Genomic DNA, 57052 nt, shown 5'->3' on the forward strand with positions numbered 1-57052 from the left:
CGGCGCGATCAGTTCCGCGCTTGCCGCGGTCGCGATTCCCTGGGCGCTCCTGTTCCTCGCCGCGCTCGGCGTCGTCGGGGTGTTCGCGGGCGCCAGGCTCCCGGAAGTCTCGCGCGTCTGACCAGGGGCCGAACAAACGACTCCGGTGGGAGGCTTTGAACCAAGCTCGGTGCAAAGCCTCCCACCGGAGTTCCAGGTGTAAGCCGCTACAGGCGGATCCAAGCGGCGGAGTTCGTCGGCAGGGTGCCGTCGAGCCGCTCGCTGCTGAGCAGCACCTCACCGTCGGGGAGGGCAATGGGCTTTGCGCTCACGTTGACCGCGACGAGGACGCCACGGTTCTCGTAGGCGACGATCCCGTCGGGGAAGTCGTCGCGCCAGGTGAGTTCCCCGGCGCCCAGCCCGAGTTCGCGACGCAGCACCAGCGCGCGCTTGTACAGGCCGAGCGTCGAGTCGTCGCGGTGCGCCTGCTGGTCGACGGCGAGGTCGTGGTAGTTCTCGGGCTGGGGCAGCCACGTCTTCCCGTTGGGCGAGAAGCCCATGCCGGGCTTGCCCGCCTCCCACGGCATGGGGATGCGTGCGCCGTCGCGGCCCACCTCGCCATGCAGGGAGTTGAAGTAGGTGGGGTCCTCGCGGAACTCGTGGGGGAGCGTGGTGTGCTCCGGGAGCCCCAGCTCCTCGCCCTGGTAGAGGTACGCCGAACCCGGCAGCGACAGCGCCATGAGGGTGGCGGCCTTCGCGCGGGCGAGACCCAGCACGTTGTCCGGCTGCGGATCGTCGGGGCCGATGCCCTCGCGGTGCACGCCCGGCTTCTCGGCGCGGCCGAGCCGGGAGACGTGGCGCACGGTGTCGTGGTTGCTGAGCACCCACGTCGTGGGGGCACCGACGAGGTCGTCGGCGGCCAGCGAGTTGGTGATGCGGCGGCGGTACTCGTCGGCGTCCCAGGGGGAGGCCAGGAAGTCGAAGTTGAAGGCCGTGTGCATCTCGTCGGGGCGCAGGTAGAGCGCGAGCCGCTCAGGGTTGCCCACCCAGGCCTCGGCGACGAGGATCCGCTCACCCTCGTACGAGTCGAGGATCCTGCGCCAGCGGCGGTAGACCTCGTGCACGCCGTCCTGGTCCCACATCGGGCCCGCGGAGCCGCTCAGCATGCGCAGCTCCTCGTCGTCGTCCGGGAGGCCCTTGGCCTTCACCAGCGAGTGGGCGACGTCGACGCGGAAGCCGTCGACGCCGCGGTCGAGCCAGAAGCGCAGGACGTCGTCGAACATCTCGCGGACGCGCTCGGAGTCCCAGTTGAGGTCGGGCTGCTTGGGGTCGAACAGGTGGAGGTACCACTGCTCGGGTTCGCCGTCGGGTCCGACGAGACGCGTCCAGGCGCGGCCGCCGAGCACGGACTTCCAGTTGTTCGGCGGGATCTCGCCGTGCTCGCCCTTGCCGTCGTAGAAGTGGTAGACCTCGCGCTCGGGGGAGCCGGGTCCGGCGGCCACGGCCGCCTTGAACCACTCGTGCTCGGAGCTGGTGTGGTTGGGGACGAGGTCGACGATCACCTTGAGGTCGCGGGTGTGGCACTCGGCGATCAGGCGCTCGGCGTCCTCCGTGGTGCCGAACAGTGGGTCGACCTCGGTGTAGTCCTCGACGTCGTAGCCCGCGTCCACCATGGGGGACTTGTAGAAGGGCGACAACCACACGGCATCCACGCCGAGGTCCACCAGGTGGTCGAGGCGGGAGATGATGCCTGGGAGGTCGCCGTACCCGTCTCCGTTGCCGTCCGCGAAGGAGCGGGGGTAGATCTGGTAGATGACGGCCGTGCGCCACCAGCTCTGGTCAGTCATTGGGTGCTGTTCCTGTCGATTGCCGGATGGTGAGGTCGGGGTTGAACAACTGCTCCTCGATCGGCACCTCCTCCCCGCCGATCAGGCGGAGGAGGGTGCTCACGGCGGCCTCGCTGATGGTCTTCACCGGCTGGCGCACCGTCGTCAGATTGGTCAACCGCATGATGGGTGAATCATCGTACCCGACGACGCTGAAGTCGCCCGGGGCGCGGAGGCCGTGCCGCTCGGCGTCGCGCATGAGTCCGAGCGCCATCACGTCGGAGCCGCAGATGACCGCGGTGTGCCCGCTCTGGAGGAGCCGACGGCCCGCCCGCGCCCCGCCGTCGGCGGTGTACTCCGTCGTCACGACGCTCTCGTCCTCGGGGAATCCGAGCGCGGCGAAGGCCTCGATCTTGCGTGAGGTGGGGAGGTAGCGCGGCTCACCCACGGCCAGTCCTATGCGCGAGTGGCCGAGGCCGCGCAGATGGTCCACGGCGAGCCGGATCCCTGCCGCATCGGACGAGCAGAAGAAGGGTGCATCGATGGATTCGTTGCTGCCGTTGATGTAGACGGCGGGCATTCTTGCATCTTGCAAACGATGGTAAGGCGCTTTCGAGGCCAGCGAGTCGGCGGAGGCGCCGGAGACCGAGATGATGCCGCTCAGGTCCGAGTCGAGCAGCATGTCGAGGTACTGCGTCTCGCTGTAGCCGCCCTGGCTGACCGGGCACACGATGGCGCTGTAGCCGGCCGCGAACAGCACCTGCGTGAGCTCCTGTGCGAACTGCGGGAACGACGGGTTCGACAGCTCGGGGACGAGCACGGCGACGACGTGCTTGGAGAAGTGTTGGCGGGGTTGCTCGTAGCCAGCGGCCTGTAGGGCGCGCATGACCACTGCGCGTGTGCTGTCCTTCACCCCTGGTTTCTGGTTCATCACACGCGAGACGGTGGCCGTGGACACGCCAGCGGCCGCAGCGATGTCGGCAAGCGTCATTCTCGTGACCCCGTTGTTTCTCGAGACAATCAGATGGCGAAACCGTACCGCCGATGCGAGTGGCATGCAAGGGTTTGTAACAACTTCGCAAACTTTGCAACCCCCATTGAAACGACGGCCCCCGACGGGTTACAGTTACGGACATGAGGGGAGCCGCAGAGCCCGCGACACCCCTTCAGAGTCAAAGGAGATCCGACCCATGCGTAAGAGCCTCATCGCCCTTGCCGCAGGCGTGTCCGTCGTTCTGACGGCCTGCGGTGGCGGTACTGCTGATACCAACGAAACGCCCGAGCCGACTGCATCCGAAACGACAGAGGCCACTGAGTCGCCCTCGGGAGAGGCGACGAGCGAAGCCCCCGCCGACGGCGGAACCCTCACCATCTGGGCCGACGAGACGCGAGTCGCCGCATTCCAGCAGCTCGGCGAGATGTTCGGCGAGGAGTCGGGCGTGACGCTCGACGTCGTCCAGAAGCCCACCGGTGACATCGGCCAGGACTTCATCGCCCAGGCCCCCACGGGCCAGGGCCCCGACATGATCGTGACCGCGCATGACGGGCTCGGCCAGCTGGTCGAGAACGGTGTGGTCGCCCCGATCGACTTCGCCTCCAAGGCGGACCTGTTCAACCCCGTCGCGGTGCAGGCGTTCACGCTCGAGGGCAACGTCTACGGCGTTCCCTACGCGATGGAGAACATCGCACTGGTCCGCAACAACGAGCTGGTCCAGGACACCCCCGCCACCTTCGACGAGCTGATCGCCCAGGGCAAGGCCGTGGAGGGCGCGGAGTTCCCGATCATCATCCAGCAGGGCCCCAGCGGTGACGCCTACCACCTGTACCCGATCCAGACGTCGTTCGGTGCGCCGGTGTTCGTCACGGACGAGAACGGTGACTACACCACCGAGCTCGGCATGGAGGGCGAGAACGGCACCAAGTTCGCCGAGTACATCCAGAAGCTCGGCAAGGACGGCGTCCTCTCGGCCGACCTCGGCGGCGACCAGGCCAAGCAGGCCTTCCTCGACGGCAAGTCGCCCTACATGATCACGGGTCCCTGGTGGACCTCCGAGTTCGTCGATGCGGGCATGGACATCTCCGTGCTGCCCGTGCCGTCGGCCGGTGGCGAGACCGCTGCACCGTTCGTCGGCGTCCAGGGCGTCTACGTCTCCTCCTACTCGGAGAACGCTCTCCCCGCGAACCAATTCGTCGACTTCCTGTCCACGAAGGAAGCCCAGGACGTCCTCTTCGAGCAGGGCGGCCGCGTCCCGGCGCTCATCGAGTCGGCCGAGGCCGTCGACGACGAGCTGCTCCAGGGCTTCAACGAGGCCGGCGCCGAAGGCCAGCCCATGCCGGTCATCCCCGAGATGGCCGCCGTGTGGGAGTTCTGGGGTGGCACCGAGGTCGCCATCATCAACGGCACCTCGCCCGACGCCGCCGCCGCCTGGCAGACGATGAACGACAACATCAAGGCCAAGTTCTGATCCTCCGGGACTGACCATCCATCGCGGGCTGCGTAGTTTCTTTCCACAAACTGCGCAGCCCGCATCCATTACTTGTGCGAAAGTGGACTCGTGAACGACATCAAGTCACAGGCAACGACGCCGCAACTCTCCCACGCCAGGGATCTGAGCCGCCCCGGGTTCTACGTGAAGCTCGCCCTGATGGCCCTCGTCAACGCCTTCGGCGTGTACGGCATCTTGGCGTCGTACGCCCAGGAACAATGGGCAATCCTCGGGGTCCTGGTCGTGACGCTCATCGCGGCCGACTACATCTACTTCTCCAAGCGGGCCATCCCGGCCAAGTACCTCTTTCCCGGCCTGGTCTTCCTGATCGTCTACCAGCTGTTCGTGATGGGCATGACCGCCTACGTCGCCTTCACCAACTACGGTGACGGCCACAACGACTCCAAGCCCGCCGCGGTCCGCCAGATCTCCCTCACCTCCGAGGTGCAGGGCGGTGAATCCTTCCCCCTGACGGTGATCGATCGCGGAGGGGAGCTCGGCTTCGCGGTCGTCGTCGACGGCGAAGCTCGTTTCGGCACCGAAGAGGAGGCGCTCGCTCCGCTCGACGGCGCCACCGTCGAGAACGACCGCGTCGTCGCGGTCGAGGACGGCGAGATCCTCGGGATGCCGCAGATCGTCGAGCGCCAGGAGGAAGTCCTCGGCCTGCGCGTCCCCGTCAGCGACGAGCCGGAGGACGGCTCGCTGCGCACGCGCAATGGGACCACCGCCACCACGTCGCTTCCGGCGCTCAAGTACGACGAGGCCACCGACACCTTCACCAACGCCGAGGGCAAGCTCTTCCGGGCGAACTCGGACCAGGGCGTGTTCGTCGCCGACGACGGCGAGGAACTCTCGCCGGGGTGGCGCGTGGTCGTCGGGTTCGACAACTTCACCCAGATGTTCACCGACTCGAGGATCTCGTCGCTCTTCGCGAGCTCCCTTGGGTGGACATTCGCCTTCGCGATCCTCTCGGTCTTCACCACGTTCGCGCTCGGCCTGTTCCTGGCGGTGATCTTCAACGATCCGCGCGTGAAGGGCCGCGTGATCTACCGGGCGCTGTTCATCCTGCCCTACGCGTTCCCCGGCTTCCTCGCGGCGCTGGTGTGGCGGGGGATGCTCAACCGGCAGTTCGGCTTCGTCAACCAGGTGCTGCTCGACGGCAACGCCATCAACTGGCTGGGCGACGGGAACCTTGCGAAGTTGTCCATCATCATGGTCAACCTCTGGCTCGGCTTCCCCTACATGTTCCTGGTCTGCACGGGGGCGCTGCAGTCGATCCCCGGCGAGCTCACCGAGGCCGGCATGATCGACGGCGCCGGCCCCATCAAGCGCTTCTTCAACGTGACGCTGCCCATCCTGATGGTCTCCGTCGCGCCGCTGCTGATCGCGAGCTTCGCGTTCAACTTCAACAACTTCTCGCTGATCTACATGCTGACCGGTGGCGGCCCCAACTACCCGGGCGCGCCGATCCTGGTCGGTGAGACCGACATCCTCATCTCGATGGTGTACGCCATCTCGTTCGAGGGTGGCAACAGGCAGTACGGCCTGGCCAGCGCCCTGTCGATCATCATCTTCGTGGTCGTCGGATTCATCTCGTGGCTCGGCTTCCGCCAGACCCGCAAGCTTGAGGAGATCATGTGATGAACGAGTACCCAGCCACGCAGGCGACGGCTGTCAGCACCATCGAGCAGCAGACTCCGCCCAGGAAGCGGAAGGTCAAGGGCGGAGCGCTGCGCTGGTGGGGCGAGGTGGGATGGAAGCACGTCTTCGCGCTCCTGTTCATCGCCTACTGCCTCCTGCCCTTGCTCTACGTGTTGTCTGCTTCGCTGAATCCGGGCGGCACGCTGACCGGCTCCAACGATCTCTTCCGGGAGTTCTCCCTTCAGAACTACGCAGGTCTGTCGGGCACCAACTTCTGGAGCTGGTTCTGGCGCTCCATGTACGTGTCCGGCGTCACGTCGATCGGGACCGTGCTGATGGCCGCGTCCGCCGCGTACGCCTTCAGCAGGTTCCGGTTCAAGGGCCGCCGCGGTGGTCTCGCCGCGCTGATGATCATCCAGATGTTCCCGCAGATGCTCGCCTTCGTCGCGATCTTCCTCCTGCTCCTCGGGCTGCGTGAGGTGTTCCCGTTCATCGGGCTCGGCGAGCCGTTCGGCCTCATCGCCGTCTACCTCGGCGGCGCGCTGGGCGCCAACACGTTCCTGATGTACGGCTTCTTCAACACGATCCCGCAGGAGCTCGACGAGGCGGCGAAGATCGACGGCGCCACGCACGCCCAAGTGTTCTGGGGGATCATCATGCGGCTCGTGTCGCCGATCCTGGCCGTCGTGGCGCTCCTCAGCTTCGTCAGCAGCTACGGGGAGTTCATTCTCGCCCGCATCGTGCTGCAGCGCCCCGAGAACTACACGCTCGCCGTCGGCCTCTACGAATGGGCCTCGGACGAGCGCAACGCACCGTGGTCGCTGTTCGCCGCGGGCGCGGTGCTGGCGGCCATCCCGATCATCCTGCTGTTCATGTTCCTGCAGAAGTACATCGTCTCGGGCCTGACGGCGGGCGGCGTGAAGGGCTGAGCGGGGCGCCGCTTCCACTGAACGGGGCGACGGTGATCAGGCAGGGGGGCGCCTGACCACCGTCGCCCTCCATTGTCCCCCCGCGCGCAAGGACCCTGCGCGCATCAATTGAGGTCGAGCAGCAGCTCGGCCTCCTCCTGCAGGGTGAGCCCCGAGCGTCGGGCCCGCTTCACGCCGCGGGCGAGCTCGTCGTCGCGGACGAGGTCGATGGTGGTGCGCAACGGCCGCACCTTGCCGCCCGCGGCGAGGTAGCGCGCGTTGCTCCGACGGGCGAACCCCGGCATGTCGGCCGGCAGCCAGAGCGGCAACGACCGTGGGCCGGCCCAGTACCGCACGTCGTGCGCGAGCAGCCAGTCGTCGTCGGCCTGGCTGATGGTGCCGTCGAAGCCGAGACTGATCCGGACATGGGTGAGGAAGTCGTCGAACGTGTGCGGCTCGCCGATGGTGTTGAAGGTGCCCGTGAGGCGCTCCTTCCCCGCGTGGACGAGCCAGTCGGCGAGGTCGGCGACGTCGATGACCTGCACGAAGCGGTCCGCGAGCGTCGGGGCGAGGACCCGGCCGCTGAGGCGCAGCCTGGCGGGCCAGTAGCCGAACCGGTCGGTCGGGTCGCCCGGGCCGACGATGAGCCCGGGCCTGGCGATGAGCAGGCGATCCCCGAGTCGATTGGCCGTGGCCTGCTCCGCAGCGACCTTGGCCTGCCCGTAGTCGGAGAGGTCGACCGGCTCGACGAGGGGAGCGGACTCGTCGGCGTCCGTGGTGTCGTTGTCGCGGTACACCGACATCGTCGAGACCAGCGTCCAGTGCTTCGCGCGGTCCGCCAGCGCGTCCAGCGCCGAGCGCACGAGTTCCGGCTCCCAGGCGAGCTCGACCACCTCGTCCCATTCACCGTCAAGCGCATCGTAGGCGCCCGGCTTCGTGCGGTCCGCCGCGACGAGCCGCACCGCTTCGGGCGCGCTACCGCTGGCGCCCCGAGCGAGGCAGGTCACCTCCGCTCCCTCCGCGGCCCACAGCCGCGCCGTCCAATTCCCCAACCATGCAGTTCCGCCGAGTACCAGGACACGTCGCATGGTGACCAGTCAAACAGGGGCGGGGTTCGTTTCCCTCATCCGCCGACCGCCTTTTGTAACGGCGGGGTAACGGTTGGGGGAAAACCCTTTACGTCAAGTTCCACGTAGACATACGCTTCCTCAAAACCTGAATCACCTTTCAGGTTCGAGACATGGAAGGACCACCCATGCGGATGCCAAAGTCCGTGCTGGCGGTAGTTGCCGCCGCAACTCTCGCACTCAGTGCCTGCGCTCCCACCGCCGAGAGCGCCAACGAAGACCCCACCGCCACCGGCTCCGAATCCGAGAGCGCTGCCGCTCCCGCCACGCCGGTGAAGGTCGGCATCATCTACAGCCAGACCGGCCCCCTCGCCGCCTACGGCGAAGCGTTCCGCACCGGCTTCGAAGCAGGCCTCGACTACGCCACCGACGGCACGAACGAGGTCAACGGCCACGCGCTCGAGATCACCTACACCGACGACGCCGGCAACGCGGACAAGGCCGTCGCGGCCGCCAAGGACGCCATCGGCAACGGCACCAAGATCATCGGCGGCACCGTCGTCTCCGGCGTGGCGCTCGCCATGGCGGAGCAGGCTGAGCAGAACAAGGTGCTCTACATCTCCGGACCCGCCGCCACCGACGCCATCACCGGCATCAACGACTACACCTTCCGCTCCGGCCGCCAGTCCGTCCAGGACGTCATGACCGCGGCCTCGTTCGTCGAGTCCGGCCAGAAGGTCCTCGTGTTCGCGCAGAACAACGCCTTCGGGCAGGGCAACGTCGCCGCGGTGAAGGCCGTCTTCGGTGGCGTCGGCGCCGAGGTCAGCGAACTGCTCGTCCCCGAGGACGCCACCGAGTTCACGCCGTTCGCCCGCCAGATCATCGACGCGAAGCCCGACATGGTCTTCGTCGCCTGGGCCGGCGCGACGTCGGGCGCGATGTGGCAGGGCCTCTCCCAGCAGGGCGTGCTCGACGCCACGAAGGTGGTCACCGGCCTCGGTGACATCTCCACCTACGGCGCGTACGGCGAGGCCTCCGACCGGATCAACTTCCTCAACCACTACTTCGAGGGAGCCACCGACAACGAGGTCAACAAGGCGATGATCGAGCGCGTCAACGCGGCGGGCGCCGAGGTGGACCTGTTCACCCCGGACGGCTTCGTCGCGGCGCAGATGATCGTCCAGGCCGTCGCCGAGGGCGGCGACGACGTCGACGCGATGGTCTCCGCACTCGAGGGCTGGGAATTCGACGCCCCCAAGGGCAAGCAGACCATCCGCGAGAGCGACCACGCCATGCTCCAGCCCATGTTCCAGGCGCGCCTCGTCGACGACGGCGGCACCTGGAAGCCGGAGCTCATCGAAGAGGTACCCGCGGATAAGACGACGCCGGCGGAAGCGCAGTAGCGGCGTGACCGAGGCAACCGCAACGAGTGTCGGGGCCCACGCGGGCCCCGGCACCCCCGCCATCCAGTTGGTCGACCTGTCCTGGCAGGTCGGCGGCGCCAAGATCGTCCGCGGCGTCAACCTCTCCGTCGCCGAGGGGGAGATCGTCGGCGTCATCGGGCCCAACGGCGCAGGCAAGACGTCGCTGTTCAACCTCATCTCCGGCATCAACCCCGCCACCTCCGGCGTGGTCATGCTCCGCGGCACCGACGTGACCAACGAGACCATCTCGCGACGCGCCCGCCGCGGCCTCGGCCGGACGTTCCAGACCTCCAGCCTCTTCCCGCAGCTCAGCGTGCTGGAGAACGTGCGCCTGGCCGCGCAGCAGCGGCTCGGCGGCAACCTGTCCGTGCTGCGCTTCCCGCGTCGCGACGACGAGGCCACCCAGGAGGCGCTCCGCCATCTGGCCACCGTCCGGCTCGGCAAGCCGCGCCGCCTCGCCGGCTCGCTGTCGCACGGCGACAAGCGCAAGCTCGAGATCGCCGTCCTGCTCGCGCAGGAGCCGGCGGTGATCCTGCTCGACGAGCCCATGGCAGGCGTCTCGAGCCACGACGTCCCCGACCTCACGGAGGTCATTCGAGGCCTGCATGCCACCGGCGCCAGCGTGATGATCGTCGAACACCACCTCGAGGTGGTGCTGGGCCTGGTCGACCGCGTCGCCGTCATGCACCACGGCGAGCTGATCGCCGTCGACACCCCGGAAGGGATCATGAAGAACCAAGCCGTGCAGTCCGCCTACCTGGGGGACATCGCATCATGAACCACGTCCTGACCGTGTCGCACCTCGCGGGCCGCATCGGCGGGCAGCTCGTCGTCGAGGACGTGAGCTTCGAGGTCCCCGCCACCGGCGTGACCGCCGTGCTCGGCCGCAACGGCGTCGGCAAGACCTCCACCATCAAGTCCATCCTCGGGCTCATCCAGCGCACCGGCGAGGTGACGCTCGAGGGCAGGCGCATCGACCACCTGCCCACCCACCGCATCGTGCAGCTGGGCGTGGGCTACGTGCCCGAGGACCGCGAACTGTTCTCCGGCCTCACCGTCGCCGAGAACCTCTCGCTCGCGATCCGCCAGAAGAACCCCCGCCTGGACTTCGTCCGCGAGCTGTTCCCCGAGGTCTGCGTGGAGCGCGCACAGCAGCGCGCTGGCACGCTCTCGGGCGGGCAGCAGCAGATGGTGTCGCTCGCCCGGGCGCTCATCAACGACAACCGCATCCTCCTCGTCGACGAACCCACGAAGGGCCTCGCCCCGAAGATCGTCGACGAGGTGGCCGTCGCCCTCCGGGAGGCCTCGAACACCGTGCCGATCGTCCTCGTCGAACAGAACCTCAAGGTCATCGACGCCCTCGCCGAGCGCGTCGTCGTCATCGACGCCGGCCGCGTCGTCCACACCGGGCCCGCACGCGAGCTCCTCGACGACCCCGCCCGGGTGCAGCAGCTGCTCGGCGTCCACGGGGAGGTGGCGGCATGACCACGTTCATCCTGCTGCTCATCACCGGGCTCGGGCTCGGCGCCCTGTACTTCCTCGTCGCCTCCGGCCTCTCGCTCATCTACGGCCTCATGGGCATCCTGAACTTCGCCCACGGCGCCTTCCTCACCCTGGCCGCGTTCGCCGGCTGGGAGGTGGGCCGCCGGATGGGGCTCGACACCACGTCGGGCTTCGTGGTCTCCATCGTGGTGGGCGCGCTCGTCGGCGCCCTCTTCGCCGCCCTGACGGAGTTCGTGCTGGTGCGCCGGCTCTACGAGCGCCACATCGAACAGGTGCTCGTCACCGTCGGCCTGTCGCTCGCCAGCGTCGCGCTCTTCGAGGGCATCTGGGGCTCCGACCCCGTCTACTTCCAGCGGGCACCCTGGCTCACCCAGACCACCAACGTCCTCGGCGCCAGCGTCGGCAACACGGTGTTCGTCGCCATAGGCGCGGCCGTGCTCGTGCTGGTCGGGCTCCTGCTCTTCCTCAACAAGACCCGCTACGGCCTCATCATCCGGGCCGGTGTGGAGAACCGCTCGATGGTCACCGCGCTCGGGATCGACGTGCGCCGCGCCTTCACGCTGGTGTTCACCATCGGCGGCATGGCCGCGGGCATCGGGGGAGTGCTGGCCAGCAACTACTTCGGCTACGTGTCCCCGCTGCTGGGCGGCTCGCTGCTGATCTTCGCGTTCATCGTCACGGTCATCGGCGGCCTCGGCTCGCTGGCGGGCGCCGCGGTGGCATCCGTGGTCGTCGCCGTGCTGCAGCAGTTCACCAACTACTACTGGGGCTACGGCGACTTCATCGTCGTGCTGCTGCTCGCCGTCGTCCTGCTGGTCCGCCCGCAGGGCCTCATGGGAAGGAAGGCAGCGTGAAGAAGTCAGTCGAGACCCGCCGCAGCGCGCTGGGGCCCTGGGTCCCCGCGATCATCGGGGCCGCGGTCGTGGTGCTCCTCGCGGTGTTGCCGCTGCTCAACATCCCCGGCATGGGGATCCTCCCCGGCCCGACGTACACGCCCGGGTCCCTGCACCTGATGGCCTACGTCATGCTGATGGTGGCGCTCGCGCTCAGCTACCACATGATCTTCGGCACCGCCGGGCTGCTGAGCTTCGGCCACGCGCTCTACTTCGGCGTCGGCGTCTACGGCTTGGGCATCGTCCTCGAGCGCACCGACATCCCGCTCCTGCCGGCCGCGCTCATCGTCCTCGTGATCGGCATCTTCGTCACCAACCTGCTGGGCGCCATCTCGCTGCGCGTCACGGGGATCTCGTTCGCGATGGTGACGCTGGCATTCGCCCAAGCCGGCAACGTGTTCGTGCGGCGGAACCCCGGCGGCTACACCGGCGGCGACGAGGGCCTGTCCATCAACACCGCGAACGTGCCCGACTACCTGATCGGCGTGGTCAACACCCGCAACCTCTACTGGGTGGCGCTGGGCATCGTTGTGCTGGTCTACCTCGTCGTGATGTGGGTGGAGCAGACCCGGGCCGGTCACAGCATCAAGGCCACCCGCGAGAACGACATGCGCGTGCGCGTCCTCGGCGGCCAGCCCTACCTGATCAAGCTGCTCGCGTTCGTCGTCGGCGGCACGCTGGCGATCATCGTCGGCATGGCGTTCCTGCTCCTGCAGTCGGGCGCCTCGCACACGTACACGACCGCGGAATTCACGCTCACCCTGCTCGTCATGGTGGTCCTCGGCGGCGTGGGCAAGCGGTGGGGCGCGATCGTCGGCGCCGCGGTCTACACGATCCTCGACCAGCGGCTCGTCGCCCTGGCCAGGCTGCCCGAGATCCAGCAGCTTCCGGCCGTGCTGCGCATCCCGCTCAGCGAGCCGCTGTTCCTCCTGGGCACGCTGTTCATTCTGATCGTGATGTTCCTCCCGGGCGGCATCGCGGGCCTGGCGGACCGCTTCCGCAGGGGCACCGTCGACGAGGAACCCCTCAAGGAGCCGGTGTGACCGACGACCAGACCGTGGGCCGTTGGCTGAGCGACTCGGCGCGCGCCTTCGCGCACCGGGTGGCCATCGACGACCGCGGTGTGACGACCACCTACGCCGAGCTCGACCGGCGCGTCGACCGGCTCGTGCGACGACTCGCGCGGGCCGGGTACCGGCCGGGCGACCGGATCGTCACGATCACCGGCAACAGCGCCGACCACGTCGTGCTGTTCTTCGCCTGCGCCCGGCTCGGGATCGGGATGTCGCCGCTCTCGTGGCGGGCGGCCCCGCGCGAGCTCGCCTACGAGCTCGGCGTCGTGGACCCGCAACTGGTCGTCGTCGAGGAGGAGTACGGCGTGCTGGCCGACGCGGCCGTAGCGCTGCTCGACCGCGCGCCGACGCAGATCCGGTTCGACGCGCTCGACCACGACCTGCCGCCGCGCGACCACCCGTCGGAGGCGGCCGACCAGCGGCCGCCCCGCAACGACGACCCGCTGCTGATCATGTTCACCTCCGGCAGCACCGGCGCGCCGAAGGCTGCCATCCTCACGCACTCCACCTGCTTCTGGACCAACCTCGCGTTCTCGCGCGCCGTCCCCGTGTCGCGCGACGACGTGGTCCTGTCGCTGCTGCCGCAGCACCACGTCGGCTCCTGGAACGTGCAGACCCTGCTGGCCTGGTGGGTTGGGGCCAAGGTCGTCATCGAGCGCGGCTTCGACCCGCGCAGGGTCCTGGAGCTGATCCGCACCCGGGGCATCACGATGATGATGGGGGTCCCGACGCACTACCGCGCCCTCGCGGACTACCGGGGCTTCGCCGACGCCGACATCAGCAGCCTGTGCACCGCCGTCGTCGGCGGCGCGCCCGCCACCGGCGCCATGCTGCAGACCTGGCTCGACCGCGGCGTCCGCCTCACCCAGGGCTACGGCCTCACCGAGGCCGGCCCGAACGTGCTGTGCCTGCTGCCGGAGGAGGCGGCGGCCCACGTCGGCACCGCGGGCCGGCCGTACCACCACCTCGACGTGCGGCTCGTCGACCACGACACCGGCGAGGTGCTCGATGGCCCGGCCCGCGGCGAACTCCAGATCAAGGGGCCGGGGCTGTTCGTCGGCTACTTCGGCGACGAGGCCGCCACCCGCGAGGCGTTCACCGACGACGGCTGGCTCCGCACGGGCGACCTCGTCGAGCGCGACGCCGACGGCTACCACACGATCATCGACCGCATGGACGGGCTCTACATCTCCGGCGGGATCAACGTCGCCCCCGCCGAGGTGGAGAAGGCGCTGCTCGAACACCCCGGCGTGGAGCGGGTGCTCGTCGTCGGCGTGCCCGACGACAAGTGGGGCCAGGTGGGTCTGGCGCGCGTGGTGCGCCGCGAGGGCAGCACCGTCGACGCCGCGGAACTGCTGCGCCACTGCCGCTCCTACCTCGCGCGCTACAAGGTGCCGGCCCAGATCGTTTTCGTGTCCGACCTGCCCGAAGGGTCCCTGGAGAAGGTCCGCCGTCGCGCGGTCCTGGAAGAGAGTGCCGGATGAGCGCCGCGCCCCGCACCAAGCGTGGCGAGGCCACGCGCGCCAAGATCATCGCCTCCGCGCAGGAGGCGTTCGCGCAGTACGGCTTCCACGAGGCGTCGATCGTGAAGATCACCGAGGGGGCCGGGGTGGCAATGGGCACCTTCTACCTGTACTTCCCCGGCAAGCTGGAACTGTTCCGGGAAGTGGTGTTCGACCTCAACCGGCGGCTGCGCCACGCGATGAGCCGAGGCAGCGCCGGCGCCACGAACCGGCTCGACGCCGAGCGGGGCGGCTTCCGCGCCTACTTCGACTTCCTCGCCCGCCACCCCGAGGTGTACCCGATCATCCGCGAGGCCTGGTTCGTCGCCCCCGACGCGCTGCGCCTCCACTACGAGCGCATCGCCACCGGCTACGTCAAGGCGCTGCGTGACGCCTCCGCCTCCGGCGAGATCGCCGACGTCGACCCGGAGGTCGCCGCCTGGGCGCTCATGGGCGTCGGCGAGATGCTCGGCATGCGCTACCAGGCGTGGCCCGACCCCGATCGCGCGAGCGACGCGATCCCCGACGACGTGTTCGAGGCCTGCATGCAGCTCGTCACGAACGCCCTCCAACCCGTTAGGAGCTGAACCGATGAGCGAGACGATCCAACAGAGCTACCGGCTCGAGGAGGTGCCGGGCGGCCTGCACTTCGGCCTCTGGGAACCGGAGGCCGAGCCGGTCGGCACCATCGTCGCCATCCACGGCGTCACGTCCTCGCACCGGGCCTTCGCCACCGTCGCCCGTGCGCTGCCTGAGTACCGGATCGTCGCGCCCGACCTGCGTGGCCGCGGCCGCAGCAACGCACTGCCGCGCCCGTACGGCATGGCGCGCCACGCCGACGACGTCGCCGAGGTGCTCGACCACCTCGGCATCGAGCGCGCCCTGCCCGTCGGCCACTCGATGGGGGCCTTCGTGGCCGTCGTCCTCGCCCACCGGCACCCGCGCTTCATGGACCGGCTGGTGCTCGTCGACGGCGGGATGCCGCTGGAGCTGCCCGCCGGCGTCGCGCCCGACGAGTCCATCGCGGCCATCCTCGGCCCGGCCGCCGAACGCCTCTCCATGACCTTCGCCAGCCCGGAGGAGTACCGCGACCTGTGGCGGGCGCACCCCGCGTTCCCGCAGCCGTGGAGCGACGACGTGACCGGCTACATCGACTACGACCTCGACGGGGAGGCCGCGCCCTTCCGGCCCGCGACGAAGTTCGCCGCGCTGGAGGAGGACACCATCGACCTCGCCGAGACGGACGGGGCGCTGATGGCCGCGATCGAGGCGCTCGCCGTGCCGGCGCTGTTCCTGCAGGCCGAGCGCGGCATGCTCGACCAGCCCACGGGACTGTTCCGCGACGAGTACCTGGCCCGCTGGGTGGAGCGGGTGCCGAACCTCACGTCGCGGAAGGTCGAGGGCATCAACCACTACACCATCGTCTTCGACCCGCCCGGGGTCGAGGCGATCGTGCGAGCCGTGAAGGAGGGCACATGAGCAAGGTGGTCGACGACCTCGGTGCGGCACTGGCGCCGCACCTGTTCGACGGGATGACGATCGCCGCCGGCGGGTTCGGGCTGTGCGGGATCCCGAGCGACCTGATCAGGGCGGTCAAGGAGTCCGGGGTGAAGGACCTCACGATCGTCTCCAACAACCTGGGGGTCGACGGCAAGGGGCTCGGCCTCCTGCTGGAGAACCACCAGATCACCAAGGTGCTGGCCAGCTACGTCGGAGAGAACAAGCTGTTCATGCAGCAGTTCATCGACGGTGAACTCGACGTCGAGTTCGTGCCGCAGGGGACCCTGGCGGAGCGCATGCGCGCAGGAGGTTCGGGGATTCCGGCCTTCTACACCGCCACCGGCGTGGGCACCGTGGTCGCCGAGGGCAAGCCCACGGCGGAGTTCGGGGGACGGACCTACGTGCGGGAGGAGGCGATCGTCGCCGACCTGGCACTGGTGCACGCGTGGCGCGCGGACACCGACGGCAACCTCGTCTACCGGCTCACCGCCCGCAACTTCAACCCGGTCGTGGCCAGCTGCGGGAGGGTGACGTTCGCGGAGGCGGAGGAGATCGTCGGGCTCGGCGAGCTCGACCCGGACCACGTCGTCACCCCTGGCGTGTTCGTGACGGCGGTGCACCGGTTCTCGGGCGAGGGCAAGGACATCGAGCAGCGCACCGTCCGGCCGCGGCCGGTGCGGGAAGGAGCCTGACATGGCCTGGACACGCGACGGGATGGCGGCCATCGCCGCCTCCGAGCTGCGGGACGGCGACTACGTCAACCTCGGCATCGGGATCCCGACGCTGGTGGCGAACAACCTGCCCGAGGGCGTCCGCGTCGTGCTGCAGAGCGAGAACGGCGTGCTCGGCATGGGGCCGTTCCCGTATGAGGGCGATGAGGACCCCGACCTGATCAACGCAGGGAAGCAGACCATCACCCTCACGAAGGGGGCGTCGATCTTCGACTCCGCCACCTCGTTCGGCATGATCCGGGCCGGCAAGGTGAAGGTCGCGGTGCTGGGTGCCATGCAGGTCTCCGGCACCGGCGACCTGGCGAACTGGCAGATCCCCGGGAAGCTGGTCAAGGGCATGGGCGGGGCGATGGACCTGGTGGCCGGGACGCCGCGCGTCATCGTCGTCACCGACCACAACGCGCGTGACGGCTCGTACAAGATCGTCCGCGAGTGCTCCCTGCCGCTGACCGGCGTGGGCGTCGTGGACCGCATCATCACCGACATCGCCGTGTTCGACGTCACCGACGACGGCCTCGTGCTGCGTGACGTCGCGCCCGGGCACACCGTGGAGGAGGTCCGGCAGCGCACGGAGCCGGACTTCGTCGTCGAAGAGGAGAAGGTGGCATGACCGAAGTCGTGATCGTGGGCGGGGCGCGGACCCCGCAGGGCCGGCTGATGGGCCAGCTGTCGTCACTCGGCGCGGTGGAGCTGGGCACCGTCGCCGTTCGGGCGGCCCTGGAGCGGTCCGGGGTGGAGCGCGCCGACGTCGACGGGGTCATCCTCGGCCAGGTGCTGCAGGCGGGCTGCGGCCAGAACCCGGCCAAGCAGGTCGCCGTCGCCGCGGGCCTCGACATGGGCGTGTGGGCCGAGACCATCAACAAGGTGTGCCTCTCGGGGCTGGTCGCCGTCACCCACGGGGCGCGCGCGATCCGCGCCGGCGACGCGGAGGTGCTGGTCGTCGGCGGCATGGAGTCCATGTCCAACGCGCCGCACCTGGCGCGGGTGCGCGGGGGAGTGAAGTACGGCCCGTCGGCGCTCGAGGACCACATGGCGATCGACGGGCTCGACGACGCCGCCTCGAAGCAGTCCATGGGTCTGCTCACCGAGGGCGGCTCGATCGAGCGCAAGATCTCCCGCGAGGCGCAGGACGAGGCGGCCGTCGCGTCGCACCGGCGTGCGGCCGAGGCGCAGCGGAGTGGGGCGTTCGCCGACGAGATCGCCCCGGTCAGCATCCCGCAGCGCCGGGGCGAGCCGGTCGTCGTCGACACCGACGAGGGCGTCCGCCCGGAGACGACGATGGAGTCGCTGGCCGGGCTGCGACCGGCGTTCAGCAGGGACGGCACCATCACCGCCGGCAACTCCTCACCCATCAGCGACGGCGCCGCCGCGCTCGTGATCACCTCCCGCGACTACGCCGAACGCCACGGGCTCGACGTCTGGGCCGTCGTCGGGGCCGCGGGCCAGGTGGCGGGACCCGACACACAGCTGCACGAGCAGCCCGCCGACGCCGTCCGGGCTGCGCTCGCCAAGACCGGCTGGGAGCTCGACGAGCTGGACTTCCTCGAGGTGAACGAGGCGTTCGGGGCGGTGGTCGCCGCGTCGGCCAAGTCGCTGGGATACCCACAGGAGAGGACCAACATCCACGGTGGCGCCATCGCGCTGGGCCACCCCATCGGCGCATCCGGCGCCCGGTTGGCCCTCCACGCGGCGGCCGAGCTCCGGCGTCGCGGCGCGGGCAGGGCGGCCGTCTCCCTCTGTGGCGGCGGTGGCCAGGGCGAGGCGCTGCTGCTCAGCCGCTGAGCACGCGCCCCTGGTCGCGCCGAAGCATAGAGTGGAGTGGTCGCTCGAGGAAGGACCCGGCATGGGAACACCACTGGTCGTCAGCACACACATCAATGCGGAGCCCACCGAGGTGTTTCCGCAGTGGCTCTCCGCGGACGCGCTGCGGCGATGGTGGTGGCCCGAGATCCCCGACACCACCTACACCGTGGACGGTCGTGAGGGCGGTGAGTACTCCATCGTCTCGGAGGAGCGCGGGATGGGCATCGAGGGGCGCTTCCGCAGCGTCGACGAGCCGCGCCGCCTCGAGCTCACGTGGACCTGGATCGACCACGGCGTGCCGGGCGAGGAGGAACCCGTGGTGGTGGAGTTCGACGGGAATGACGGCGGCACCGCGGTGACGGTGACGCACGACGTGGCGAACGCGGACAACGTGGACTCCTACCGTCAGGGCTGGGACTACGTCCTCGGCAACCTCGCCTACCGGTACGCGGGCTGAGCGGGGCGTAGGCCAGCGGGGCCGCGCGCGGTAAGCTGTTCGGGTGCTGAGACCCGATGGCAAACTCTCGCTCGACGTCGACCCCACCGAACGCCTCCCGCAGGACGAGTGTGGCGTGTTCGGCGTGTGGGCGCCCGACGAGGACGTGGCGCAGCTCACCTACTTCGGCCTCTTCGCGCTGCAGCACCGCGGGCAGGAGTCGGCCGGTATGGCCGTCTCCACGGGCCAGCGGATCATGGTGTTCAAGGACATGGGCCTCGTCGCCCAGGTCTTCGACGAGTCCACGCTGAAGTCGCTGCCCGGCATGATGGCCGTCGGCCACACGCGCTACGCCACCACCGGGGCCAGCGTCTGGCAGAACGCCCAGCCCACGTTCCGGTCCTTCTCCGACGGCACCGGCCTCGCACTCGCGCACAACGGCAACCTCACCAACACCCACGAGTTGGAGGAGTGGCTCGCCGAACTCGCGCCCCAGGCGAAGGTGGCGTCCAAGAAGAGCATGGACTCCACCAACGACACCTCCCTCGTGAGCGCCCTGATGGTGGCGTTCGGCGACCGCCCGCTCGAGGAGGTGTCGATGGAGGTGCTGCCGAAGCTGCGCGGCGCCTTCTCGTTCGTGTACATGACCGAGCACACGCTGTACGCGGCCCGCGACCCGCAGGGCTTCCGGCCCCTGGTCCTCGGCAGGCTGCAGTCGGGCTGGGTCGTCGCCTCCGAGACGGCCGCGCTCGACATCGTCGGCGCCAGCTTCGTCCGCGAGGTGGAGCCCGGCGAGTTCATCGTCATCGACGGGGCCGGCCTGCGCACGCACCGCTTCGCGCCGGCGCGGCCGAAGGGCTGCATCTTCGAGTACGTCTACCTGGCGCGCCCCGACACCCGCATCGCCGGCCGCGGCATCTACGCCACCCGCGTCGAGATCGGCCGACAGCTCGCCCGCGAGGCGCCCGCCGACGCGGACCTCGTCATCCCCACCCCGGACTCGGGCACCCCGTCGGCCATCGGCTACGCCAAGGAGTCCGGCATCGAGTTCGGCATGGGGCTCGTGAAGAACTCCTACGTCGGCCGGACGTTCATCCAGCCGTCGCAGACGATCCGCCAGCTCGGCATCCGGCTCAAGCTCAACCCCCTGCGCGAGGTGATCGAGGGCAAGCGGCTCGTCGTGGTCGACGACTCCATCGTCCGCGGCAACACCCAGCGCGCACTCGTGCGGATGCTGCGCGAGGCGGGCGCCAAGGAGGTCCACGTCCGGATCTCCTCGCCGCCGGTGCAGTGGCCCTGCTTCTACGGCATCGACTTCGCCACCCGCGCCGAGCTCATCGCGCCCGGGCTGAGCGTCGACGACATCTGCAGCTCGATCGGTGCCGACTCGCTGGGCTTCGTGTCGCTTGACGGCATGACCCAGGCCACCACCGTGCCGGCCGACAAGCTGTGCCGCGCCTGTTTCGACGGCAACTACCCCGTCGCGATCCCGCCGCAGCATGCGAAGCTGCTCGGCATCCAACCCAAGGAGTGAGAGTGACCAACGCCTACGCCCGCGCCGGAGTCGACATCGAGGCCGGTGACCGCGCCGTCGAGCTGATGAAGGCCTCCGTCGCGAAGAGCCGCCGCCCCGAGGTGCTCGGCGGGCTCGGCGGATTCGCCGGCTTCTTCGACGCCAGCGCGTTCAAGACGATGGAGCACCCGGTGCTCGTCAGCTCCACCGACGGGGTGGGCACCAAGGTCGCGATCGCTCAGGCCCTCGACAAGCACGACACCATCGGCTACGACCTCATCGGCATGCTCGTCGACGACCTCGTCGTCACGGGCGCCGAGCCCCTGTTCGTCACCGACTACATAGCCACCGGCAAGGTCGTCCCCGAGCGGATCGCCGCGATCGTCGGCGGCATCGCCGACGCCTGCGTCGAGGCGGGCTGCTCCCTCGTCGGCGGCGAGACCGCCGAGCACCCCGGGCTGCTGGGCCCGGACGAGTACGACGTGGCCGGCGCCACGACCGGCGTCGTCGAGCGTTCCAAGATCCTCGGTCCGCAGCGGGTTCAGCCGGGCGACGTGGTGGTCGCCATGGCCTCGTCGGGCCTGCACTCCAACGGCTACTCCCTGGTCCGGCACGTCCTGCTCCAGGAGGCCGGCTGGACGCTCGACCGGCACGTCGACGAGCTGGGCCGGGCCCTCGGCGAGGAACTGCTCGAGCCGACCAAGGTCTACGCGAAGGACGTCCTCGCGCTCATCGACGCCGTCGAGGTGCACGCGCTCAGCCACATCACCGGAGGCGGGCTCGCGGCGAACCTCGCCCGTGTCATCCCCGACGGCGCCACCGCGCTCCTGCAGCGCAACACTTGGACCCCGCCGGCGATCTTCCAGCTCGTCCAGTCCGTCGGCAACCTCGAGCAGGCCGACGTCGACGCGACGCTCAACATGGGTGTCGGGATGGTCGCCGTCCTGCCCGAGACGTCGGTCGACGGCGCGATCGCCCTTCTGGGGGAGCGGGGCGTCGACTCATGGGTGCTGGGCGAGATCGTCGAGGGCGGCTCGGGCGCCGAGTTGCGGTAGCCCCCCGCCCCCATAACGAGTGGGAGGCCTTGCACCGAGCTCGGTGCAAGGCCTCCCACTGGTTGGTGGCTGGAATCAGAAGTCCGGGGTGATGTTCCAGATCCGGGTCATGTAGTCACGCATGGAGCGGTCCGAGCTGAAGTAGCCGGTGCGCGCCATGTTGAGGATCGCGGACCTCGTCCAGGCGTCCTGGTCCGCGTACTTCTCCTCGACCTTCTTCTGGGCCGCGATGTAGGAGTCGAAGTCCGCGAACACCATGAAGCGGTCGTGGTACAGCCAGCTCGAGGTGAGCGAGTCGAACGTGCCGCGGTCGCCGCCGGAGAAGATGCCCGACTGGATCAGGTCCACGGCGGCCTTGAGCTGCGGGTTGTTCTGGTAGTACTCGCCCGGGTGGTAGCCCTTCGCCTGCAGCGCCTCGACCTCCGGCTCGGTCATGCCGAACAGGAAGAAGTGGTCGTCGCCGACGAGCTCGCGGATCTCCACGTTCGCGCCGTCGTCCGTGCCGATGGTGAGGGCGCCGTTCAGGGCGAACTTCATGTTGCCGGTGCCCGACGCCTCCTTGCCGGCCAGCGAGATCTGCTCCGACAGGTCGGCCGCGGGGATCAGCTTCTCGGCGAGGGTGACGTTGTAGTTGGCGGGGAACGCGACCTTGAGGCGCCCGTCGAGGCGCTTGTCCTCGTTCACCACCGACGCCACCTTGTTGATCAGGTGGATGGTGTCCTTCGCCAGCCGGTAGCCGGGGGCCGCCTTCGCGCCGAACACGACGGTGCGGGGCGTGATCTCGTCCGCGGAGATCTTCCCGGAGATGACCTGCTCGTACAGCGAGATCACGTGGAGGATCTTCAGCGACTGCCGCTTGTACTCGTGCAGGCGCTTCACCATCACGTCGAGCATGTGGCCCTCGGGGAGGTCGATGCCGTCGCGGGCACGGAGGAGGTTCGTGAGGCGGCGCTTGTTGAATGCCTTCACCTCGCGGAACTTCTCCCGGAACTCCGGGTCGTCCGCGCAGGGCTCGAGCTCGCGCAGCCGCTCCAGGTCCGTGACCCAGCCGCTGCCGATGGTCTCCGTCAGGAGCCCGGACAGCTTGTAGTTGGCCATCCGCAGGAACCGGCGCGGCGTGACGCCGTTGGTGACGTTGGTGAACTTCTCCGGCCAGAGGTCGGCGAAGTCCTTCAGCACCTTGTCGCGCAGCAGCTGCGAGTGCAGCTCGGCGACGCCGTTGATCTTCGTCGCCGCAACCGACGCGAGGTGCGCCATGCGGACGGCACGCTCGGGGTACTCGGCGATGATCGACATCCGGCCGACGCGGACCTCGTCGCCGGGGAACCGGTCCCGCACCTGCTCGAGGAAGCGGTCGTTGATGGCGTAGATGATCTCCAGGTGGCGCGGCAGCAGCCGGCCGAGCAGCTCCGTCGGCCAGACCTCGAGGGCCTCGGGCAGCAGGGTGTGGCAGGTGTAGGCGAAGCACTTGCTCGTGACTTCCCACGCCTCGTCCCAGCCGAAGCCCTCCTCGTCGATCAGGACCCGCATCAGTTCGGGGACGCCGATCACGGGGTGGGTGTCGTTGAGCTGGAAGATGATGCGGTCGCTCAGGTTGTGGAGGTCGAAGTCCTCGCCGAGCACCTGGTTGATGAAGTCGCGGATCGAGGCTGCGACGAAGAAGTACTGCTGCTGCAGGCGCAGTTCCTTGCCCTGCGGCGTGGAGTCCTCGGGGTAGAGCACCTTGGAGATGTTCTCCGCGAACGTCTGCGCGCGCACGGCCCGGGCGTAGTCGCCCGAGTTGAAGATCTGCAGGTCGAAGGCCCTCGTCGCCTCCGCGCTCCACAGGCGGAGCGTGTTGACGCGCCCGTTCAGGTAGCCGGGGACCATGTAGTTGTAGGGGATGGCCTGGACGTCCCACTCGGGGAGCCAGCGGGTGCGCTCCCGGCCGTCCTCGTCGGTGTACTTCTCGGTGGTGCCGCCGAAGTTGATCGTGACCGCGGCCTCGGGGTGCGGGAACTCCCAGGGGGAGCCCAGGGAGAGCCAGGTGTCGGGCTGCTCCACCTGCCGGCCGTCGACGAACGTCTGGCGGAAGATGCCGTACTCGTAGCGGATGCCGTAGCCGACACTGGGGACGTTCATGGTGGCGAGCGAGTCGATGAAGCAGGCCGCCAGGCGGCCGAGGCCGCCGTTGCCGAGGCCGGGTTCGACCTCTTGGGCACGCAGCTGCCACAGCTCGATGCCGCACTGCTTGAGGCCCTCCTGGGCGATGTCCGCGAGGTCGGCGGCGAGCAGGGCGTTGCCGAGCTGGCGGCCCAGCAGGTACTCGGCGGAGAGGTAGGCGACGGCCTTCGACTTCGACTTGATCGAGTTGCGCGTGGTCTCGAGCCATCGCGCCATCAGGTAGTTGCGCACGGTGAGGGCGAGCGCCTTGTACTGGTCGTTGATCGTCGACGCGGAGAGCGTCACACCCTGGGTGGTGTTGAGTTCGTGGAGGAACTCCTGGACGAAGCCGTCCACCGAGTGGCGCGGGGTCGCGACGGGCGCGAGCGCCATCGGGTGCGTGGGCTTGTTGGCCGGGCCGAGGACCCGGTGATCCGTCTGAGGGGATTCGTCGGCGTGCATGGCGCCGTTTGTATGCGCAAATTCAGGCATGGTGTTCATCGTACCGACCGGGTCTGGGGCCGTCGATTCCCCCTTGCCCGGGCCGTGGGATGATTCCAGTGCTGACGAGGGAGTGGCAATGGAATCTATTTCGGGCACCCTGCTGGTGGTGCTGCCGATCATCCTGCTGATCGGGCTCGGGACGCTGCTGCGGGTCACGCGAGTGCTGGACGACGCCGGCGTCGACACGCTGAAACGGCTGGTGGTCACGGTGGTGCTGCCCGCCGTGCTGTTCAACGCGTTCCTGGCGATCGAGTTCCAGCCGGAGTACCTGGTCATCGTCGTGCTGGTGCCCCTGCTGTGCCTGCTCCTGCTGGCCCTCGGGCACGGGGCGCGACGGGTGCTCCCCGGCTCGTCGGACGTCACCCCCTACCTGTTCACCGGCTTCGAGTTCGGGATGCTCGGCCTCGCGCTGTTCACCGCCGCCTACGGGCAGGAGAACGTCCCGATCGCCGGCATGGTGGGGCTCGGCCACGAGTTCTTCATCTGGTTCATCTTCGTCACGCTGCTGCGGCGCAGGATGGAGGGTGCGGTGTCGGCGCTGAACACCGTGCGCTCCTTCGTGACGTCGCCGGTGATCCTGGCGATCGCGGCCGGCGTCATCCTCAACGTCTCGGGGCTGCGCGACCCGATCGCCGCCAGCCCCGTCGGCGCCGCGGTCCTGCAGACGCTCACCTGGGTGGCCGCGACGATCGTGCCCATCATCCTCATCGTGGTCGGCTACGGCACGCGGCTCGACCGGGCGGGCTTCCGCCAGGCCGCGCCGCTCGTGGCGGTGCGCTTCGTCGTCGTCCTCGCCCTGGCTCTGCTGGTGAACTGGCTGGTCATCAGGACGCTGCTCGGGCTGCCGCCCATCGTGGAGGCGGCCATCTTCACGCTGCTGATCCTGCCGCCGCCGTTCATCGTCCCGATCTACCTCCCGCGGGACCGACGCGAAGAGGCCACCTACGCCACCAACGTGCTGAGCTTGTACACGGTGGTGAGCGTGGTGGCCTTCATCGCTTGGGTGGCGGTCACCGCCTGACGCGGGTCAGAGCGCGTCGATGATCCCGTTCAGGGTCGTCGACGGCCGCATCACGGCGGCGGCCTTCGTCGCGTTGGGGCGGTAGTAGCCGCCGATGTCCGCGGGGGAACCCTGGACGCCGTTCAGCTCGGCGACGATGGTCTCCTCCTCGTCGGCGAGCGCCTTCGCCACGGGGGCGAACCGCTCCGCCAGTTCCGCGTCCTCGGTCTGCGCCGCCAGCGTCTCCGCCCAGTAGCGGGCCAGCCAGTAGTGCGATCCGCGGTTGTCGATGCTGCCCAGGCGACGCGTCGGGGACTTGTCGTTCTCCAGGAACTTCCCGTTCGCCTCGTCGAGCGTGCGGGCGAGCACGGCGGCCCGCTCGACGCCCTGCGCGGTGGCGAGGTGCTCCAGCGAGGCGGCCAGCGCGAGGAACTCACCGAGGGAGTCCCAACGCAGGTAGTTCTCCTGGACGAGCTGCTGGACGTGCTTGGGGGCCGAGCCGCCCGCGCCCGTCTCGAACAGGCCGCCGCCGGCCATCAGCGGGACGATGGAGAGCATCTTCGCCGACGTGCCCAGCTCCAGGATCGGGAACAGGTCGGTGAGGTAGTCGCGCAGCACGTTGCCGGTGACCGAGATGGTGTTCTCGCCGCGACGGATGCGCTCGACCGTGTACTTCGTCGCCTCGATCGGCGACAGGACCTTGATCTCCAGACCGTCGGTGTCGTGGTCGGCGAGGTAGCGCTGCACCTTCTCGATCAGGTTGCGGTCGTGGGCGCGGGACTCGTCCAGCCAGAAGACCGCCGGCCACCCCGTCGCGCGGGCGCGGCGCACCGCGAGGCCCACCCAGTCCTGGATCGGGAGGTCCTTGGTCTGGCAGGCGCGCCACACGTCGCCCCCGGCCACCTCGTGGCGCATCAGCACGTCACCGGCCCCGTTGACGACCTCGACGCGGCCCGCGGCCGGGATCTCGAAGGTCTTGTCGTGGCTGCCGTACTCCTCGGCCTTCTGCGCCATGAGCCCGACGTTCGGGACGGTGCCCATCGTGCGGGGGTCGTAGGCGCCGTTGGCCTTGCAGTCCTCGATCACGGCCTGGTAGACGCCGGCGTAGGAGGAGTCGGGCAGCACCGCGAGGGTGTCGGCCTCCTCGCCGTCCGGGCCCCACATGTGGCCGGAGGAGCGGATCATGGCCGGCATGGAGGCGTCCACGATCACGTCGGAGGGCACGTGGAGGTTGGTGATGCCCTTGTCCGAGTTGACCATCGCGAGCTCGGGCCCGCGCTCGATGGCGGCGTCGAACGCGGCGCGGATCTCCTCGCCGCGGTCGAGCTGCTCGAGCCCGGCGAAGATCGAGCCCAGACCGTCGTTGGGGGAGAGACCGGCGGCGGCCAGCTCGTCGCCGTACCGCTCGAACACGTCGGCGAAGAAGGCCTTGATGACGTGGCCGAAAATGATGGGGTCGGAGACCTTCATCATGGTGGCCTTGAGGTGCACCGAGAACAGCACGTCGTCGGCCTTGGCGCGCTCCACCTGCTCGGCGAGGAACGCGTCGAGGGCGGCGGCGCTCATGACGGTTGCGTCGACGACCTCGCCCTCCAGCACCTTGAGCCCGTCCTTGAGGGTCGTCTCGTTGCCGTCCGCGCCGACGTGGCGGATCGTGAGCACGTCGTCGGCGCCCAGCACGACCGACTGCTCGTTGGCGCGGAAGTCGCCGCCGTCCATGGTGGCGACCGACGTCTTCGAGTCGCCGGTCCAGGCGCCCATGCGGTGCGGGTTCTTGCGGGCATAGTTCTTCACCGACTCCGGAGCGCGGCGGTCGGAGTTGCCCTCGCGGAGGACGGGGTTGACGGCAGAGCCCTTGACCTTGTCGTACTTGGCGCGGATGGCGCGCTCCTCGTCGGTCTTCGGATCCTCCGGGTAGTCGGGGATGTCGAAGCCCTGCGACTGCAGCTCGGTGACCGCGGCCTTCAACTGCGGCACGGACGCGGAGATGTTGGGCAGCTTGATGATGTTCGCCTCGGGCGTCTTCGCCAGCTCGCCCAGCTCCTGCAGCGTGTCGGGTTCATCGGTGAACTGCGCGAGGATGCGGGCGGCGACGGAGATGTCCCTCGTCTCGACGTCCACGCCCGCCTGTCCGGCGAACGCTTCCACGATCGGCAGGAACGAATAGGTGGCGAGCAGCGGGGCCTCGTCTGTGAGGGTGTAGATGATCTTGCCCATGTCTAGGTGGCGCTCCTTACAATGTGTCGTACGGCGCCCAGCTTAGCCATGTCGCCTTTGGTCAATGCCAAATTCTTGGGTACCCTAGCCGCACGAGACATTGATGGATACCGCGGGTTTCCGCGAGGGACAAAGCAAGGGGGTCGACCCGATATGGGGCGCGGCCGTGCAAAGGCAAAGCAGACGAGGGTCGCTCGCGACCTGAAGTACCGTTCAGTCGAGACCGATTTCGCATCGCTGGAGCGCGAGCTCCGCGCCCGCGAGCGGGACGACGCATACGTCGAGGTACCCGACCAGTACGCCGACCTTGCCGAGGAGTACGACGACGAGGAGTCGTCCGAGTACGAGTCCTACGACGATGAGGAAGACGATCGCGGATGAGCGGTTGGGCGGATGACGCCCTGCTGTCCGGCTACCACACGCGGACGATCCCCCTCCCCGACGAACCCACCTACGCACTGGAGCCGGAAGGCTCCTTGTCAGCGACCCTGATACGCCGCGGGGAACCCACTCACCGTCGCGCCGTGCTGTACATCCACGGTTGGAGCGATTACTTCTTCCAGACCCATGCCGCCGACGCGTTCCACGAGGCGGGCTACGACTTCCACGCCATCGAGTTGCGCCGTTACGGCCGCTCGCTGCGCACCGGCCAGTTGGCCGGCTTCGTCGCGGAGATCGAGCACTACGCCGTAGAGCTCGACGCGGCGGTCGCGATCCTCTCGGAGCAGGGCTACGCGTCGATCGTGCTGGCCGGCCACTCCACCGGCGGCCTCGTCGCCGCCCTGTACGCCAACAAGCGACCGGGCACCTTCGGGGCGCTCGCGCTCAACTCGCCCTGGATCGAGTTCCAGGGCTCGCCCATCACGAGGCCGGCGGCGCACCCGCTGATGCGGGCGGTGTCCAGGGTCTCGCCGACGACGCCCCTGCCGCTGGTGGACAACGGCCACTACCTGCGCGCGATCTCGAAGGAGTTCGGCGGCGAATGGGAGTTCGACCGCAACCTCAAGGGCGACCCCGCCTTCCGGGTGCGCGTCGGGTGGCTCCGCGCCATCATGCAAGGCCAGGCGCGGATCGCGCGCGGCCTCGACATCGACGTGCCCATCCTGGTGGTCACCGCCACCCGGAGCGCCATGGGGATCCTCGGCCCGGCATGGACCGACGAGTACCGCGAGCTGGACAGCGTGCTCGACGTGCGCCGCATCGCCGAGCGGGCCCACGACCTCGGCCGGCACGTGACCCTCGTGCGCATCCCCGGGGCCCTCCACGACGTGACGCTGTCGGCCCCGCCCGTCCGCGCCCAGGTGTTCGAGGAGCTCCGACGGTTCCTCCGGGCCTACGCTGTCTGACGTGACTGGTGTACTGACGGGCTTCGGCGTCATCGCCTTCGTCATCTTCGTCGGCTGGCTCCTCGCGGCACTGAAGGTGGTGCGCGGCGAGGACCGCATCGTCCTCAACAAGGTCGCGTTCTTCGCCGCCAGCCCCGCCCTGTTGTTCACCGTGCTCGCGCGCGCCGACATCGGCGTCATCTTCACGGGCTCGCTGGCCACGCACGCGGTGGCGGTCCTCGTCGTCGGTCTCGGCTCCGCGGCCCTGATGTGGCTGTTCGGCAGCCGCGACGCCGGACGGCTCGTGATCGGCGCCCACTCCGCCGTCTACTCCAACGCGAACAACATCGGCCTCCCCGTGGCCGTCTACGTCATCGGCGACGGCCAGTACGTCGCGCCCCTGCTGGTGCTGCAGCTCGTCGTCATGGCGCCACTCCTGATGGCGGTGCTCGACGCGCTGCGGAGTGGGTCGGTGCAGTTGCGCCGCATCCTCGCCCAGCCGTTCGTCAACCCGATCGTCCTCGGCTCTGGGCTGGGCATCGTCGTCTCCGCCGCCGGGTGGAGCGTGCCCGCGCCGGTGATGCTGCCGCTGGAACTGCTGGGCGGGGCCGCGGTGCCGCTGATGCTGATCGCCTTCGGCATCTCGCTGCGCGGCCAGCGTCCCCTGCAGGCCGGGACCGGGCGCAAGGACGTGCTGGTCGCCACGACGGCGAAGTCGTTCGCACTGCCGGTGGTAGCGTGGCTGCTGGCCACCTACGCGTTCGGGCTCCAGCCGCAGGAGGTGTACGCCGCCACCGTCCTGGCGTCGCTGCCGACCGCGCAGAACATGTACCAGTACGCGCTGCGCTACCGCGTCGGGGAGATCGTGGCCCGCGACACGATCCTGCTCACCACGATCCTCGCGCTCCCGGTGACGCTCCTCGTGGCGGTCCTGCTGCACCCCTGAGCCGCCGCCCGATGTGACCTGGTCCTACCAACCGGGATACGATGGAAGGCGTTTGCTCTCCGGCGTCCAGCCGGGCGAGTGCGACCGGCCGGAACGCGGCCACAACCAACCCAAGGAGATGAAGTACATGCGCGTGCTTAGCAAGCGTGGAATCGCCCTGCTCGGGGCCATCGGGCTCGCAGCCACCCTGTCTGCGTGCGGCGCCGAAGAGCAGGACACCGCGTCCTCCACCGCAAGCACCCCCGCGGCCACCAGCGCCCCCGCCGAGACCCCCTCGCAGGACGCCACCGCGGAGAACGAGGCAGAGTCCGAGACCGTCGAGTCCATCGACGCCATGGTCGCGGCCCTGCAGAAGAAGAACTACGCCTGCAAGGACTGGCAGCAGACCGACGAGGTCGCCGAGGCCCAGGCCTCCGGCACCTGCAACGGCGAGGACACCGTCATGGTGTTCGCCGACGCCGCCGGCGTCGAGGCCATGACCGCGCAGCTGGACGACGAGGGCCGCGGCTACGTCTACGGCGAGAACTGGGTCGTCGCCGACACCGTGACCCCCACGTTCGTGCGCAACGCCCTCGGCGGCACGGCCGTCAAGGCCGGCGCGGCTTCCTGAGCCACCACTGACTGGACGCGGGTCGCCTTCGGGCGGCCCGCGTTCTGCTTTACCTGCCTCCGGTGCGGTTCACCTGCCTACGTAGGCAGGTGAACCGGACTCCGGCAACCTGTGCGGCATCAGAACCGCACAGGTTGCCGGAGCCCGGCCAGGGGAGACCCGCAGGAAGGAAACAAAGAACCCCGCCTCGACGAGGCGGGGGAGTGGTGGCCAGGGCCGGGATCGAACCGGCGACCTTTCACTTTTCAGGCGAACGCTGCTACCAGCTGAGCTACCTGGCCATGCGGCCTGATTACAGACCTGGCGACCCCGACGGGACTCGAACCCGCGACCTCCGCCGTGACAGGGCGGCGCGCTAACCAACTGCGCTACGGGGCCAATTTCTTGACCTTGCTGGCGTTTGCCAACTCGGGAAACTATAGCGGCGATCTTCCCCAGATGTGAAATCGTGGGCCCCGCCGGTTTCTTCCCTCACTTCCTCCAGGGAAGTGGCATCCCCAACGGGATTCGAACCCGTGTTGCCGCCGTGAAAGGGCGGAGTCCTAGGCCGCTAGACGATGGGGACTAGCTCGGATGAGATTACAGGGAAAACCGATCCGAGTAAATTTGCCCAGCGGCGAGGCGACTCGGAGAGGAACGTGGCGATGCTCGAACGGTTCAGGACGGCGCAGGGGAGGGTCCTGCGCCCGGTGGCGACGGGGTTGCTGCGGCTAGGTGTGCCCCCGGACGCGGTCACCTGGTTCGGGACACTGTCGGTCACCACCGTCGCGCTGGTGTGCTTCCCCAACGGCTGGCTCTGGCAGGGGGCGCTGCTCGTCGCGCTGTTCTCCGTCTCCGACATGCTCGACGGGCACATGGCCCGCGCCCTGCCGGATCGCGACCGGAGGTGGGGGAGCTTCCTCGACTCGACGCTCGACCGCGTCGCCGACGCCGGCATCCTCGGCGGGCTGGCCTGGTTCCTCGTGGTCAGGACGGGGGCCTGGTGGGGCGCGCTGGCCGTCGCGGCGCTCGTCGCGGCCCAGCTCACCTCCTACGTGAAGGCCCGCGCGGAGGCGGTGGGGGCGAGTGCCGACGTGGGCCTCGTCACGAGGGCCGACCGCGTCGCGATCGCCGTTCTCGGTGCGCTGCTGGGCGGCCTCGGGGTGCCATGGGCGGTCGAGGGTGCGGTGCTGCTCCTCGCGCTGGGCGGCGGCGTCACCGTCGCGCAGCGTCTAGCGGCCGTGCGTGCACATCTCCAGGCATAGGGCGGCGCCCCGGAGATGGGGGCTCCGGGGCGCCGCAGGAGGAGAAGCTCAGTAGGTGTTGATGTGGACGTGGTCGAGGTGGTTGGCGGAGTCGCTGCCGCGGCTCGCCATGGCGCGCCAACCCTCGCTGTTGCGGGCGACGCTCCAGATCTTCTGGTCCCAGATGATGTAGCTGATGTTCAGCTCCTTGGCGTGCTTGCGGTAGTACTCCGCGATCGCATTGCCCAGGGCCTTGTTCGTCTTGTAGCTGGGGATCATCACGTCGACGGCGCGGCCGGCGGGATGGTCAGGGGTCACGTCGCGGCGCCAACCGTACTGCGTCTTGATCTCGGGGAAGCGCTCCCACACGTCGGCGGCGATCCGCTGCACGTAGGGGTTGGTGCGCTCGAGGCCGGAGGAGTAGCCCTTGTTGAGGGCCGTTCCGCGCAGCCCGCCGGTGATCGGGGCGGAGGTGAGGTCCCAGTTGCCGGGGGTGCTGCCGACGCCGCCGGCGGCGTTCGGGTCGGTGGAGGTCGTGTAGCGGGAGGTGACCCAGCGCAGCGCGCCGTTGTGGACGATCTCGGCGCGGCCGTTCGCGACCTTGCCGGTGACGGCCAGCTCGGTGCCTCGGGGCAGTTCGCCGCTGTAGCGGTTGCTGGAGCTGTCGGTCCAGAGGTTCAGGTTCGCCGTCGCCCAGCGCTTCGTCGTGGCGGGGAGGTCCGTCGGCGTGCCCGGAGAGGTGGCGGAGTCCGAGACGGGCCGCAGGTAGCGGGCGGAGGCCCAGCGGGAGTTGCCCTGCCAGACGACCTCGCTGAAGCCGTTCGCCGACGCGCCGGTCACCGGGAGGATGGTGCCACGGGGCACGACGCCGACGGTGCGGTGCGACGTCGAGGAGCCGACGCGCACGTTGAGGTTGGCGGTGGTCTGCATGGAGCCCTTGGCCTCGGGGGCCGTCACGCCGCTCGTGGGGGTGTTCACGGAGAGATAGCGGGTGGCGACCCAGCGCTCGCTGCCCTGCCAGACGATCTGCGTGTAGGCGCCGCTGATCCGTCCGGTGAGGTCCAGGGTGGCGCCCTTGTTCGCGACGGCGACGACGCTGTGCTGCAGGGAGGGGCCGGTGCGGACGTTCAGGTTCGCGGTGGCGTAGGAGTTGCTGGGGGCAGCGCTCTCCACGACGCGGGAGGAGTCGGTCGAGAGTGTCAGGTACTTGGAGAAGACGTACCCGGTGCGCCCGTTCCAGTTGACGGTCGTCCAGCCGTCGGTGGTGCCGGCGGCGGTGACCTGCTGCCCCACGTCGAGGATCGTGAGCGAGGTGCTCTGGGTCGTCGGTTCGGCACGCACGTGGACGCGGGTGGTGGCCTTCGCCGGCCCGCTGAGGGCGTCCGCGCCCGGTCCGATGGCGAGCGAGCCGAACATCTGCACCGCGAGCGCCAACCCTGTGGCTGCGGCGCCGATGCGCAACCCCTTCATTACCCTCTTCACGTTCTCTCCTCTGCGTGGTGTCGGGACGGATGCACCGCTTCCCCGGAGACGGTGCTCCCGGTACATCCGGCTGGACGGACCATAGGACCGTTTTCTCAGGCTCAACAAGGGTTGGTTGAGAGTTTGCTGAGGTTCTCGGGGTGGTCGGCGCGTGTTGGGACGGAAAACCACATCTGTGTGATTCGCTCTGCGGCGAGCGCTCTGACTAGGGCTTTTGACTGCTTCGCGGCTCCGACCCTGGGCGGTGGGCTGAGTCGTCGCGGATTTGAGGACACTTCTTAATAAACACTTGAAGTCGAGCTTGAGGTTCAGGCTTCGCCGGCCCGAACCTCAACCAGCCTCAACGGCCGCGCCGAGTGGCTTGGGGGCATGATGGAATGGTCGGGCGACGCTCGGAGGGAGTCGGCATGCAGGAGCTCGAGGGGTTCGACCGGAGCACCCGGAGGGTCCGCGACCTCGAGGTCGCGGTGCTCGACTCGCGCCCGGACGCGTCGCCCTCGACCCCGGTGTTCGTGCTCGTCCACGGCCTCGGCGTCTCGTCGCTCTACTTCCGCCCCTTCGCCCAACGGCTGGCCGAACGGGCCCGCGTCGTGGCACTCGACCTCCCCGGCTTCGGCCACACCGACGCGCCCGACCGGGCCCTCCGGATCCCCGGGTTCGCCCACTCGGTGGTCGACGTGGTCTCCCAGCTAGGGCTGGAGGCGCCGATCCTCGTCGGCCATTCCATGGGCTGCCAGGTGGTGGTCGAGGCGCTCGCGCTCGAGCCGCAGCTCGCCCGCGCGGCGGTGCTGATGGGGCCGGTCGTGCGGCCCGAGGACCGCCGGCCGGTGACGGTGGTGCGCCGCTTCCTGAAGGCCGCGTCCGCCGAGACGCCCGCGTCCGCGTGGCTGTCCGTCGCCGCCTTCCTGCGCTGCGGCCCGCGCTGGTTCGTCGAGATCTTCCCCGCGATGACCGACTACCGCATCGAGGAACGGATCGGCGACGTGTCGGTGCCGGTCACGCTGGTGGCGGGCGAGCGCGATGCGCTCGCGCCCGCCGGCTGGCTCGAGTTGCTGCGGGAACGGGCCGGGGGTCCCGCCACGTCGCACGTCGTCCCGGGCGCAGCGCACCAGGTGATGGTCAGCCACGCCGACGAAGCGGTCCGGCTCTGCACGACCGCCGGGGCCCGGCCATGAGGCTGCCCGCGATGGCGGCGCGCACCGCCGACACGGTCCATGACTGGGGCGTGGCGCTCGGCGACCTCGCCAGGGCCGTGTGGCGGGGGCGCGCAGCCTGGCGCCTGCCCGTCGCGCCCGACCCCGACTCCCGGTGCCGTGACGTGCCCATCGTGATCCTGCCGGGCATCCTCGAACCCTGGACGTACCTTGCGCCTATGGCCCGCTGGCTCTCCGACCGCGGGCACCCGGTCGAGTTCGTCGAGACCCTGGGCTGGAACCTCGCCGACCTCGACGCGTCCGCCGAGCGTTGCCTGCGCGTGCTGCGGCAGCGCGGCACCAGCGGGGCGGTCCTCGTCGCCCACTCCAAGGGGGGACTCATCGGCAAGGCGGTGCTGCTCGCGCAGGGCGACGAGGCAGCCGCCGTCGGCATGGTGGCGGTGGCGACCCCGTTCGCCGGTTCGACGGTGGGGCGCCGGCTCCACCGGCTGGTCGCACGGTCCCCGCTCGGCCTCTTCGCGCCCGGCAACCCGGTGCTCCAGGCGCTCGCCGACGAGGTGTCGGTCAACGCCCACATCGTCTCCCTCTCGCCCGCATGGGACCAGATGATCCCGGGCGGCTCCCACCTGGCCGGCGCCACCAACGTCGACCTGGCCGCGGCCGGGCACTTCCGCCCGGTCCGCGACGAGGCCGTCTGGGAGGTCATCCACGAGCACGCCCACCGACTCGCCGACGAGGCCGCCGGCGACGGGTAGGGGCGGGCCCCTCAGTGGGTCGGCACGATCACCGACTCGATGCCGAGGACGTCGGCGACCTTGGCCAGCGTCTGCGCGTGGTGGCCGATGCCGAGGGCGTAGTGGTGGGTGGGGGCCTCGCGGGTCCAGCGCTTGAGGAAGGTGCGGACGTCGGGCTCGAAGCGTCCGAGGGTGTTGGTGTTTCCGGTGGGGGGCACGGGCATGGGCAGGGACTCGCCCTCGGCGATGACGAACTTGAAGCGGCCGTCGGCGGTGATGGTGTTGCCGAGCATGGTGATGGGGCCCTCCTTGATGTTGAACTCCACGGAGGCGCCTGAGCCGGGTTTGCCGTGGTACTTCTTCAGGGAGCGGATGGCGGGGCGGCCCTGGGCGATGTTGATGTGGTGGGGGCCGTCGTGGCCGACGAGGACGGCGTCGCGGTCGAAGTCGATGGGGTGGAACTCGGCGAAGCTGCCGCCGATGTCGAGGCGGTCCATGACCATCATCGCGACGCAGGTCTTGACGTCGAACTCGCCGCACATGGGGAAGCCCTCGGCCTGGAGGAGGGAGTTGCCGACGACGAGGTTGGTCATCAGGGTGCGCATCTCGGAGCCGGGGTGGCCCTCGTAGTAGTAGGCGAGCCCGTCGAGGTGCTTCTCGTCGATGAAGCCGTCGAGCGCGACGGCGGCGCGGGCCGCGGTGTCGAGGTCCGCGTCGGTGAGCTTCATGGTGATGGGGTCGGAGACCGGGTCGGGGGTGTCGAAGAAGGCCAGGATCTGGTCCTTCTTCGCGGCGACGGCGGCGGGGTCGGGGTCCGCCCAGTGGCGCTGGATGTCCTCGGGTTCGCACAGGACGACGTGGGCGCCGAAGGCGGCGGTGAGGGCGGTCGGGTCGGTGTGCATGTCGAGCATGGATTCGAGCACGTGGCCCATGAGGCCGATGCGGGCGGTGCGGAGGCTGCGGCGGACCTTGGCGATCTGGCACCACTGGGCGAGTTCGGCGTCGGCGATGGGGTCGTTGTCGAGGGTGCCGATGATGACGTCGGGGACGGGTTTGCCCATCCGGACGGCCACGGCGGCGAACTCGGGGACCGAGCAGAAGTCGTCGTTGGCGAGCTGCATGTGGGTGGTGGCGTTGGCGTAGTCGAGCGAGGAGCGGGGCTGCAGCGCGACGAGCACGATCGGGATGTCGAGGGCGCGGACGAGGACCCCGAAGGTGGAGGAGGTGGCGTAGGTGACCATGTCGACGAGCAGCAGGTCGAGGTCGGCGGCGCGCACCCGCGGCAGCACGGCGTAGGCGGACTCGGCCTCGTCGACGAGCCCGAAGTCGACGACCTCGACGCCGTTGCCCTCCACCTTCCGCCCGAGCACCGCGGCCTTGGCGAGCAGTTCGTCGCGGAGGCCGTCGAACTGGTCCCAATAGACGTGGTGACCCACCGAGACGATCCCGACCTTCGCGCTGAGCGGTTTCCGGCGCTCGATCCTCATGTTGTTTCTCCTCCTGTGTCCTTGGTTTCCTGCCACATCGTGGTCAGGGTGCCGGTGACGGGCCCCACCGTGAGGCGGCCGCCCGGCTGGTCGTCGAGCGTCAGCGGCTCGCCGTCGACGAGCACCCGCAGCTCCGCCACGTGGGGCGGCAGCAGCAGGGTGACGCTCGCGTCGACGAGCCCGGTGACGCGGAACCCGCGCGTCATGTGCGCGGGGAAGGGTGCCATCTCGCGGCAGCTGAGCCGCCCGGCGGACGACTGTCGGACCAGGGCGCGGCACTCGGCGCGGACGGACTTCGCGAACTGGTAGGTGGCGACCCCGTCCTCGAGCCAGCACTCCTGGTGGTGCAGCACCGGCGCGCCGCCGGGCAGCGCGAGCCGCACGCGGGTGGTCGTGTCGGGCAGGTAGCCGCTGAACCAGAGGGCGCCGGCGGAACGGTGCGCGGCCAGGACCGCGCGCCCGGACGACGGGCGGCGCAGCTCGTGCGAGACGCGGAACCCGGTCGTGGCGACCAGGTCCCGCGCCAGGGCGCCCGCGTCGACGAACTCCTCCCGGTCGTGCGGGACGTGCGCGCGGACGCCGCGATCGTCGGGCTCCGCGTAGGCGAACGGCGACGACCCCCTGACCCACAGCACCCGGCCGCGGCCGACGGCCCTGGACGACGCGTACACCCGCTCCCGGTCCTCGGCCGCGACGGTGGCGAGCACCTCGACCCCGGGGTCGCGGGCGACCTCGCGGGCCGGCCCGTCGGAGAGCAGCGGGTCGTGGCGCAGCGTGGTGGGGAGAACGTCGGTCGTGGTCGCGTCCCCGGCCAGCGCGGTCGCGAGGCGCAGGTCCCCGTCGATTCCCTCGCGAGCGAGGTCCAGGCCGACCATCGCGCGCGCCGCCTCCGAGCGGGCCAGGGAGCCGTACAGCAGCACCGTGCCGCCGCGCGAGGCGTGCGACTCCAGCAGTCCGGCCATGGCCGATGTCAGCGCCCCGGCCGGCGCCACGAGGATGCTCTCCGCCATGGAGCCCGAGCCGAGGGCCCCGGCGAGGTCGTCGGTGGGGACGACGGTGTTGAGCGGCAGCCCCGCGTTGATGGCCGAGGTGAGGTACCAGTCCTCGAAGTGCGGCGAGCCGATCGTCGAAGGGTCGGCCGCCATCCGCTCGTGGTACTCCCGGAAGGGGTAGACCCACACCAGCGGGCCGGGGGCGTCCGGCGCCGCCTCGAGCGCCGTGGCGACGTGGTCGCCCACCTCGCGGGCGCAGCGCTCGTCGAGCACGCCCTTGGCGGTGTCGATGGCGAGGACGTTGACCTCGGTCGGCGGCTGCACCGACCCGTCGGCGCGGACCCTCGAGACGGCCAGCGGCAGGTCGATGTCGAACGGCTCGCGGTGGTAGAAGTCCCACCACGGCTGCTGCCAGAACCACGGATCGTTCGCGTAGAAGCGGAACCGGTAGCCCTCCGCGCCCGCCGGCAGCATCGCGATGCGCGACATGAAGCCCGCCATCTCGATGCCGAAGTCCTCGTTGAGCGGTCCCCACGGCGAGTTCGGGGGCGGGGACTCGATGACGCCCGCCTCGTAGATCTCGAGCGCGGGCACCGCGTCGGCGCCGATGTCGATGCCGGCGGTGTGGTTGGTGCCGCGCACCTGCACGGGGTAGGAGAGGTGGCGGCCGAGGTCGCGCCAGAACCCGAGCGCTCTCGTGCGAAGCTCCTCGACCCGGTCGGCGCGGAAGCGGGTGCCGTCGAAGGACTCGCCGAGCTCGGACCACGCGTACGAGCTGAACCCGAACCCGTTGGACAGCCACAGGTAGTCGAAGTCCAGCACCGCCAAGTAGTCCTGGGCCTGCCTGCCGAGGAACTCGCCGAAGCTCGTCCCGTCCGGGATGCCTCCGGGGAAGGCGGCGTAGCGACGGTCGTCGCCGCGGAGCTCGGAGAAGTGCCGGACCATGGCGATGATCGGGCCGATGCCGATGTCCTCGCCGCGGGCCACGACCTCCGGATGCCGGTCGAACTTGAACGACGAGGGAGCGAACTCCGGCCCGGGGTCGAAGGTCGCGCCGACGCTCGTCGGCAGTCCGCGCTCGGCGCCCACCCGCTTGATCGTCGCGACGAGGGCGGCCAGGTCCCGGTACGTGACGGTCGGCATCCCGTCGCGGAACGGGATCGCTACCCGCTCGGGCTCCTTGGGCTCCCCGTACGGGCTCGCCTCCGTGTTGTTGAACCCGATCCAGCGGGCCCACTCGATCTCCTCGTCGATCTCGGAGCGCCAGTCGAGGATCTCGCTGCCGTCGGAGACCCAGAGCAACACCGAGCACTCGTCGGCGGCGGCGAGGAGGGTGGACCACTGGTCGAAGATCGTCCCCACCGTCGCCAGGAGCGAGTCCCGGTCGTATGCGGTGAACGGTTTCAGGGAGACTTCGAGGTTGGCGCGGCGGAGTGGTGCGTCGGTCATGACTCAAGTCTCACGGCTACGACGTCCTCCCGGGGCAGCGCGTCGATGCCGGGGGCGGAGTCCTCCCCGGACCGACGTGCGGCCGCCACCAGGTCGTTGGCGCTGCGCAGCACCGGGCGACGCCCGAAGGCGCCGGGCTCCACCGCCGCAGCGGTGGTGACGTGGAACTCCGCCGTCTCGCCGGGGAGCAGTGTCACCAGGGCGCGGTCCACCCGCGCCCGCGGGTCGATGTGGTCGACGAGGAGCGTGAGGTCCTTCACGAGCGCGCGGGCGGTCGCCACCACTCGCACGCCACCGTCGGCCGCCTCGACGCGCACGTCGAGCGCCTCGTCGGAGAGGGCAAGCGAGGTGTCCTCGGCGAAGTACCAGAGCGCGCGCTCCCCGGTCGACAGGTCCGCGACGACGAACTCCGCCGTCGCGTCCTTCACCGCCAGCACGTCGCGCGGCAGTGGGACGGTCACGGCGGAGCGCGCCGGCACCGACACCGACCGGCGGTCCTCCGCCAGGACGAGGCCGCCGAGGCCGCACCGGCGCGCCCAGAGGGTCGCCTCCCACGCGTCCGGGGAGTCGTTGTGCAGCACCAGCGCGGGCCCGTCGGGTCGCGGCTGGATCGTGGCGAGCCGGTCGGCGAACACGTCGCGGAGCGCGTACCACAAGGGCTTGCGGACGCGGTGCGCGTCGACGGCGGACCAGGACACCACCGGCCAGCAGTCGTTCAGCTGCCAGACCACGGCGCCCGTGTTGAACGGGGCCAGGGATCGGAAGTGCTCGATCCCGAGCCGTACGGCGCGGGCCTGGTTGAGTTGCGTGGCCCAGTGCCAGTCGACGTAGTCGGCGGGCTCGGGGAGGTGGTCGCCCAGCCCGCGCTGCAGCTTGCCCTGCCCGTCGTCGGCCTTCTGGTGGACGAGCAGGTCCGGGCCGAAGGGGGAGCGGGGCTCGTCGTGCACGACCGACTCGAGCGTCGCGAAGGCGGGCGGGCCCTGGAAGCCGAACTCCGCCACGAAGCGGGGCCGGTAGCTGCGGTAGTGGAGGTAGTCGTGCGTGTTCCAGACGTCCCAGATGTGCATGCAGCCGCTGGTGTCGTCGTTGGGGTGCAGGTAGCGGTCGAAGGAGAAGGGGCTGCCCTCGAGGTAGGGCACCCCGGGGGCCAGCTCGGACACGACGCGCGGGAACAGCTCGGTGTAGTAGCCCTCGCCCCAGGTGGCGCCGTCGAGCATGGCGCGCCAGCCCCAGTCGGCCCAACCCCAGATGTTCTCGTTGCCCCCGTTGAACAGCGCCAGCGACGCGTGGCCGGCGAGGCGGCCGACGGCCTCCCTCGCCTCGGCGTCGAACTCGTCCCACAGCTCGGTGTCCTCGGAGTAGGCGGCGCAGGCGAGCGGGAAGTCCTGCCAGACCAGCAGGCCGAGCTCGTCGCAGAGGTCGTAGAAGTCCTCGGACTCGTAGATGCCGCCGCCCCAGACGCGAAGCAGGTTCATCCCGGCGTCGACGGCGTCCGTGACCGACGCCCGCAGGCTGGCCCGGGTGATCCGCGGCAGGTAGGTGTCGTCGGGGATCCAGTTGGCCCCGCGCACGTAGACGTCGGCCCCGTTCACACGCACCACGAAGCGGTTCCCCTCGGGGTCGGGGGAGGTGTCGACCTCCACCGAGCGGAAGCCGAGGCGGCCGCGCCACTCGTCGACGGTCTCGCCGGCGGGCGACAGGAGGGTCACGGTCGCCGGGTACAGCGGCTGGTCGCCGTGGGTGCGCGGCCACCAGGGCTCGGCCCCGGGCACCGCGAGCTCCAGACGGTTGTCCCCGGACGCGTCGACGGTGTGGTCGAGATGGTCCCCGACGCGGACTCGCAGCGTGTGGCCCGGGGCGTGGTGCTCGACCGCCATGCGGAGATCCAGTGTGGCACCGGCCTCGGCCGACCACGCCGTCAGGGGGCGGACCTCGGCCAGGCGCGGGCCGGAGCGCTCCTCGAGGGCGATGGGCCGCCAGATGCCGGCGGTGACGATCTCCGGCCCCCAGTCCCAACCGAAGGCGTAGGCGGGCTTACGGATGGCGTTGAAGGGGTGCGGGTTGGAGTGGGGGCGCTCGCCCAGCACCGCCTCGCGCTCGGCGGCGTACCGCTGGGCGGCGGTGAAGAGCACCCGCAGGTCGTTGCGGCCCTCGCGCAGGTGGCGGTGCACGTCGAAGCGGTAGGAACGGTGGTGGTTGGCGGTGCGGCCGATCTCGGCCTCGCCCAGCCAGAGGGTGGCGACGGTGTCGAGGCCCTCGGCGACGAGCTCGTGCCGGTCGTGCCCGTCGGGGGTCCAGTCGAAGGACCTGCGGTACTCCCAGTCGACGTGGCCGATCCAGGCCAGCGCCGCCTCGTTGCGGCCGTCGTAGGGGTCGGGGATCAGGTCGGCTGCGAGGAGGTCGAGATGCACGACGCCGGGCACGTTGCCGGGGATGCCGTCGGTGAGTGTCTGGGCCAGGGCCTCCGGGACCGGGCCTCGTACGGCGCGGAGCGTCCAGGCGCCACCTAGGTCGAGACGGTCGGAAGGGGTGACAGAGACACCGCTGGGTGAGGGAATCACGTGGATAACTCCGTGGGTCGTGGTGTTCGAATGAACCGGCCAGGGCTCAGTGGAACACCCACGCGACGAACTCTAGGCCATCCGACGCGACTTGTAAAGCGGTTTAGTAGCGTGATTGCATTTCCCTTCGAGGGAATGGGTAGTCTCTCAACATGCCGACACCCACGGGCGATGGAAAGCCTCGCCGCCTCACGATCGCGCAGATCGCTGAACGAGCGAACGTGTCTCCTTCTGCGGTCTCGTTCGCGCTCAACGGCCGCCCGGGAGTTTCCCCCAAGACCCGCGAGCGGATCCTGGAAGTGGTCCGCCAGGCCAACTGGCGGCCCAACTACGCGGCCCAGGCGCTGTCGAAGTCCCGGGCGGGAGTGATTGGTGTGGTCACGATCCGTGAACCGGGCCAGCCGCTCTGGTCCGCCAGCTTCGGTGGTCATTTCCTCGCGGGCGTGCAGTCCGCCCTCGCGGAGCATGGCGTCCTCCTCATCCTGCACACGGTCCAGAGCCTCGACGAAGAGGCGCAGCTCTACGAATGCTGGTTGGGTCAACGCCGGGTCGACGGAGTGCTCGTCATCAACCCGCGGGTCACGGACCCCCGACTGGAAGAGTTGGACAGGATCGACCTCCCCGCCGTCGTCGTGGGCGACACCCGCGAACAGTCGGATCTGAGCTGCGTCTGGACGGATGACGAGGACGCGGCCCACATCGCAGTGGAGCACCTCGCGAGGCTCGGTCACCGGCACGTCGCCAGGATCGGCGGTGACCCGGAGCTGCTCCACTTCGCGATCCGCGAGCGCGCCTTCAAGGCTGCAGCCCAGGACGCTCGCGTCAAGATGAACGCCGAGACACTGGACGCCGATGCGACGGCTGCCGAACGGGTCCGAGAACTGGCCGCTGCGCCCGTCAACCCTCTTACGGGCGTGATAGTCGAGGACATCGAGTTCGCGGTCCACCTGACGGGCGCGCTCCGCCAGCTGGGCATCTCGGTGCCCGGGGACATTTCGGTCCTCGCCTGGGACGACAGCCCCGCGGCCACCTTGCTGACCCCTGCGCTCACGGTGCTCCACCGAGACATCACCGAGTATGGCAGGCTCGCCGCAGACCAGCTGATCGAGGCCATCGAAAGCGGCGAGCGAAGGTCGATCCGGGGAACCAGCACCCGGCTCGTACGGCGTGACAGCACGGGTCCGGTCGGGCATCCAGTCAGCGGGGCGGGATCACCACCTCCCCCGGAATGATGGCGCCCCTGGCACGCAGGGCATCGTGCAACAACGGAAGCGGCACTTCTGCCATGGGGACTCTTTCCGTGACCGACAGCGCTGCATTGGCACCCGCCGCCTGTCCCATGGCCATGCAGGAGGCTTGAACGCGATAGGCCGAGTTGGCTTCCTGGTCGCCGGCTATGGCTCTCCCCGCGACGATGAGGTTGTTGCTACCGCGCGGGATCATCGCCCCACGAGGTATGGATGGAACGGTGCCATATGGCAGCGCACGGATCTCGATGCCGTCACCATCGGGCCGGTGCAGGTCGATGGGGTAGAAGCTGTTCGAGACCGCGTCGTCCCAATGTCGCCCGCTCAGGTAGTCGTCGCTGCGGATCCGCTCCAGGCCATCGATCGTGAAGGTCTCCCGGATCCCACATTCGATCGCCCAGGAGTCGACCGTGAGGTTCTGCAGGCCCTCCTGCCCGCGCAGGAATCGGTAGATCCGCGTAAGTGTTCTCCTGGCCTCCACCTCTGCGGCTGTCCGCGTGACGCTCGTGCCGCCGTCGACGCCCGTGACGTGAATGGTGTTCTCGCCGCGACTGCTCAGGAATCGCCGCATCGGCCTCTCGCTCATCGACAGATCAGTGGCCCGCAGCTCGCCATTGGAGACCGCCCGTGAGTAGGCCACGTCGAGGGCCTCGAAGTCGAGTTCTTCCAACTCGTACCCACCGAGCCGCACCATCAGTGTGCCCGGTTGTCTCTGCGTGTTGCTCTCCCGCTCGAGTCCCGCGAGACCGACTACGTCGGCGTCGCCGGAGCAGTCCACGATGCGACGGGCAAGGACTTGCGTCAGCCCCTCCTTGCCGCAGAGCGTCACGCGCCAGAAGTCACCCGCGGGCGACACGGCGCCCAGCATCGTGTGCAGCCGTAGACCTGAGCCGGAGCGGAGCACTGCTTCGTCGGCGGTGGCGGCGAACAGCGGAGCGACCACTGGCACCTGCAATTTGTAGTGCGGTTGTCGCCAGTCGCTGAAGTTGGGAAGCGTGCCGCCCGCCAAGGACACCGCCTGTTTGACCATCTCCCAGCCGATTCCCGCAATGACCTGCTGGCCCCACGCGTGGAACAGCCCCGGCAGAGCCACACCTGCCACGGTTGTGGTCCCGCCGAGCGCCCCGTTCTTCTCCACGAGCATGGTGCGCATACCCATCGAGGCAGCTTGGATCGCTGCTGGCACGCCGGCCGCTCCTCCGCCGATGACCAGGACATCGAGGAGTGTCTCACCTCCGTGAGGGGTCACCACGAATCGCCTCGCACCGGAGTTGCCGAGTGGCCGAGGACCGTGGACAGTTTGGATGCTGCTGCTGTGGCCGCGTCCACGAGCAGTGTCTCGTGGGCCGGGGTTCTTCGTACAGCAGGGTAGCCGACGCAGATCGCCGCAACCACCCTGCCAGCACCGTCCCGAACGGGAGCAGCGACACCGCAAACGCCCGCCGCTTCTTCTTCGAAGTTGGTCGCGTAGCCGGACCGGCGCACGCCGTCGAGTTCGGCGGCAAGTCGCTGCATCTCGCCCGCTGGCAGGTTGAGAAGGGCTTGTAGCTCGCCTGTGGTGGCGCCGGACAGGAGGGCCTTGCCGGCGGCAGTGCGACGCAAGGCTCCAGTGGGGTCGGAAGGGCTCCTCATGTTGCTGGGGTTGACGTTCAACAATTGGCGGCTGACGAGCACCGAGAGGTCCACTCTTCTGCCCTCGCGAAGAGTCGACAAGTGCACCGTCTCGTCGGTCCGCTCCCAAAGGTCGCGCAACACCGGTGCAGCCACGATGCCCAAGTCGTACTGCAGCTCGTAGGTGCGGTTCAGTTCGAAGAACCGGGGCCCCAGGACGTACCGGCGGGTTTCATCGATCTGGCCCACGAGCCCATGGATTGCCAAGGCGCTGAGCAGGGTCCTGCCGGTCGAGGCGTGCAGACCCACCCGGTCGGCCAGAATCTTGAGCGGCACTCCAGCGGGCCCGGCGGCGGCGATCTCGGTCAGCAGTGAGACAGTCCGATCGATCGCCTGGATGGGGCTGCGCGGTTGCTGAGCGGGGGCAGGCTGGTCCCCGAGGGATGGCCGAGGCTCCTGACTGGGCGGCATGGGATCGCCTCTTCTTGTTGTTGCGCCGCTCCGGTGGCTGCGCGGTGTGGTTAGATCTGTTCTACATTGCAGAACCTGCTTCGTCAATATAGTAGGCGAGTGCGTTTTTGCCGCAGGAGGCAACCGAATGAGGGCCGAGGAGTCGCTGAGCATGCAGGTGGTCGAGGGGGCTGGGGCTGCGCCCGCGGTCGCCGTGAGCAGGTTGAGGGTGGAGTCGACCGCGGAGCCGGTGGGAGTCGACGTCGCCGCGCCCCGCTTGTCCTGGATCGTCGAGGCCGGGGCAAACGGAGTACGCCAGACGCACTACGCCGTTCGCGTCGAGGAGGTCGGCGATGCCGAGGGCGCCTCGCCGGCCGTGTGGGAGCTCGGACCGGTGGCGTCGTCCGCCACCCGGAGCGTCGATTACGCCGGTTCGCCACTGAAGGCGAACACCAGGTACCGGTGGCGGGTGTCCGTGTCCACGTCGGCAGGGGAAGCCTCTGCCTGGTCCACGTTTCGGACCGGCTTGTTCATCGACGCGGACTGGGCGGGGGCCAAGTGGATCGCTCGGCGTGGGGGCACTGTCGGGCGGATCTCCCAGCCCGCACCAGTCATGCGCCGGAGCTTCGTCCTCAATCGTCCCGTGGTCAGTGCCCAGCTGTACGTGGCCGCCGGAGGGTATGCCGACGTCCGCATCAACGGGGACGCCCCGGATCGGGGGGTGCTAGCACCGGGCTTCACCGATTACGACGTCTGCGTGCAGTACGACGCCACCGAAGTGGCCGAGCTTCTGCACTGCGGCATCAACACACTCCGGGTGGAGCTGGGACGGGGCTTCTATGCAATGCTCCAACGGAACATCTGGGGGTGGGAAAGGGCCCCGTGGCACGCTGAACCGTGCGTGAGGATCGCCCTGCTGGTCGAGCATGACGACGGCAGCCGCACTTCGGTGGTGACGGACGAGGAGTGGCGCGCCGAGGACGGGCCAATCATCTTCGACGACCTCTACGCAGGTGAGTCGTTCGACTTCTCCAGGCGACTGGTTGGCATCGACGATGCACGCTTCGATGATGGGCCATGGCAACCGGTGGTCACCGTGGCCGGCCCCCGCGGGGCCCTCAGGCACCAGCGCCAGCCTCCGATCAGGGCGACGGACACCATCCATGCGGTGTCGGTGGTGCGCCTGGCCCCCGGCCGATTCGTCGTCGAGTTTCCGCGGGTGATGGCTGGCTGGGTGACGTTGACCATCCCTGCCCGGGCGCGATCCAAGGTGAGAGTCGTGTATGCCGAGACGCTGCGAGCCGACGGCAGCGCCAACAACGACGACCCTGCGGACTACTACGAGGGGCGGTTCCAGACCGGTGAGGTGACCTTCACGGCCGAAGGGCAGTCCTGGAGTCCAAAGTTCAGCTACTACGGGTTCCGTTACGTCGAATTGACCGGCTGGCCGGACGAGCAGCCGCCGACCGGGGACAGCGTAGTGGCCCATTGCATTCACACCGACCTCCGGCGCACCGGTGCGTTCAGCTGCTCTGAGCCCCTGCTCAACGAGATCCACGGCATCGTCGTCGACACGGTCCTCAACAATGCGCATGGGATTCCTACGGACACACCCACGTTCGAGAAGAACGGATGGACCGGGGACGGCATGGTGGCCGCGGAACTGATGCTGATGAACTTCGACGCGCACGAGTTCCTGGCGAAGTGGACCGAGGACATCGTCGCGACCGCCCGTCACACGGGGATTCCCCGTGTGATCGCCCCCCATGGCGGTTGGCCGCACGACTGGGGTCCAACGCCGACGTGGAACGCCGCCATGGCACTGGTTCCGCAATGGCTCCACCTCTACACCGGGGACGAGAGGAGCTTGGCGACCCATTACGACGTCCTGGCGGAACATGCGCGGCTCGAGTTCCGGCGGGCATCGTCGGGCATAGCGACCACCACGCTCGGTGACTGGGTGGCCCCCGAGACCCCTCCGGGTGGCGGCAATCCCGAGGAGGACCTGCGCGTCACGGCAACGATCTTCCTGCACGCGATCCTGAGCGCCGTGGCTGACGCGGGGCACTTGGTGGGCCGCCGGGGGGAGTCCCAAGAATTTCGCGTGCTCGCGGGACAGGTGAAACAGGCGTTCCTGAACGCCTTCTACGATGCCTCCGCCGGCGTGGTCAAGGGAGCGGGAGAGAGGGAGTTCCGGCAGACGCACAACGTCCTCGCTCTGGCGTTCGGGCTGATCCCCGACTCCGGGCGACAGGCGGTCGCGGACGCCGTGGCCAACGACGTGGTGCAGCGCGATTTCCATCTCAATACTGGGGCCTTGGGGACCAAGTACCTGTTGCCGGTGCTGAGCCGTCACGGGCACTCGGATGTGGCGGTACGCGTGGCACTGCAGACCTCCTTTCCCAGTTGGGGATACTGGCTCGCAAACGGTGCGACGACGACGTGGGAACATTGGTCGATCGAGTCCCGCTCACGCGGACACTATTTCCTCGGCACTGTGGATGACTGGCTCTTCCACGACGTCGCCGGCATCCGTCCGCTGGTCCCGGGGTACCGCGTGTTCCTGGTGTCCCCGATGCTGGCTGCCCCGCTCACGTCAGCCACGGCCAGCATCGAGACGGCCATGTTGGTCGTGAGCGTCGGTTGGCTGCAAACCATTGACGGCCATGAAGTGCACGTCGGAGTACCGGTGGGAGCAACGGCGGTCGTCAGGCTCCCCGCCGGTCACGTCACCATCCTTGAATCCGGGGGGCACAGGTTGCGCTCGTACAGCGAACCGCGTGAAAAAAGTCCGCCGCAGACTTGACACTAAAGCCCTTTAGTTGTTGAATCTCCTGTACCGGCCAGGTCTCAAGAACGCCCACTCACTACTCAATGCCGAGAGATTAGAGGATCCAGATGCTTGCATCGTCCCGCCGTCGCGTTGCCGTCCTCACGGTCGCAGCGCTTTCCACCGGTTTCCTGGCCGCCTGCTCCGACAGCAACGCCCAAGAGACCAACGAACCCGCCCCTGCTCCCGCCAGCTCCGCAGAGCTCGGAGGAACGCTCACGATCGCCACCAGCAGCGATATCGGCCCGAAGCTGTTCATCGACGACTTCACCGCGGAAACCGGCGTCGACGTCAAGGGCACCTATGCCGAGGCCGGTGCACTGGGTGAGCAGATCCGAATCCAGGTCACGTCGGGGACTGCCCCTGACCTGTTCCGTTCCGCGCCCGGCTACGCGGCGCCGTCGTCGGTGCTGAACCTTGCGGAGGAGGGGGCACTGATGGACCTTTCCGACCAGCCATGGGCCGAATTCGTCCCCGAGTCCTTCGCCCCGCTGCAGCAGCTCGATGACAAGACCTACGCCTTCCCGACCTACGGTCAGGCCATGCTCGCCTTCTACAACAAGGCGGTGTTCGAGGAAGTCGGGGTCGAACCTCCGACCACCTGGCCTGAGTTCATCGAGGTCATGGACCAGTTGAAGGCGGCCGGCAAGACCCCGATCGCCCTCGGTCTCGCCGACGCCTACATCATGCAGTTCTTGCCGTTCGCACTGTCCTCGACGCTGGTCAATGGGCAGACGCCGGACTTCTACGACCGCCTCAACGCCGGCGAGACCTCATTCGTCGAGTCTGAAGGATGGCGGAAGACCCTCGAACTGTTCCTCGGACTCATCGAGGACGGCTACACGACGCCGAACCCGCTCGGCATGCCGGGGGATCCCGCCATGCAATCGGTGGGCAGCGGCGAGGCGGCCATCGTCGTCATGCCGTCCGCCGCATCCCCCGTGCTCGCCGGCTTCATGGAAGGCGGGGCCGACCAGATGGGGTCCTTCGCGATCCCGGCCACGGACGATGCGAGCGAGACCTTCGTCGCATTCACTCCTGATTACCTGGTCGTGAACGCCGACGCGGAGAACGCCGACGCCGCGCTGGCGTTCCTCGACTACATCTCCGCCCCGGAGCGCACGGCCGAGTGGGCTGCCGAGATGGGTGCCATCCCTGCGCTGACCAACGCCGAGCCGATCGACAACCCGCTCAACCAGACGGTACAGCCGTTCCTCGACGAGGGGCGCACGGCACCCTTCGCCAACCACGCCTGGCCCGGCGGCCAGGTCGCCGCGGCCCTCATGGAGGTTGGTCAGCAGGCAGTCGAGGGCTCCAAGACGATCGACGACGTGCTCGCCGCCATGGACGCTGCCTACCAGGAGGCCATGAAGTGAGCACAGCTCTCGCCGAGAGGGTGTCTGCGGCCTCCGGGCCGCAGGCCCCCTCGCGGGCGGGGCGCCCCGGGGGAGCGGCGCGCCGCCGGCGGCTGGCGCCCCAGTGGTTCCTGGCGCCCGCCCTCCTCTTCTACGCAATCGTCGTCCTCTACCCCTCCGTCGCCGGTGGCTACTATGCCTTCACCGACTGGGCGGGTGGGGCCGAGGCCAACTTCATCGGACTCGACAACTTCCGCGAGATGCTCGACGACCAGGCGGCCGTCGCCTCGCTCCGCAACACCCTCCTGATCGCGGTCTCGCTCACCGTCGTGCAGTCGGGACTCGGGCTCCTGCTGGCCCTCGCGCTCAACTCCGCGATCCGCGCCCGCAACCTGCTGCGCACCCTCTTCTTCGCCCCCATGATGATGCCGCCCGTCATCGTTGGTCTCCTGTGGCAGTACATCTACACGCCCGGCGGCCCGCTCGACACCGCACTCGGGGCGCTCGGCCTCGGCGGCCTCATCCAGAGCTGGCTCGGCAGCTCCGACATCGCCCTCTGGTCGATCATCGCGAGCGTCATCTGGCACCACGTCGGCATGTCGATGGTCATCTTCCTCGCCGGCCTCCAGGGCATCCCCTGGGAGCTGTACGAGGCGGCCGCCCTCGACGGGGCCGGCAAGCTGCGCCAGTTCCTCTCCGTCACCTGGCCGCTCCTCGGGCAGGCCATCACGATCGCCACCGCGCTGACGATGACCTCCTCCCTCAAGCTCTTCGACCAGGTCTTCGTCATGACCGGCGGCGGCCCGGGCGTCTCCACCCAGACGCTGTCGCTGATCATGTACCGCGAGGCGTTCGTCTACGGCGAGTACGGCTACGGCTCCGCCATCGCGCTCGTGCTGACGATGATCGTCGCCTTCATCGTCTTCCTCCAGATGTCCATCACCCGACGAGGGGAGGTCGACGCATGAGCGCCACCGCAACCCGGATCGCCACCAGTGCGGTCACCGCCACCGCGGCACCGCGACGCCGACGGTTCCGCCACGGCTACGGGCGTCCGCTGCTCGAGGTGGCGATGATCCCCATCACCATCGCCTACCTCTTCCCGCTCTACATCATGGTCTCGATGTCGTTCAAGACCACCTCCGAGATCGCTTCCTCGACGGTGGCGCCCCCGCAGTCGCTGTTCCTCGGCAACTACGAGACCGCCTGGGTGAGCGCAGGCCTCGGCCGGGCGATGCTCAACAGCCTGCTCATCACCGCCGTCAGCATCACCATCGCCGTGCTGATCGGGGCCATGGCGGCGTTCGCCATCGTGCGCGGCAACCGTCGCACGAGCACTTGGAAGCTGATGCTCTTCCTCCTCGGCCTGATGATCCCGGGCCAGCTCGGAATGGTGCCGCTCTACATCCTGATGCGGGATGCGGGTCTGCTCCAGACCCACGCGTCGCTCATCATCTTCTACGTCGGCAGCCTGATGCCGATGACCGTCTTCCTCTACACCGGGTTCCTCAAGACCCAGTCGCCCACCTACGAGGAGGCGGCCAAGATCGACGGGGCGGGCTGGTGGAAGGCCTTCTTCCACGTCGTCTTCCCCCTGCTGCGGCCGGTCACCGGCACGGTGATCATCGTCAACACCATCAACACCTGGAACGACTTCCTCACCCCGCTGCTGTACCTCGCCGGCACCGAGAACCGCACGCTCCCCGTCGCGGTCTTCTCCTTCCAGGGGGAGTTCGCCAGCGAATGGGGCCTGATCTTCGCGGGCATGATGATCGCCGCGCTGCCGGTGCTCATCGTGTACTTCTTCCTGCAGCGCCACGTCATCCAGGGCTTCGCGGGCGGCCTGAAGGGGTGATCCCCCGACCACTCCCCGTCACCTCGCACGTGCACCTGCCCGTGCGGGTGGCCCCGCCACACAACTCGAGCGACGCGGGTGCAATCACCACCCGTCTGCACCACGTCCTCGAACGCGACGCGTCCGGCATCCGGCTCGTCTACGCCAACTGGTCCAACGACCAGGGCGCGGACCTCCCGGGGCCGGACGCGATCCGCGTCTCCGCCACCGTCGCGCTCGACGGTGGGGCGCCGCTGCCCGTCACCTTCGACGGCGAACCCGCCGCCACGCTCGCGCCCGGCGAGGCGCGGATCAGCGACCCGCTGCCCATCGGGGCCCCGAAGGGCGCGACGATCACCAGCACGACCACCGCACGCGGCGGCACCGTCCCCCTCGGCCCCTGCACCGACGCCACTGAGGGCGAGGGCGTGGCAGTGGGGGAGCGGGAGCCGGAGCCCGGCACCGCCTACGGGTACGGCCCCTGGCAGGTCCTCGGCGACGTAGCCGACGTCGCGCCCCTGCTGCTCGTCACCGGCGACTCGAACGCGGTGGGCTTCGGTGACCGCCGCGGCACCGCCGACCACCTCGGCTGGGTCCGGCGGGCGTTCGCCGGCACCGTGCCGCTCATCAACCTCGCGGTGAGCGGCGGCACCGCGCTGGGCGCGCAGACCGACGCATCGAAGCTCCGGCGCGGCCGGTTGCTGCAGTGGGCGGAGCCCGACGTCGCCCTCGCCGCCCTCGGTACCAACGACCTCCAGCGCGGCGGTCCGACGCTCGCGGAGATGCAGCGGAGGCTGACGGCGCACTGGCTCGACCTCGCGGGAGCCGGGCGGCCCGTCCACGCGTGCACGATCCCGCCCGTGACGACGTCGACGGACGGGTGGCTGACGATCCCCGGACAGGTTCCCACCCCCGGGAGCGACGTGCGCGCGGCGGTGAACGCCTGGCTCCGCACGGTCCCGGCGCCGCTGGCCGGGGTCGTGGACGTGGCCCGCGCCCTCTGCGCCCCGGAGTCGGAGCACGTCTGGGGCGCGGGCCTCACGGATGACGGCGTGCATCCCAACGCGGTGGGCCATGCGGCGGCCGCAGGGGCCGCCGCATGGCTCGTCGCGTCACTGTGCGATGCGGAAGATGGCGCTGCGCCACTTCTCCAACGGCACCCGGATGCCTCCCTGGGCCAGCTGCGCTGAGGTGCCGCTGAAGACGGAGCTGCCGTCCTCGGCGAGCAGCCGGAAGCTGCCCTCGCGCTCGATACGGGGGTACACCTTGTCCCGTGCCGGGTTCTTGGCCGACCTGCGGTAGACGACTAGGTGCTCCGGGCCGACGATCAGCTGGTGGTCGACGCCGGTGCGCTCGTCCACAGGCACACCCGCGCCGGCCAGGAAGGACGCCAGCGCCTCCCGCTCGAGGGCGGCCATGTCGTCCACCCACAGGATCGGGACGGGGAACCCGTCGGCCTCGAGGACGCTGCGCACCCTCGCATCGAGGTTGCGTCGGTCCACCACCACGGCCTTGTAGTCGAAGTCCGCGCTGAGCCCGTCCACCTGCTCCAGGCCCGTCGGGACCATGGTCAGGAGCCGGTCGATGATCTCGTCGTCGGTCAGGAGGTGGAACGCCGGCAGGTGCAGGTCGAGCGCCAGCCGGACGAAGGGGACGACGGCGAAGTTGTGCCCGTTCGCGATGGGGACCGCGGCGGGGTTCTGGATCACCGCCACCTGCGCGCCCGACCAGTCCACCGGGCCGGCGGCGTAGACGGGGGAGAAGCGGCGGTAGTGCCGCTCGAAGGCCTCCCGGAAGGGGACGAAATCCACCGCGTTGTGCCACAGCGCCCAGTGCAGCTGGCCGACGGCGCCGGCCGCGTAGTACTGGGCGAGGCCGGCCTCGATCATCAGTTCGCCCGCCTCGGACTGGGGCAGGTCGGGCAGGAACGACTCCCACCCGTAGCTGCCGCCCTCACCGTTGTAGACGGGTCCCGAGGTGGAGTACGGGGCGAACAGCGAGGCGATTGCGTGCGAGAACACGTCGTCGACGTCGCGGGCCAGCCACGGCGACCGGCGCTGCTCGGCGTCGGGCCGCAGGTCGATGGGGGCGTTCGGCATGTAGTGGTGGGGCGCGTTGCCGTCGACGATGTTCGGCAGCTGCCAGGTGGAGACCGAGGTCGACACGTCGTGGCCGTACGCGCCGACCATCGCGAACACCAGCCGCTGGGGATCCGCGCCCTTGACCGCCATCGCGCACTGCTCGGTGACGCGTCGCCAGTTCGACTGGATGGACATGTAGGCGTCGTGCGGCTCGTTGTGGGGGATCTCGATGCCCATGATGGCGTGGTTGCCCTTGAAGTGGGTGGCCAGCCAGCGATGGGAGTCGAGCAGGGTGCCCAGGTGCTCCGGGTCGGCCACGTTGAAGGTGCCGCGCTCCGTGGGCGACGGGGCGAGGTACGCGAACGCGGTGCCCGGCTTCCCGGTCCCGGCGTCGTGGTTGTTCCCGCCGCTCCAGTAGTCGTAGGGGTCCACCGGGTAGCGGTGCCAGTCGAGCACGAGCCGGATGCCGTGGCGGCCGGCCCGCTCGGCGAAGTGGTCGAGCATGGCCAGCCACTGCGGATTCATGCCCCGCGACGTGATCTCGCCGAGCCAGGCGTCGTCGTCCGGGAAGACGCCGCGGGCGGGCTGCACCATGCCGAGGTTGATCGGCACGCGGATGACCCGCAGGCCCCAGTGCGCCATCAGCGCGATGTCGGCGTCGAGGCCGGTCCAGTCGGCGGTCCGCGGGAACTTCAGCATCACGAGGTCGTAGTTGAAGCCGGTGAAGCCGAACGGGCGGTCGCCGTCGAGCAGCTTGCCGCCGACGACGGTGAGCGGGCCCAGCTCCTGTGGGTCCCTGATCTCGACGGGGAAGGTGTGGCTGACGCCGAGGTGGTCGATGGTGATCTCGGTCGTGCCCGCGGCCACGGGCGTGAGGTAGCCGTACTCGTCGACGGTCAGCACACCGGGGTCGGCGGGGGTGAGGGACGAGTGCTGGGTCACGTCGCGCGTGGTGCCGTCGGCGTACTTGGCGCGCACCACGAGCGGGACCAGGTCGTCGTCGTCGGTGAGCGCGAGCGGCAGGCCGGTGGTCTCGAGCGAGCTGGGCACCACCTCCTCCACGAGGTGCTCGACGCGCACGTCGTCGAACCAGGCGACGGCCTTGGTGGAGCCGAGCGTCAGGTGGTCCTTCCAGACCTGCAGCTCGAGGCGGATCACGTCGTCCATGCCGGCGATGTTGTTCCACTGGGTCATCTCGACGTGCTGCCAGGCCGGCTGACCGGCGGGCACGTTCACCTGGACGTTGCGCACGCCCTGCGTGGCGCTGACCAACCTGACTTGGATCCGGGAGACGCCCTGGGTGCGGACCTTGAGGGTGACCTTGCGGACGTCGAGCCGGTCAAGGGTCTTGCGTAGGGCGACGTATCGCCCCGCGGAGGTGAAGTCGCCCGTGAGGCGGCCCGAGCGTCGGCCGACCGCGGCGAGCGAGTCGTCGCGGACGAACTCGCCCACGGCCGCCCCGTACTCGTTGCCGAGGTGCAGCGCCCAGGGCTCGTGGCGGGACTCGAAGTGGCCGATGACGTCGGTCCAGGTGACCGGCGCCGCGGCTGCGGTGATGGGGCTGAGGTGGTTGGCCAGCACGCTGGTGGCCACGACCGCCCCGGTGCCGATCAGCATCGTGCGTCTGGTGAAGGTGTACTTGGGATCCATCTGGGGAGTTCTCCTGTCCGGGCGCCGCTTCCTTGCTAAAGCGCTTTAGTGTAGGATAGGCACGAATCAGGCCGACGGTCAATGGGCCGACGTTGATTGGTGGATGGGAACGGATGGTGCCCCCAGCGGGGATCGAACCCGCGACCCATGGATTAAAAGTCCACTGCTCTGCCAGCTGAGCTATAGGGGCCCGGTCAGTCTAGTACGTCTGGCACAGTGGCTGCATGGCATGGCTCTGGCTCGTCGGCGCGCTCTTCCTGGGAGGTGCGTTGCTCGTCGTGGCGGTCACCTTCGACGCCCGCCGGCGCCGCGAGCTGGAGCGGGCCGCGAGCGAGGTGCCGCTCCGGGGCGACGAGCGGGTCGACCGGCACCGGCCCCGCTACGTGACGCAGGAGGAGATCGACGCGCTGCCGCGGCCCAGCGGCGCCGGCGGCCGGCCTGAGGGCCGGCGGTTCGACTTCGGGCTGGCCCACCCCGATCTGGCTGCGGATGGGGGCGCGGCGACGCTCGAGGCGCCCCGCGTCCTGATGGTCGAGGGGGACGTCACGAGCATGCGGCAGTTGCTGCCGGTGCTCGGGGACGGCCCTTTGCTGCTGATCGCCGACGGGCTGGGGGAGGAGGTCGGCCGCACTCTTGGCGCGAACCGTCGGGCGCTCGGCATGCCGGTCCTGGCGTGCGAGGCGAGCCCGGGCGACCTCATCGAGGTGCGGGACTTCGTCGGCGGGGAGATCCTCTCCGGCGACGACCTGCGCGCCGGCTACACGCCCGCGTCCGCCTTCGGCCACGTCGCCGGGGCGTCCGCCGACGCGCGTCACACCTGGCTGCGGAAGTGAGCCGCTAGACCCACCAGGGGGCGAACTCCACAGGCTCGGGGTGCCGCTCGAAGGTGCGCCACCAGTCGGCCGCGTCGGGCGGCAGGGCGTCGGGGTGCGCCTGCGGCAGCAGCGTGCGGAGCTGGAGCTTCGCGTCGGACAGTGCCTGGCGGGCCTCCGAGGAGTCCGGCGACTCGAGGAACCGCCGCTCCAGCCGCAGGCAGTGGATGCGCTGCTCGATGATGCGACGGTGCCGCCGGGCCGGGCCGTCGACGAGACCGAGGGTGACCTCCGCCGCCCGGAGCCAGCCGTAGTCCAGGTGGATCTTCATGAGTCCGGGGTGCACGGTCATCGCGTCGTGCACCTGGATCTCCGGGTAGATCGCGATCGCGCCCGCCGAGATGGCGTACTCCAGCTCGTCGCGTCCGGCCTCGTCGATGAGGATCTCGGTGGAGCGGAGAACGACCGAGAAGATGCTCTCCCCGGCCATGTTGGGGCGCGGCTGGACCCCGTCGTTCTGCGACGAGATGACGTAGTTGCGCGACGCGCCGAGCAGGCCGATGGCCAGTTCGGCGGGCAGGTTCTCCCGCGTACCGCCGTCGACGTAGGTCTCGTCGCCGATGGGGACGGCCCGGAAGACACCGGGGATGGAGCAGGAGGCCAGCAGCCCCAGGACGAGATCGTGGGGGTCCTCGTCGAAGGCCTTGTTGTTGCGGTCGACGAGGGTGCCCGTCTCGGTCATGTAGCGGACCTCGCCGGACTCGAGCGCCACCATCGCGGCGCGCAGCGTCATCCCCGACGTGGCCACCCGACCCGGCTGGAAGATCGCCGGCTCGAGCAGTTCTTGGAGCACCGGCCCGGGCCGGTACATCGACTGGGTCCGCTCGAGGCCGGACCAGATGGCAGTCATCTCGCTGCCGATGCGGGGCAGCCTGCCGACGTTGCCCGCGAGGGCCGACAACTGCTGCAGCGACCACTCGGCGCGCAGTTCCTGGTCGGGGGTGAGCGCGGCCTCAATGGGGTCGGTCGGCGAGGCCGGGGTGGCGGGCGGCTCCGGCTCCTGACGACGCGCGAAGAGCAGGCGCCGCGGACGGGGGTTGACCGGCTCCGGCGGGTGGACGAGCTCCAACCAGTGAGGGCCCTCGTCCTGCAGGCGGCGGTACCACTCCCGTGGCGTGAACATGTCGTCGGACGTGCGCATGCCGAGCCACACCTGCTCCATCCGCTCCAGCCAGGCGTGCTGCTCCCCGCGGTCCGCGTACTGCGCGAGCCCGGCGGCCAGGATGGCACCTGCGGACGCGCCGACGAAGATGGTGGGGGAGAACGCGGGGTCGTGCTCGTAGAGGTAGGCCAGTGCGCCGATCTGGAAGCTGGCGCGGGCGCCGCCTCCCGAGAGCGTGCACGAGACCACGGCGGGCTCCGGTTTGGTGCCGAAGAAGGGGAGCCCGAACCATCCACTGCGCATGGCAACAAGCTTAGGCATCGGCGACGGGGACGATTGTCCGGACCTGCGCGAATGGGGGAAGATGGACAACGCTATGAATCGCGAGAACCTCACCAAATTCGCGTGGCTGTCGATCGCCGCCGCGCTGGTCACCATCGCCCTGAAGACGGGGGCCTGGCTGATCACCGGCTCCGTCGGCCTCCTGTCAGACGCGGCCGAGTCGCTCGTGAACCTGGCCGCCGCCGTCACCGCACTGTTCGCGCTGCGCGTGGCGGCGAAGCCCGCCGACAAGAACCATCACTTCGGCCACACCAAGGCGGAGTACTTCTCCGCCGCGGTCGAGGGCATCATGATCTTCGTCGCCGCCGTGGCGATCGTCTACTTCGCGATCGAGCGCCTCATCACCCCGGCGCCGCTCGAGTCCGTCGGCGTCGGCCTCCTGATCTCCGTCGTCGCCGCCGTGGTCAACGGGCTGGTGGGCTGGGTGCTGATCCGCGCCGGCAAGGCGCACAACTCGATCTCGCTGCGGGCCGACGGGAACCACCTGATGACCGACGTCGTCACCTCTGTCG

General features: G+C 69.4%; 47 protein-coding genes and 4 tRNA genes (2 of these 51 only partly in view). 34 read left to right on the forward strand and 17 right to left on the reverse strand.

The window, feature by feature from the left end; translation table 11 throughout:
• Positions 1-121: the final stretch of an MFS transporter gene (locus BLR46_RS08200; RefSeq protein ID WP_093250937.1), read on the forward strand. 1124 nt of this gene lie to the left of the window's left edge; only the last 121 of its 1245 coding nucleotides appear in the window; the start codon falls outside the window, past its left edge; the stop codon is at positions 119-121.
• 85 nt (positions 122-206) lie between these two features.
• Here the strand turns inward: BLR46_RS08200 and BLR46_RS08205 are convergent, their stop codons facing one another.
• The gene (locus tag BLR46_RS08205; RefSeq protein WP_093250940.1) at positions 207-1826 is read right to left on the reverse strand and encodes a glycoside hydrolase family 13 protein; all 1620 of its coding nucleotides are present in this window, start codon (positions 1824-1826) and stop codon (positions 207-209) included.
• Complete coding sequence (locus BLR46_RS08210; RefSeq protein WP_093250942.1) at positions 1819-2796, reverse strand: LacI family DNA-binding transcriptional regulator; 978 nt, start codon at positions 2794-2796, stop codon at positions 1819-1821. Before BLR46_RS08210 ends, BLR46_RS08205 begins: the two co-directional genes overlap by 8 nt.
• Positions 2797-2995: 199 nt before the next feature.
• Between BLR46_RS08210 and BLR46_RS08215 the strand changes: the two genes are divergently transcribed.
• The 3 genes from BLR46_RS08215 to BLR46_RS08225 all read left to right on the forward strand — a co-directional run bounded on the left by BLR46_RS08215 (position 2996) and on the right by BLR46_RS08225 (position 6861).
• A complete protein-coding gene (locus BLR46_RS08215; RefSeq protein WP_093250944.1) occupies positions 2996-4270 on the forward strand; it encodes a sugar ABC transporter substrate-binding protein in 1275 nt (424 codons plus the stop codon).
• Between the two features lie 90 nt (positions 4271-4360).
• Positions 4361-5932 carry an ABC transporter permease subunit gene (locus BLR46_RS08220; RefSeq protein WP_245701603.1) on the forward strand — a complete coding sequence of 524 codons (1572 nt, stop codon included), beginning with the start codon at positions 4361-4363 and terminating at the stop codon, positions 5930-5932.
• Entirely contained in the window at positions 5932-6861 is a 930-nt protein-coding gene (locus tag BLR46_RS08225; protein ID WP_093250947.1) for a sugar ABC transporter permease, read from the forward strand. The genes BLR46_RS08220 and BLR46_RS08225 overlap by 1 nt, the downstream gene beginning before the upstream one ends.
• 104 nt (positions 6862-6965) lie before the next feature.
• On the opposite strand, the gene BLR46_RS08230 is transcribed toward BLR46_RS08225, so the two are convergent.
• Complete coding sequence (locus tag BLR46_RS08230; RefSeq protein ID WP_093250948.1) at positions 6966-7928, reverse strand: NAD-dependent epimerase/dehydratase family protein; 963 nt, start codon at positions 7926-7928, stop codon at positions 6966-6968.
• Between the two features lie 167 nt (positions 7929-8095).
• Between BLR46_RS08230 and BLR46_RS08235 the strand changes: the two genes are divergently transcribed.
• From BLR46_RS08235 to purM, 14 genes are all read left to right on the forward strand, one after another.
• Positions 8096-9310 (forward strand): substrate-binding domain-containing protein, encoded by a 1215-nt coding sequence (locus tag BLR46_RS08235; RefSeq protein ID WP_093250951.1) that lies wholly within the window; start codon positions 8096-8098, stop codon positions 9308-9310.
• Between the two features lie 4 nt (positions 9311-9314).
• Positions 9315-10109 carry an ABC transporter ATP-binding protein gene (locus tag BLR46_RS08240; RefSeq protein WP_218118404.1) on the forward strand — a complete coding sequence of 265 codons (795 nt, stop codon included), beginning with the start codon at positions 9315-9317 and terminating at the stop codon, positions 10107-10109.
• Entirely contained in the window at positions 10106-10816 is a 711-nt protein-coding gene (locus BLR46_RS08245) for an ABC transporter ATP-binding protein (protein ID WP_176761712.1), read from the forward strand. Before BLR46_RS08240 ends, BLR46_RS08245 begins: the two co-directional genes overlap by 4 nt.
• Positions 10813-11688 carry a branched-chain amino acid ABC transporter permease gene (locus BLR46_RS08250; protein ID WP_093250956.1) on the forward strand — a complete coding sequence of 292 codons (876 nt, stop codon included), beginning with the start codon at positions 10813-10815 and terminating at the stop codon, positions 11686-11688. The genes BLR46_RS08245 and BLR46_RS08250 overlap by 4 nt, the downstream gene beginning before the upstream one ends.
• Entirely contained in the window at positions 11685-12770 is a 1086-nt protein-coding gene (locus tag BLR46_RS08255) for a branched-chain amino acid ABC transporter permease (protein ID WP_218118405.1), read from the forward strand. Before BLR46_RS08250 ends, BLR46_RS08255 begins: the two co-directional genes overlap by 4 nt.
• The gene (locus tag BLR46_RS08260) at positions 12767-14284 is read left to right on the forward strand and encodes a class I adenylate-forming enzyme family protein (RefSeq protein WP_093250958.1); all 1518 of its coding nucleotides are present in this window, start codon (positions 12767-12769) and stop codon (positions 14282-14284) included. Before BLR46_RS08255 ends, BLR46_RS08260 begins: the two co-directional genes overlap by 4 nt.
• Entirely contained in the window at positions 14281-14889 is a 609-nt protein-coding gene (locus BLR46_RS08265; RefSeq protein WP_093250960.1) for a TetR/AcrR family transcriptional regulator, read from the forward strand. Before BLR46_RS08260 ends, BLR46_RS08265 begins: the two co-directional genes overlap by 4 nt.
• A gap of 4 nt (positions 14890-14893) precedes the next feature.
• On the forward strand, positions 14894-15781 hold the full coding sequence (locus BLR46_RS08270; protein ID WP_093250962.1) for an alpha/beta fold hydrolase: 888 nt from the start codon (positions 14894-14896) through the stop codon (positions 15779-15781).
• Positions 15778-16494, forward strand: coding sequence for a CoA transferase subunit A (locus BLR46_RS08275; protein ID WP_093250963.1), 717 nt, complete (start codon positions 15778-15780; stop codon positions 16492-16494). The genes BLR46_RS08270 and BLR46_RS08275 overlap by 4 nt, the downstream gene beginning before the upstream one ends.
• Before the next feature lies 1 nt (position 16495).
• Entirely contained in the window at positions 16496-17143 is a 648-nt protein-coding gene (locus tag BLR46_RS08280) for a CoA transferase subunit B (RefSeq protein WP_093250968.1), read from the forward strand.
• A complete protein-coding gene (locus BLR46_RS08285) occupies positions 17140-18315 on the forward strand; it encodes an acetyl-CoA C-acetyltransferase (protein ID WP_093250971.1) in 1176 nt (391 codons plus the stop codon). Before BLR46_RS08280 ends, BLR46_RS08285 begins: the two co-directional genes overlap by 4 nt.
• Before the next feature lie 61 nt (positions 18316-18376).
• Positions 18377-18793, forward strand: a complete 417-nt coding sequence (locus tag BLR46_RS08290; RefSeq protein WP_093250973.1) for an SRPBCC family protein — start codon at positions 18377-18379, stop codon at positions 18791-18793.
• A gap of 43 nt (positions 18794-18836) precedes the next feature.
• Positions 18837-20306, forward strand: coding sequence for an amidophosphoribosyltransferase (gene purF, locus BLR46_RS08295; protein WP_093250976.1), 1470 nt, complete (start codon positions 18837-18839; stop codon positions 20304-20306).
• 2 nt (positions 20307-20308) lie between these two features.
• A complete protein-coding gene (gene purM, locus BLR46_RS08300; RefSeq protein WP_425441387.1) occupies positions 20309-21340 on the forward strand; it encodes a phosphoribosylformylglycinamidine cyclo-ligase in 1032 nt (343 codons plus the stop codon).
• A gap of 75 nt (positions 21341-21415) precedes the next feature.
• Here the strand turns inward: purM and BLR46_RS08305 are convergent, their stop codons facing one another.
• Positions 21416-23974 (reverse strand): glycogen/starch/alpha-glucan phosphorylase, encoded by a 2559-nt coding sequence (locus tag BLR46_RS08305; protein WP_245701604.1) that lies wholly within the window; start codon positions 23972-23974, stop codon positions 21416-21418.
• Positions 23975-24062: 88 nt separating this feature from the next.
• On the opposite strand from BLR46_RS08305, the gene BLR46_RS08310 reads away from it, so the two are divergent.
• Positions 24063-25007 (forward strand): AEC family transporter, encoded by a 945-nt coding sequence (locus BLR46_RS08310; RefSeq protein ID WP_143008251.1) that lies wholly within the window; start codon positions 24063-24065, stop codon positions 25005-25007.
• 6 nt (positions 25008-25013) lie between these two features.
• Here the strand turns inward: BLR46_RS08310 and BLR46_RS08315 are convergent, their stop codons facing one another.
• Complete coding sequence (locus BLR46_RS08315; RefSeq protein WP_093250982.1) at positions 25014-27203, reverse strand: NADP-dependent isocitrate dehydrogenase; 2190 nt, start codon at positions 27201-27203, stop codon at positions 25014-25016.
• A gap of 153 nt (positions 27204-27356) precedes the next feature.
• Between BLR46_RS08315 and BLR46_RS08320 the strand changes: the two genes are divergently transcribed.
• The 4 genes from BLR46_RS08320 to BLR46_RS08335 all read left to right on the forward strand — a co-directional run bounded on the left by BLR46_RS08320 (position 27357) and on the right by BLR46_RS08335 (position 30084).
• A complete protein-coding gene (locus BLR46_RS08320; RefSeq protein ID WP_093250985.1) occupies positions 27357-27584 on the forward strand; it encodes a DUF3073 domain-containing protein in 228 nt (75 codons plus the stop codon).
• A complete protein-coding gene (locus tag BLR46_RS08325; RefSeq protein WP_093250987.1) occupies positions 27581-28549 on the forward strand; it encodes an alpha/beta hydrolase in 969 nt (322 codons plus the stop codon). Before BLR46_RS08320 ends, BLR46_RS08325 begins: the two co-directional genes overlap by 4 nt.
• 1 nt (position 28550) lies before the next feature.
• Positions 28551-29474, forward strand: coding sequence for an AEC family transporter (locus tag BLR46_RS08330; protein WP_093250988.1), 924 nt, complete (start codon positions 28551-28553; stop codon positions 29472-29474).
• A gap of 127 nt (positions 29475-29601) precedes the next feature.
• Positions 29602-30084, forward strand: coding sequence for a hypothetical protein (locus BLR46_RS08335; protein ID WP_143008252.1), 483 nt, complete (start codon positions 29602-29604; stop codon positions 30082-30084).
• Between the two features lie 204 nt (positions 30085-30288).
• On the opposite strand, the gene BLR46_RS08340 is transcribed toward BLR46_RS08335, so the two are convergent.
• The 3 genes from BLR46_RS08340 to BLR46_RS08350 all read right to left on the reverse strand — a co-directional run bounded on the left by BLR46_RS08340 (position 30289) and on the right by BLR46_RS08350 (position 30649).
• Positions 30289-30365: transfer RNA gene (locus tag BLR46_RS08340), tRNA-Phe, on the reverse strand.
• Between the two features lie 20 nt (positions 30366-30385).
• Positions 30386-30462, reverse strand: a tRNA-Asp gene (locus tag BLR46_RS08345).
• 111 nt (positions 30463-30573) lie between these two features.
• A tRNA-Glu gene (locus tag BLR46_RS08350) sits at positions 30574-30649 on the reverse strand.
• Positions 30650-30728: 79 nt separating this feature from the next.
• Between BLR46_RS08350 and pgsA the strand changes: the two genes are divergently transcribed.
• Positions 30729-31328 (forward strand): phosphatidylinositol phosphate synthase, encoded by a 600-nt coding sequence (gene pgsA, locus BLR46_RS08355; protein WP_093250991.1) that lies wholly within the window; start codon positions 30729-30731, stop codon positions 31326-31328.
• A 48-nt stretch (positions 31329-31376) separates the two neighbouring features.
• Here pgsA and BLR46_RS08360 read toward each other — a convergent pair whose 3' ends face one another.
• The gene (locus BLR46_RS08360) at positions 31377-32789 is read right to left on the reverse strand and encodes an SH3 domain-containing protein (protein WP_176761713.1); all 1413 of its coding nucleotides are present in this window, start codon (positions 32787-32789) and stop codon (positions 31377-31379) included.
• 407 nt (positions 32790-33196) lie between these two features.
• Between BLR46_RS08360 and BLR46_RS08365 the strand changes: the two genes are divergently transcribed.
• A complete protein-coding gene (locus BLR46_RS08365) occupies positions 33197-33964 on the forward strand; it encodes an alpha/beta fold hydrolase (RefSeq protein ID WP_176761714.1) in 768 nt (255 codons plus the stop codon).
• Complete coding sequence (locus BLR46_RS08370) at positions 33961-34698, forward strand: esterase/lipase family protein (protein WP_143008253.1); 738 nt, start codon at positions 33961-33963, stop codon at positions 34696-34698. The genes BLR46_RS08365 and BLR46_RS08370 overlap by 4 nt, the downstream gene beginning before the upstream one ends.
• Before the next feature lie 11 nt (positions 34699-34709).
• Here the strand turns inward: BLR46_RS08370 and BLR46_RS08375 are convergent, their stop codons facing one another.
• Genes BLR46_RS08375 through BLR46_RS08385 form a run of 3 tightly spaced genes read right to left on the reverse strand, consistent with a single transcriptional unit; the run spans position 34710 to position 41166 of the window.
• Positions 34710-36164, reverse strand: coding sequence for an L-fucose/L-arabinose isomerase family protein (locus BLR46_RS08375; protein WP_093250998.1), 1455 nt, complete (start codon positions 36162-36164; stop codon positions 34710-34712).
• Positions 36161-38605, reverse strand: coding sequence for a hypothetical protein (locus tag BLR46_RS15075; RefSeq protein ID WP_093250999.1), 2445 nt, complete (start codon positions 38603-38605; stop codon positions 36161-36163). Before BLR46_RS15075 ends, BLR46_RS08375 begins: the two co-directional genes overlap by 4 nt.
• The gene (locus tag BLR46_RS08385) at positions 38602-41166 is read right to left on the reverse strand and encodes a glycoside hydrolase family 2 protein (RefSeq protein ID WP_245701606.1); all 2565 of its coding nucleotides are present in this window, start codon (positions 41164-41166) and stop codon (positions 38602-38604) included. The genes BLR46_RS15075 and BLR46_RS08385 overlap by 4 nt, the downstream gene beginning before the upstream one ends.
• 152 nt (positions 41167-41318) lie before the next feature.
• Between BLR46_RS08385 and BLR46_RS08390 the strand changes: the two genes are divergently transcribed.
• Positions 41319-42398 (forward strand): LacI family DNA-binding transcriptional regulator, encoded by a 1080-nt coding sequence (locus BLR46_RS08390; RefSeq protein ID WP_093251000.1) that lies wholly within the window; start codon positions 41319-41321, stop codon positions 42396-42398.
• On the opposite strand, the gene BLR46_RS08395 is transcribed toward BLR46_RS08390, so the two are convergent.
• Both BLR46_RS08395 and BLR46_RS08400 read right to left on the reverse strand, forming a co-directional pair.
• Positions 42364-43665 (reverse strand): FAD-dependent oxidoreductase, encoded by a 1302-nt coding sequence (locus BLR46_RS08395; protein ID WP_093251002.1) that lies wholly within the window; start codon positions 43663-43665, stop codon positions 42364-42366. The two genes, BLR46_RS08390 and BLR46_RS08395, sit on opposite strands and share 35 nt — an antisense overlap.
• Positions 43659-44495, reverse strand: coding sequence for an IclR family transcriptional regulator (locus BLR46_RS08400; RefSeq protein WP_176761715.1), 837 nt, complete (start codon positions 44493-44495; stop codon positions 43659-43661). Before BLR46_RS08400 ends, BLR46_RS08395 begins: the two co-directional genes overlap by 7 nt.
• Positions 44496-44646: 151 nt before the next feature.
• Here BLR46_RS08400 and BLR46_RS08405 point away from each other — a divergent pair, with 151 nt between their 5' ends.
• The 5 genes from BLR46_RS08405 (at position 44647) to BLR46_RS08425 (ending at position 51683) form a co-directional block, all read left to right on the forward strand.
• The gene (locus tag BLR46_RS08405; RefSeq protein ID WP_143008254.1) at positions 44647-47280 is read left to right on the forward strand and encodes an alpha-L-rhamnosidase; all 2634 of its coding nucleotides are present in this window, start codon (positions 44647-44649) and stop codon (positions 47278-47280) included.
• Between the two features lie 92 nt (positions 47281-47372).
• Positions 47373-48680: an ABC transporter substrate-binding protein gene (locus tag BLR46_RS08410; protein WP_093251007.1), complete on the forward strand. Its 1308-nt coding sequence runs from the start codon at positions 47373-47375 to the stop codon at positions 48678-48680.
• Positions 48677-49627, forward strand: a complete 951-nt coding sequence (locus BLR46_RS08415) for a carbohydrate ABC transporter permease (protein ID WP_245701607.1) — start codon at positions 48677-48679, stop codon at positions 49625-49627. The genes BLR46_RS08410 and BLR46_RS08415 overlap by 4 nt, the downstream gene beginning before the upstream one ends.
• Positions 49624-50514 (forward strand): carbohydrate ABC transporter permease, encoded by an 891-nt coding sequence (locus BLR46_RS08420; protein WP_093251012.1) that lies wholly within the window; start codon positions 49624-49626, stop codon positions 50512-50514. Before BLR46_RS08415 ends, BLR46_RS08420 begins: the two co-directional genes overlap by 4 nt.
• Positions 50511-51683, forward strand: coding sequence for an SGNH/GDSL hydrolase family protein (locus BLR46_RS08425; protein WP_176761716.1), 1173 nt, complete (start codon positions 50511-50513; stop codon positions 51681-51683). The genes BLR46_RS08420 and BLR46_RS08425 overlap by 4 nt, the downstream gene beginning before the upstream one ends.
• Here BLR46_RS08425 and BLR46_RS08430 read toward each other — a convergent pair.
• Both BLR46_RS08430 and BLR46_RS08435 read right to left on the reverse strand, forming a co-directional pair.
• Complete coding sequence (locus BLR46_RS08430; RefSeq protein ID WP_093251017.1) at positions 51606-54224, reverse strand: cellulase family glycosylhydrolase; 2619 nt, start codon at positions 54222-54224, stop codon at positions 51606-51608. The two genes, BLR46_RS08425 and BLR46_RS08430, sit on opposite strands and share 78 nt — an antisense overlap.
• Positions 54225-54338: 114 nt before the next feature.
• Positions 54339-54414: transfer RNA gene (locus tag BLR46_RS08435), tRNA-Lys, on the reverse strand.
• 34 nt (positions 54415-54448) lie between these two features.
• On the opposite strand from BLR46_RS08435, the gene BLR46_RS08440 reads away from it, so the two are divergent.
• A complete protein-coding gene (locus BLR46_RS08440) occupies positions 54449-55057 on the forward strand; it encodes a hypothetical protein (RefSeq protein WP_093251019.1) in 609 nt (202 codons plus the stop codon).
• A gap of 4 nt (positions 55058-55061) precedes the next feature.
• Here the strand turns inward: BLR46_RS08440 and BLR46_RS08445 are convergent, their stop codons facing one another.
• Complete coding sequence (locus BLR46_RS08445; RefSeq protein WP_176761717.1) at positions 55062-56501, reverse strand: patatin-like phospholipase family protein; 1440 nt, start codon at positions 56499-56501, stop codon at positions 55062-55064.
• A 61-nt stretch (positions 56502-56562) separates the two neighbouring features.
• Here BLR46_RS08445 and BLR46_RS08450 point away from each other — a divergent pair, with 61 nt between their 5' ends.
• Positions 56563-57052, forward strand: the 5' portion of a protein-coding gene (locus tag BLR46_RS08450; RefSeq protein ID WP_093251024.1) for a cation diffusion facilitator family transporter. 461 nt of this gene lie beyond the right edge of the window; the window shows 490 of its 951 coding nt (coding positions 1-490); it begins with the start codon at positions 56563-56565; its stop codon lies off the right edge, out of view.

It is taken from the genome of Tessaracoccus oleiagri, from assembly GCF_900103275.1.
In the GTDB taxonomy this organism is placed as follows: domain Bacteria; phylum Actinomycetota; class Actinomycetes; order Propionibacteriales; family Propionibacteriaceae; genus Arachnia; species Arachnia oleiagri.

What these genes read in the sequence shown, in the direction of transcription:
- BLR46_RS08265 (WP_093250960.1), top strand. Translation starts at nt 14,281, where the DNA reads ATGAGCGCCGCGCCCCGCACCAAGCGTGGCGAGGCCACGCGCGCCAAG.
- BLR46_RS08325 (WP_093250987.1), top strand. Translation starts at nt 27,581, where the DNA reads ATGAGCGGTTGGGCGGATGACGCCCTGCTGTCCGGCTACCACACGCGG.
- BLR46_RS08320 (WP_093250985.1), top strand. Translation starts at nt 27,357, where the DNA reads ATGGGGCGCGGCCGTGCAAAGGCAAAGCAGACGAGGGTCGCTCGCGAC.
- BLR46_RS08305 (WP_245701604.1), bottom strand. Translation starts at nt 23,974, where the DNA reads ATGCCTGAATTTGCGCATACAAACGGCGCCATGCACGCCGACGAATCC.
- BLR46_RS08445 (WP_176761717.1), bottom strand. Translation starts at nt 56,501, where the DNA reads ATGCGCAGTGGATGGTTCGGGCTCCCCTTCTTCGGCACCAAACCGGAG.
- BLR46_RS08430 (WP_093251017.1), bottom strand. Translation starts at nt 54,224, where the DNA reads ATGGATCCCAAGTACACCTTCACCAGACGCACGATGCTGATCGGCACC.
- BLR46_RS08245 (WP_176761712.1), top strand. Translation starts at nt 10,106, where the DNA reads ATGAACCACGTCCTGACCGTGTCGCACCTCGCGGGCCGCATCGGCGGG.
- BLR46_RS08250 (WP_093250956.1), top strand. Translation starts at nt 10,813, where the DNA reads ATGACCACGTTCATCCTGCTGCTCATCACCGGGCTCGGGCTCGGCGCC.
- BLR46_RS08375 (WP_093250998.1), bottom strand. Translation starts at nt 36,164, where the DNA reads ATGAGGATCGAGCGCCGGAAACCGCTCAGCGCGAAGGTCGGGATCGTC.
- BLR46_RS08440 (WP_093251019.1), top strand. Translation starts at nt 54,449, where the DNA reads ATGGCATGGCTCTGGCTCGTCGGCGCGCTCTTCCTGGGAGGTGCGTTG.
- BLR46_RS08290 (WP_093250973.1), top strand. Translation starts at nt 18,377, where the DNA reads ATGGGAACACCACTGGTCGTCAGCACACACATCAATGCGGAGCCCACC.
- BLR46_RS08215 (WP_093250944.1), top strand. Translation starts at nt 2,996, where the DNA reads ATGCGTAAGAGCCTCATCGCCCTTGCCGCAGGCGTGTCCGTCGTTCTG.
- BLR46_RS08365 (WP_176761714.1), top strand. Translation starts at nt 33,197, where the DNA reads ATGCAGGAGCTCGAGGGGTTCGACCGGAGCACCCGGAGGGTCCGCGAC.
- BLR46_RS08335 (WP_143008252.1), top strand. Translation starts at nt 29,602, where the DNA reads ATGCGCGTGCTTAGCAAGCGTGGAATCGCCCTGCTCGGGGCCATCGGG.
- BLR46_RS08420 (WP_093251012.1), top strand. Translation starts at nt 49,624, where the DNA reads ATGAGCGCCACCGCAACCCGGATCGCCACCAGTGCGGTCACCGCCACC.
- BLR46_RS08405 (WP_143008254.1), top strand. Translation starts at nt 44,647, where the DNA reads ATGCAGGTGGTCGAGGGGGCTGGGGCTGCGCCCGCGGTCGCCGTGAGC.
- BLR46_RS08285 (WP_093250971.1), top strand. Translation starts at nt 17,140, where the DNA reads ATGACCGAAGTCGTGATCGTGGGCGGGGCGCGGACCCCGCAGGGCCGG.
- BLR46_RS08235 (WP_093250951.1), top strand. Translation starts at nt 8,096, where the DNA reads ATGCGGATGCCAAAGTCCGTGCTGGCGGTAGTTGCCGCCGCAACTCTC.
- BLR46_RS15075 (WP_093250999.1), bottom strand. Translation starts at nt 38,605, where the DNA reads ATGACCGACGCACCACTCCGCCGCGCCAACCTCGAAGTCTCCCTGAAA.
- BLR46_RS08410 (WP_093251007.1), top strand. Translation starts at nt 47,373, where the DNA reads ATGCTTGCATCGTCCCGCCGTCGCGTTGCCGTCCTCACGGTCGCAGCG.
- BLR46_RS08280 (WP_093250968.1), top strand. Translation starts at nt 16,496, where the DNA reads ATGGCCTGGACACGCGACGGGATGGCGGCCATCGCCGCCTCCGAGCTG.
- BLR46_RS08315 (WP_093250982.1), bottom strand. Translation starts at nt 27,203, where the DNA reads ATGGGCAAGATCATCTACACCCTCACAGACGAGGCCCCGCTGCTCGCC.
- BLR46_RS08390 (WP_093251000.1), top strand. Translation starts at nt 41,319, where the DNA reads ATGCCGACACCCACGGGCGATGGAAAGCCTCGCCGCCTCACGATCGCG.
- BLR46_RS08205 (WP_093250940.1), bottom strand. Translation starts at nt 1,826, where the DNA reads ATGACTGACCAGAGCTGGTGGCGCACGGCCGTCATCTACCAGATCTAC.
- BLR46_RS08400 (WP_176761715.1), bottom strand. Translation starts at nt 44,495, where the DNA reads ATGCCGCCCAGTCAGGAGCCTCGGCCATCCCTCGGGGACCAGCCTGCC.
- BLR46_RS08230 (WP_093250948.1), bottom strand. Translation starts at nt 7,928, where the DNA reads ATGCGACGTGTCCTGGTACTCGGCGGAACTGCATGGTTGGGGAATTGG.
- pgsA (WP_093250991.1), top strand. Translation starts at nt 30,729, where the DNA reads ATGCTCGAACGGTTCAGGACGGCGCAGGGGAGGGTCCTGCGCCCGGTG.
- BLR46_RS08210 (WP_093250942.1), bottom strand. Translation starts at nt 2,796, where the DNA reads ATGACGCTTGCCGACATCGCTGCGGCCGCTGGCGTGTCCACGGCCACC.
- BLR46_RS08275 (WP_093250963.1), top strand. Translation starts at nt 15,778, where the DNA reads ATGAGCAAGGTGGTCGACGACCTCGGTGCGGCACTGGCGCCGCACCTG.
- BLR46_RS08270 (WP_093250962.1), top strand. Translation starts at nt 14,894, where the DNA reads ATGAGCGAGACGATCCAACAGAGCTACCGGCTCGAGGAGGTGCCGGGC.
- BLR46_RS08225 (WP_093250947.1), top strand. Translation starts at nt 5,932, where the DNA reads ATGAACGAGTACCCAGCCACGCAGGCGACGGCTGTCAGCACCATCGAG.
- BLR46_RS08370 (WP_143008253.1), top strand. Translation starts at nt 33,961, where the DNA reads ATGAGGCTGCCCGCGATGGCGGCGCGCACCGCCGACACGGTCCATGAC.
- BLR46_RS08310 (WP_143008251.1), top strand. Translation starts at nt 24,063, where the DNA reads ATGGAATCTATTTCGGGCACCCTGCTGGTGGTGCTGCCGATCATCCTG.